The organism is Streptococcus pseudopneumoniae (assembly GCF_001068775.1).
Classification (GTDB): domain Bacteria; phylum Bacillota; class Bacilli; order Lactobacillales; family Streptococcaceae; genus Streptococcus; species Streptococcus pseudopneumoniae_N.
Genome location: NZ_JWAJ01000113.1, coordinates 1 through 45,558, shown reverse-complemented (window position 1 = coordinate 45,558; position 45,558 = coordinate 1). Strand labels below are relative to the sequence as shown.

General features: G+C 35.3%; 40 protein-coding genes, 2 tRNA genes and 1 pseudogene. 22 read left to right on the top strand and 21 right to left on the bottom strand.

Translation table 11 applies throughout. The features are described 5' to 3' along the window. Window positions 1-480 precede the first annotated feature (480 nt). From ftsH to ADF68_RS06395, 15 genes are all read right to left on the bottom strand, one after another. Window positions 481-2,439 (bottom strand): ATP-dependent zinc metalloprotease FtsH, encoded by a 1,959-nt coding sequence (ftsH, locus tag ADF68_RS06465; protein WP_049549109.1) that lies wholly within the window; start codon window positions 2,437-2,439, stop codon window positions 481-483. Between the two features lie 16 nt (window positions 2,440-2,455). Continuing rightward, window positions 2,456-2,998 (bottom strand): hypoxanthine phosphoribosyltransferase, encoded by a 543-nt coding sequence (gene hpt, locus ADF68_RS06460; RefSeq protein ID WP_000890189.1) that lies wholly within the window; start codon window positions 2,996-2,998, stop codon window positions 2,456-2,458. Window positions 2,999-3,002: 4 nt separating this feature from the next. Beyond that, window positions 3,003-4,280 (bottom strand): tRNA lysidine(34) synthetase TilS, encoded by a 1,278-nt coding sequence (tilS, locus tag ADF68_RS06455; protein ID WP_049549108.1) that lies wholly within the window; start codon window positions 4,278-4,280, stop codon window positions 3,003-3,005. Then, the gene (locus ADF68_RS06450) at window positions 4,277-5,545 is read right to left on the bottom strand and encodes a serine hydrolase (protein ID WP_049549107.1); all 1,269 of its coding nucleotides are present in this window, start codon (window positions 5,543-5,545) and stop codon (window positions 4,277-4,279) included. The genes tilS and ADF68_RS06450 overlap by 4 nt, the downstream gene beginning before the upstream one ends. Next, entirely contained in the window at window positions 5,538-5,660 is a 123-nt protein-coding gene (locus ADF68_RS11585) for an SP_0009 family protein (protein WP_000429332.1), read from the bottom strand. The genes ADF68_RS06450 and ADF68_RS11585 overlap by 8 nt, the downstream gene beginning before the upstream one ends. Window positions 5,661-5,666: 6 nt before the next feature. After that, window positions 5,667-6,035 (bottom strand): septum formation initiator family protein, encoded by a 369-nt coding sequence (locus ADF68_RS06440; protein ID WP_000277028.1) that lies wholly within the window; start codon window positions 6,033-6,035, stop codon window positions 5,667-5,669. Continuing rightward, window positions 6,028-6,294 carry an RNA-binding S4 domain-containing protein gene (locus ADF68_RS06435; RefSeq protein WP_001234970.1) on the bottom strand — a complete coding sequence of 89 codons (267 nt, stop codon included), beginning with the start codon at window positions 6,292-6,294 and terminating at the stop codon, window positions 6,028-6,030. Before ADF68_RS06435 ends, ADF68_RS06440 begins: the two co-directional genes overlap by 8 nt. Before the next feature lie 73 nt (window positions 6,295-6,367). Further along, the gene (mfd, locus tag ADF68_RS06430) at window positions 6,368-9,850 is read right to left on the bottom strand and encodes a transcription-repair coupling factor (RefSeq protein ID WP_049549106.1); all 3,483 of its coding nucleotides are present in this window, start codon (window positions 9,848-9,850) and stop codon (window positions 6,368-6,370) included. Between the two features lie 4 nt (window positions 9,851-9,854). Beyond that, a complete protein-coding gene (gene pth, locus ADF68_RS06425) occupies window positions 9,855-10,424 on the bottom strand; it encodes an aminoacyl-tRNA hydrolase (protein WP_049549105.1) in 570 nt (189 codons plus the stop codon). A gap of 72 nt (window positions 10,425-10,496) precedes the next feature. Beyond that, entirely contained in the window at window positions 10,497-11,612 is a 1,116-nt protein-coding gene (gene ychF, locus ADF68_RS06420; protein WP_049549104.1) for a redox-regulated ATPase YchF, read from the bottom strand. 83 nt (window positions 11,613-11,695) lie between these two features. After that, window positions 11,696-11,890, bottom strand: coding sequence for a DUF951 domain-containing protein (locus ADF68_RS06415; RefSeq protein ID WP_049549103.1), 195 nt, complete (start codon window positions 11,888-11,890; stop codon window positions 11,696-11,698). 66 nt (window positions 11,891-11,956) lie between these two features. After that, on the bottom strand, window positions 11,957-13,093 hold the full coding sequence (gene dnaN, locus ADF68_RS06410) for a DNA polymerase III subunit beta (RefSeq protein ID WP_049508360.1): 1,137 nt from the start codon (window positions 13,091-13,093) through the stop codon (window positions 11,957-11,959). 156 nt (window positions 13,094-13,249) lie between these two features. Further along, window positions 13,250-14,605: a chromosomal replication initiator protein DnaA gene (gene dnaA, locus ADF68_RS06405; RefSeq protein ID WP_049549102.1), complete on the bottom strand. Its 1,356-nt coding sequence runs from the start codon at window positions 14,603-14,605 to the stop codon at window positions 13,250-13,252. 221 nt (window positions 14,606-14,826) lie between these two features. Beyond that, a complete protein-coding gene (locus ADF68_RS06400; RefSeq protein WP_049549101.1) occupies window positions 14,827-15,585 on the bottom strand; it encodes a ParB/RepB/Spo0J family partition protein in 759 nt (252 codons plus the stop codon). 56 nt (window positions 15,586-15,641) lie between these two features. Next, complete coding sequence (locus ADF68_RS06395; RefSeq protein WP_049549100.1) at window positions 15,642-16,826, bottom strand: S1C family serine protease; 1,185 nt, start codon at window positions 16,824-16,826, stop codon at window positions 15,642-15,644. A gap of 184 nt (window positions 16,827-17,010) precedes the next feature. Here ADF68_RS06395 and rlmH point away from each other — a divergent pair, with 184 nt between their 5' ends. The 6 genes from rlmH (at window position 17,011) to ADF68_RS06370 (ending at window position 20,192) form a co-directional block, all read left to right on the top strand. Beyond that, window positions 17,011-17,490, top strand: coding sequence for a 23S rRNA (pseudouridine(1915)-N(3))-methyltransferase RlmH (gene rlmH / locus ADF68_RS06390; RefSeq protein WP_049549099.1), 480 nt, complete (start codon window positions 17,011-17,013; stop codon window positions 17,488-17,490). A gap of 43 nt (window positions 17,491-17,533) precedes the next feature. Continuing rightward, window positions 17,534-17,607 (top strand) — tRNA-Arg (locus ADF68_RS06385). Between the two features lie 165 nt (window positions 17,608-17,772). Beyond that, complete coding sequence (comC, locus tag ADF68_RS10915; protein WP_152901835.1) at window positions 17,773-17,907, top strand: competence-stimulating peptide ComC; 135 nt, start codon at window positions 17,773-17,775, stop codon at window positions 17,905-17,907. A 22-nt stretch (window positions 17,908-17,929) separates the two neighbouring features. Next, a complete protein-coding gene (gene comD, locus ADF68_RS06380) occupies window positions 17,930-19,249 on the top strand; it encodes a competence system sensor histidine kinase ComD (RefSeq protein WP_049549098.1) in 1,320 nt (439 codons plus the stop codon). Continuing rightward, on the top strand, window positions 19,246-19,998 hold the full coding sequence (gene comE / locus ADF68_RS06375) for a competence system response regulator transcription factor ComE (RefSeq protein ID WP_049549097.1): 753 nt from the start codon (window positions 19,246-19,248) through the stop codon (window positions 19,996-19,998). Before comD ends, comE begins: the two co-directional genes overlap by 4 nt. A 120-nt stretch (window positions 19,999-20,118) precedes the next feature. Then, window positions 20,119-20,192 (top strand) — tRNA-Asn (locus ADF68_RS06370). A 212-nt stretch (window positions 20,193-20,404) separates the two neighbouring features. Here ADF68_RS06370 and ADF68_RS06365 read toward each other — a convergent pair. Further along, window positions 20,405-20,947, bottom strand: a complete 543-nt coding sequence (locus tag ADF68_RS06365) for a TetR/AcrR family transcriptional regulator (RefSeq protein ID WP_049549096.1) — start codon at window positions 20,945-20,947, stop codon at window positions 20,405-20,407. A 128-nt stretch (window positions 20,948-21,075) separates the two neighbouring features. Between ADF68_RS06365 and ADF68_RS06360 the strand changes: the two genes are divergently transcribed. Further along, a complete protein-coding gene (locus ADF68_RS06360) occupies window positions 21,076-23,730 on the top strand; it encodes a YhgE/Pip domain-containing protein (RefSeq protein ID WP_049549095.1) in 2,655 nt (884 codons plus the stop codon). A gap of 31 nt (window positions 23,731-23,761) precedes the next feature. On the opposite strand, the gene ADF68_RS06355 is transcribed toward ADF68_RS06360, so the two are convergent. Together ADF68_RS06355 and ADF68_RS06350 are read right to left on the bottom strand one after the other, a co-directional pair. After that, a complete protein-coding gene (locus tag ADF68_RS06355; protein WP_049549094.1) occupies window positions 23,762-26,311 on the bottom strand; it encodes a YfhO family protein in 2,550 nt (849 codons plus the stop codon). Window positions 26,312-26,372: 61 nt separating this feature from the next. Continuing rightward, window positions 26,373-27,995 carry an ATP-binding cassette domain-containing protein gene (locus tag ADF68_RS06350; protein ID WP_049549093.1) on the bottom strand — a complete coding sequence of 541 codons (1,623 nt, stop codon included), beginning with the start codon at window positions 27,993-27,995 and terminating at the stop codon, window positions 26,373-26,375. Window positions 27,996-28,201: 206 nt separating this feature from the next. Here ADF68_RS06350 and trpS point away from each other — a divergent pair, with 206 nt between their 5' ends. Continuing rightward, the gene (trpS, locus tag ADF68_RS06345) at window positions 28,202-29,227 is read left to right on the top strand and encodes a tryptophan--tRNA ligase (RefSeq protein WP_049549092.1); all 1,026 of its coding nucleotides are present in this window, start codon (window positions 28,202-28,204) and stop codon (window positions 29,225-29,227) included. Between the two features lie 162 nt (window positions 29,228-29,389). Continuing rightward, entirely contained in the window at window positions 29,390-30,868 is a 1,479-nt protein-coding gene (gene guaB / locus ADF68_RS06340; protein WP_049549091.1) for an IMP dehydrogenase, read from the top strand. 54 nt (window positions 30,869-30,922) lie between these two features. Here guaB and recF read toward each other — a convergent pair whose 3' ends face one another. Both recF and yaaA read right to left on the bottom strand, forming a co-directional pair. After that, the gene (gene recF, locus ADF68_RS06335) at window positions 30,923-32,014 is read right to left on the bottom strand and encodes a DNA replication/repair protein RecF (protein ID WP_049549090.1); all 1,092 of its coding nucleotides are present in this window, start codon (window positions 32,012-32,014) and stop codon (window positions 30,923-30,925) included. A 2-nt stretch (window positions 32,015-32,016) separates the two neighbouring features. Next, window positions 32,017-32,385, bottom strand: coding sequence for a S4 domain-containing protein YaaA (gene yaaA / locus ADF68_RS06330; RefSeq protein ID WP_049549089.1), 369 nt, complete (start codon window positions 32,383-32,385; stop codon window positions 32,017-32,019). Window positions 32,386-32,546: 161 nt separating this feature from the next. On the opposite strand from yaaA, the gene yfmF reads away from it, so the two are divergent. The 13 genes from yfmF (at window position 32,547) to tsf (ending at window position 45,309) form a co-directional block, all read left to right on the top strand. Then, window positions 32,547-33,797 (top strand): EF-P 5-aminopentanol modification-associated protein YfmF, encoded by a 1,251-nt coding sequence (gene yfmF / locus ADF68_RS06325; RefSeq protein ID WP_049549088.1) that lies wholly within the window; start codon window positions 32,547-32,549, stop codon window positions 33,795-33,797. Next, entirely contained in the window at window positions 33,794-35,077 is a 1,284-nt protein-coding gene (yfmH, locus tag ADF68_RS06320; RefSeq protein ID WP_049549087.1) for an EF-P 5-aminopentanol modification-associated protein YfmH, read from the top strand. Before yfmF ends, yfmH begins: the two co-directional genes overlap by 4 nt. A 37-nt stretch (window positions 35,078-35,114) precedes the next feature. After that, the gene (gene rodZ / locus ADF68_RS06315; protein ID WP_075230582.1) at window positions 35,115-35,939 is read left to right on the top strand and encodes a cytoskeleton protein RodZ; all 825 of its coding nucleotides are present in this window, start codon (window positions 35,115-35,117) and stop codon (window positions 35,937-35,939) included. Between the two features lie 11 nt (window positions 35,940-35,950). Further along, entirely contained in the window at window positions 35,951-36,490 is a 540-nt protein-coding gene (gene pgsA, locus ADF68_RS06310; RefSeq protein ID WP_000711962.1) for a CDP-diacylglycerol--glycerol-3-phosphate 3-phosphatidyltransferase, read from the top strand. Between the two features lie 2 nt (window positions 36,491-36,492). Beyond that, window positions 36,493-37,320 carry an energy-coupling factor ABC transporter ATP-binding protein gene (locus tag ADF68_RS06305; RefSeq protein WP_049549085.1) on the top strand — a complete coding sequence of 276 codons (828 nt, stop codon included), beginning with the start codon at window positions 36,493-36,495 and terminating at the stop codon, window positions 37,318-37,320. Further along, complete coding sequence (locus ADF68_RS06300; RefSeq protein ID WP_049549084.1) at window positions 37,305-38,144, top strand: energy-coupling factor transporter ATPase; 840 nt, start codon at window positions 37,305-37,307, stop codon at window positions 38,142-38,144. Before ADF68_RS06305 ends, ADF68_RS06300 begins: the two co-directional genes overlap by 16 nt. After that, the gene (locus ADF68_RS06295; RefSeq protein ID WP_049549083.1) at window positions 38,137-38,931 is read left to right on the top strand and encodes an energy-coupling factor transporter transmembrane component T family protein; all 795 of its coding nucleotides are present in this window, start codon (window positions 38,137-38,139) and stop codon (window positions 38,929-38,931) included. The genes ADF68_RS06300 and ADF68_RS06295 overlap by 8 nt, the downstream gene beginning before the upstream one ends. A 21-nt stretch (window positions 38,932-38,952) precedes the next feature. Continuing rightward, on the top strand, window positions 38,953-39,774 hold the full coding sequence (gene mreC, locus ADF68_RS06290) for a rod shape-determining protein MreC (protein WP_049549082.1): 822 nt from the start codon (window positions 38,953-38,955) through the stop codon (window positions 39,772-39,774). Next, window positions 39,771-40,265, top strand: a complete 495-nt coding sequence (mreD, locus tag ADF68_RS06285; protein WP_049549081.1) for a rod shape-determining protein MreD — start codon at window positions 39,771-39,773, stop codon at window positions 40,263-40,265. The genes mreC and mreD overlap by 4 nt, the downstream gene beginning before the upstream one ends. A gap of 91 nt (window positions 40,266-40,356) precedes the next feature. Beyond that, window positions 40,357-41,562, top strand: coding sequence for a peptidoglycan hydrolase PcsB (pcsB, locus tag ADF68_RS06280; RefSeq protein WP_049549080.1), 1,206 nt, complete (start codon window positions 40,357-40,359; stop codon window positions 41,560-41,562). 195 nt (window positions 41,563-41,757) lie between these two features. Beyond that, window positions 41,758-42,972, top strand: a complete 1,215-nt coding sequence (locus ADF68_RS06275; protein WP_049549079.1) for an aminoacyltransferase — start codon at window positions 41,758-41,760, stop codon at window positions 42,970-42,972. 435 nt (window positions 42,973-43,407) lie between these two features. Continuing rightward, complete coding sequence (gene rpsB, locus ADF68_RS06270) at window positions 43,408-44,190, top strand: 30S ribosomal protein S2 (RefSeq protein ID WP_000268462.1); 783 nt, start codon at window positions 43,408-43,410, stop codon at window positions 44,188-44,190. A gap of 78 nt (window positions 44,191-44,268) precedes the next feature. Then, complete coding sequence (gene tsf / locus ADF68_RS06265) at window positions 44,269-45,309, top strand: translation elongation factor Ts (RefSeq protein WP_049549078.1); 1,041 nt, start codon at window positions 44,269-44,271, stop codon at window positions 45,307-45,309. Between the two features lie 95 nt (window positions 45,310-45,404). Here the strand turns inward: tsf and ADF68_RS06260 are convergent. Then, window positions 45,405-45,558: pseudogene (locus ADF68_RS06260) on the bottom strand (IS5/IS1182 family transposase); the annotation flags it as partial.

The window sequence follows — 45,558 nt, the reverse complement described above, 5'->3', positions numbered from 1 at the left end:
CGGGATTCGAACCCGTGTTACCGCCGTGAAAAGGCGGTGTCTTAACCCCTTGACCAACGGACCGGAGTTGTTATTTTCAACTCTTACTATTATACCGACTTTTCTTACTTTGTCAACACCTTTTTTTAACTTTTTTTCAATTCTTCTGAATTACTTCCTGTAACTCTTTCAGCATGGCTTTGCGTCCCTTGAAACGCTCATCTGCCCAGAGTTTTGGTTAATTTTTTTCTTACAATAATTGTTTTTTATGAAGCACATATCATTTTTGGAAAACATTTCTTCATATTGCTCAAGTAACTGTTGCATTCTTATTTTCAGAAAATTTGAATCATTTCCTCTAAGAGAGCATTAACATAAGTGAACTTGTATTTTATTTTTCATATATATAGAGAAATCTTTGATTTAAATTAGAGTTCCCTCAACTTTTTTAAAAAAAACAGAGAAAACTTGTGCCCCCTCTGTTTATAGTATTTAAGATAATTAATTTTCTTCACTCATTTTTGATTTTACTTCATCATAAGATAGTGCATGTGATTCCTCTTCTACTGTTTCAGGCATCTTTCCTGTTTCGTATAGAGATTTAATTTGTGTACTATCCAATGTTTCGTATTTCAATAATGCTTCTGCAATCAGCTTGTGAGTTTCACGATTTGACTGGATAATTTCAGCAGCTTTGTTTCGTGCTTCATTCAATAATGAACGAACTTCTTCGTCAATTTCATAAGCTGTTTGTTCTGAAATTGATTTTTGAGGGCTTTGTGCACCAAACATAGCATGATTTCCTTCATATTGTACTGGACCAAGTTTTTCACTCATACCATACTCAGTAACCATAGCACGCGCCATCTGAGTCGCTTGTTCGAAGTCATTAGATGCTCCAGTTGTTTGGACGTTAAAGATAATCTCTTCAGCTACACGTCCACCCATTAATCCAGCTAATTGCTCTTTCATATCTTCTTTAGATAAAAGCATTTGGTCTTCTTTAGGAAGTGCAATCATATATCCGCCTGCACGTCCACGTGGTACTATGGTAACTTTATGAACAACACGGGCATTTGACAATACTAGACCGACAATGGTGTGTCCTGCCTCATGGTAGGCAACCAATTCACGTTCTTTTTGTGAAACTGTCTTGTCTTTCTTAGATGGTCCAGCGATAACACGATCTTCAGCTTCATCAATATCAGAAGCATCAATCACTGATTTATTACGACGAGCTGCAACTAAAGCTGCTTCATTCAATACATTTTCCAAATCGGCACCAACAAAACCTGGAGTTTGTTGTGCTACCAATTTCAAATCTACATCTTCAGCTAAAGGTTTATTTCTAGCATGGACTTTCAAAATTGCTTCGCGTCCCTTAACATCTGGACGACCAACCAATACTTTTCTATCAAAACGACCTGGACGAAGTAGAGCCGGATCAAGAACATCTGAACGGTTTGTTGCCGCAATGACAATAATTCCTTCATTTCCTTCAAAACCATCCATTTCAATCAAGAGTTGGTTTAAGGTTTGTTCTCGTTCATCATTACCTCCACCTAAACCAACACCACGTTGGCGACCAACGGCATCAATTTCATCAATGAAGATAATAGCTGGTTCTGCTTTTTTTGCGTCCTCAAAGAGAGAACGTACACGGCTCGCACCGACACCGACGAACATTTCTACAAAGTCAGAACCTGAAATACTAAAGAATGGTACACCAGCTTCTCCTGCGACTGCTTTGGCAAGTAATGTTTTACCAGTTCCCGGAGGTCCTTCTAAGAGAACTCCAGCTGGAATCCGGGCACCCAATTTTGTAAATCGTTTTGGATCTTTTAAGAATTCAACAACTTCAACAAGTTCTTGTTTTTCTTCCTCTGCGCCTGCGACATCTGAGAAGCGAACTTTGATATCTTCTTTATTAGCAGCTTTAGCTTTACTACGTCCAAAGCTCATTGGATTGCGTCCACTATTTCCGCCCATATTTCCCATCATAGAGAAGAGGAAGAAGAATAAGATAGCAAATGGTACTACTGAAACCAGGATGTTAATCCACATACCACTTGAGCTTTCGTGTTTCACTTCAATCTGTGTTTGGTGTTCACTTGCTAACTTTTGCAAATCCGCTACAGTTGTATCTGATGGGAGGACAATACTTGTAAATTTCTCTACTTTTGTAGCAGAGGGTGTAAAAAATTGAATTCCCGTTTCCTGTTTCTCTGTCTTAGCAGTTTTGTAGACACCATACACTTCAATAACACTACCACTTGGTTGGTAGGTCATTTCTTTTACATTGTCGTTAGTGATTTCCTGAACCAATTCTGAGTACTTAATTTGTTGACTATGACCAGCGGATCTGCCAGCAAAAAAGTACTGGAATCCTGTCACTAGCAAGAAAATCATCAACAAATAAAGAAATGGATTTTTTATGAAACCATTATTTTGTTTTTGCATTCAAACACTTACCCTTCTATTTTGAGTAAACTTCCTCTTTCAATACACCTACATAAGGAAGGTTACGATAGTTTTCATTATAGTCTAGTCCATATCCTACAACAAATTCATTTGGAATTGTAAAACATGTATAATCTGCTTCGATTTCTACAGTGCGACCTTCTGGTTTATCAAGCATGGTAACAATCTTCACAGACGCTGCTTCTCTTGCAGTAAACATATCTTTCAAACTTTTCAAGGTTTGACCAGTGTCAATGATATCTTCTACAAAGACAACATGTCGACCTTTAATATCTTGAGTTACGTCTTGTTTAATATTAATGACACCACTACTTACAGTCCCACCATGATAGCTAGAGACCATCATAAAGTCCATTTCAAGATGTGTATCAATATATTTCACCAATTCTGCCATAAAAGGAATAGAACCTTTTAAAATTCCAACTAAAATCGGATTTTTACCCTCATAATCTTTTGTCAACTGAGCACCCAATTTTTTAGCTGCTTCTGTAATTTCATCTTGTGAAATCAAAATTTTCTTGATATCTTTTTCTAACATGATTTTACCTATCTATTTTTTCTATATAAAGTACAGTGTTCATTATATCATTTTTCATTTTTTTACTCAAATCACTGATTTCAATTCCTAAAACTGAACAAATTTTTCCAAATTGCTCAATGATAATAGCTTTTTCTCGTCTTTCTTTAGGAATTTTTAAATCAATAAAAAGTCGCCTTAGTTTTTTACGATGACCATTTTTTATCAAATAATCACCAGGCTGTCGATGCCTTAAAATCAAAGATGTTTCACGAGAAACATTCATCTTTTGAATATTTTCCCCTTCTAGAGGGATTCCAAATGAAAATAAATAACCTTCATAATGAAGTTGATTTTGATAGTTTAACACACACTCACTACTTTTTTCATCAGACTTTGGTCTGATTTTACAAATTCGAAAGTGCTGGTATTCTTTTACAAGTTCATAACCATTTTTTATATAATGGCGATATTGACTCTTAGTTTTTAAAATATGATGAATTTCTTGAAATTGTTCTCTTGTTACATTTAAATCAGCAAAACAACTAAGGTATTGTTGTAGCAAAATTCGCTGTGTTGCCTCAGAAAAGAATAAAAACTGAGTTAAATCTTCCACATTGACTGTTTGAGATAATTCAGTCAGAGCAATTTGATAGTCAGATACTTCTTTTCCAAACTCTAAAAATGCTCTCTTCACCTGAATATTTTCTTTTTCCAGTTGTGGTAAGTAAATATTACGAACTCGATTGCGAAAATAGTAATTTTCTTCATTCGTCCTATCTTCAAAATGCTCGATTTCAGGAAAATCCTTCTTATAAAAAGACAGCAAAGGACGAATCAATTCTCCTTTATCAAACTCTTGTCTTTCTTTAATAGCTGATAAGTGTTGTAATCTAACACCCCTAATCATTCGCATAAATACCGTCTCAACCTGATCATCTGCATGATGAGCTGTTACAAGGGCTGTAGAGGAAGTTTTCCCCATCACTTTCCTAAAAAATTTATAGCGAAATTGACGAGCATTTGCTTCTGAAAAATCTCCAGTAAAATGAGCTACGTAAATTGGAACTCCAACTTGTTCAGCTAGTTTTATTAATTCATATTCTTCATGGTCTGATTCTAATCGTTGTTTATGGTTTACATGAGCTAAAAATAATTCAATCCCAAGTTCTTCTTGGTAAGTTGAAAGGAGATGAAAAAGAAACATCGAATCCAATCCACCAGACAAGGCTAATATAACTCGTGAATGATCTTTAAAATAACCTTTTTCTAGAAAATGATTTAAAAAATCTCGGTCTCTCATTTTAGGACCTCATAGACATCCTTAGCAATTTTAGAAATGGTATCATAATCAGAATCTTTGGTAAAGATTGAAATAATGAAAGGAGAATCTGTATAGACTATTCCTACATCGTGTTTAAATTCATCTGCATCCCCAATTTTATGGGCTACCTTAGCAGAAATATTCTTAGCAATCCTCTGATTATCAAAAGCTGTTTGTGATAGGGATTCTAAAACAAAACCATTCTGATTATAAATAGATTCCATAACTTGACCAGCCATTTTCGCTGAAGCCAACTTATCTGTCACATCCCATTCCTCACCTGCGATAGTAGCCATCTCTTTTTTAAAGGCTTCATCTGATTTATTCGTAATATAATAACCAAGAATATTATGAGCTACATTGTCAGATTCTTTTGCAGTTTTTGTGATTAAATCTTTGATTGTGTATTCTTTATTGTCTGCTGTTTTAGGGAGACTTCCGCTTCCTTCAGGTTTATAAGAACCAGGGAAATCATTAACTTCGGAAACATACTTTAATTTCGTGTCAAGTTGGTAATCACCTTGATTGATTTTTTCTTGAACATAATAAAGATAAGGCAATTTCATAACACTAGCAGCGTACATTTTTTGATCTTCATTAATCCCAGCTTCCTTACCTGTACTCAATTGTTTAACATAAATAGAAAACTGTTCATTTTGATAATTCGCAGATAACAACTCTTGTACTTTCTGGATTCTATTATCATCATTGGAAATATAATCCGTCGAAATCCAACCAGTTTGTTTGATATGTAAAAATTCATGCCCACCAGCAAAAATAGACATATCTACTTCAACATCTTGATAGGGTACCAAAGTAGATTTTAATTCTTGTTTATCATAAGGGCTATTATAGACAATAAATTCAGGTTCTAACCACAGTCGTTTAGAAAAATTGTTGACAATTGAACTATCGTATAAAAGTCGTTTATCGGCCATCACAAACTGATTATTAGACAATTTAAAGATAGGCTGTCCTTGTTTATTTAATCTCCATTCTAAAACAGATAATTTTGTATCTGCATTGACTTTTCCTGATTCTTTAATCAAATCTTCTGTAGAATAAACAGATGTTTCACCATAAAATTTTGGAGATTCTATAACATCTTGATAGTAAAAGTGATACGAAGCGTGGGTTAAGGAATAAACTTCTTGGTTTGGAATGATAACTGGATTCTCAGTGCTTACTACTTGGACACTTTTTAAAAAAATAGGAAGTAGCAATATCACTAAAAATTTACGCATTCTTTTTTTCCTCTTCTTCCTGTAACCGTAACAGATGATTTTTTTGAGCTAACTCTTCTAATTTTTCATCTGATTGACTTAAAAATTGTTCAATAATATCTAATAAATTTTCCATTTTACATTACCTAGGAAGTAAGTCCGGAATAGTATAAACTTCTTCCCATGATTTTGAATAGTAATATTTTGCACGCAAATACTTGGCTGCGTATGTTTCGTCCTTTAATTTGGTTGCAAGATTTGATTCTTTATCTTTTTCATCGCTCAATTCTTGATACTGTTTTTTCAGATCGGCTAACTGTTGGCGACGTTCGAGTAGTTGCTGATAACTTTGAGTCAAATTATAGGTTGGTAGGATGAACAACAACATAATCAAAATCAAAACCCAGCCCATAAAACGATTTCTTCTTTGTCGTTCTTCCATCAAGTATTTACGACGTTGGTGTTCATTTTGAATAAAAGAATTATTCATTTGTACAATTTTTTTATACATCGTTTTCTACCCTTGTTTCGCTGATAATTTCATACATACCGGCAGCATCTTCTTTTTTAGTGCTATCTTTCATTTCTAACACTTTTACGAGCAACAATTTATTTCCAAAACGAATTTCGACTTGATCGTTGATTTTTAAATCTGTAGAGCTCTTAGCAAGAATACCATTTACCTTGATACGTCCCTTATCTGCAACTTCTTTAGCCACTGTACGACGCTTAATAATTCTTGATACTTTTAAATATTTATCTAATCTCATTTTTATTACCTCAAATTATTATTGTACCATTTTTCTACCTTTTATAGAAGAAAAAAGATAACTCCTAATGTGACTATTTTGATTCTTTTATATTTGCTAATGATTCTCCAAAAGTTAAAAGACCTTCCAAAATCTCATAATCCTTTTTATTACGAATATCAAAAACAACTTCGATTAAACCTTGATTTTCTGAAATATTTGCCTTCAAACTTGTCTGAGAAAGAGCCTGGAAATAATCTTGTGTTAAAAATAATTGTTGCGATATTTTTTCAAACTGAATGACCAGCTTATTAACCTTTCTTTCTACACGATTGACAAATACTTTATCAAGATATGCTTTGGCTAACCCAATTTCTAAAAGGTAAGCAACCACATCTGGATATTCTCCAAAACGATCGATCAACTCATCTTGTAATTCTTCATAGTTGACACGATTGTCAATTTGACGAATTCTCTTGTAAATTTCAATTTTATGCCGTTCATCTGAAATGTACTCATCCGGAAGATAAGCATCAATTTGTAAAATTAACTCAGCATTTCCTTTTTCACGTTTTTTGTCAGTTCCATTTTTCTTAGCTATCGCTTCTTCCAGCAACTGAGAATACAACTCAAAACCAACAGAATCAATAAAACCAGACTGCGAACTTCCTAAAAGATTACCCGCTCCACGAATGGATAAATCACGCATAGCGATTTTGAAACCAGAACCTAGTTCAGTGAAACCTTTTATGGCTTCTAATCTTTTCTCAGAAACTTCTGTCAGGGTTTTATCTGGACGATACATAAGATAAGCATAAGCGATTCGGTTACTACGACCAACCCGACCTCTTAATTGATACAAGGTAGACAGACCCATATGATCCGCATTTTCAATAAATAAAGTATTTGCATTTGGAATGTCCACACCTGTTTCAATAATTGTAGTGGTGACAAGAATATCATACTGTCCTTCTATAAAGTCAAGTAGCGTATTCTCCAAACGAATTTCACTCATTTGTCCATGAACAAATCCAATCAAAGCTTCTGGAATCAGTTCTTGTAACTCTGAAACCTTTTTTTCAATCGTGTCAACTTTGTTGTAAAGATAGTAAACCTGACCACCACGATCCATTTCTCTCAATACAGCATCACGAATGACACGATCATTCTGTTCAAGAACATAGGTTTGAACAGGATATCGATTGGTTGGAGGAGTTTCGATGACTGATAAATCTCGGATACCTAACATAGACATGTGGAGGGTTCTAGGAATTGGTGTAGCTGTCAAGGTTAAGACATCAACCTTCTTTTTTAATTCCTTCAAAGCTTCTTTATGCTTTACTCCAAATCGTTGTTCTTCATCAATAATCATCAACCCCAAATCAGCAAACTCAACATCTTTAGATAAAACTCGATGAGTTCCTATCAAAATATCTACTTGACCTTTTTTCAATTTTTCAAGTGTCTCAGTCTGCTCTTTTTTACTTCTAAAACGACTCAAAACATCTACATTGACAGCAAATTGTTCAAATCTTTCTTTAAAATTACTGTAATGTTGCTGAGCAAGAACGGTAGTTGGTACTAAAACGACAACCTGTTTATGATCATTGACAGCCTTAAATGCAGCTCGCATGGCCACCTCAGTCTTACCAAAACCAACATCTCCAACTAAAAGTCGGTCCATCGGTTGAGGAGCCTGCATATCTTTCTTTATCTCTTCGATACTTCGAAGTTGGTCCTCAGTCTCTACATATGGGAATGCTTCGTCAAAAGCGTTTTGGTCTTCATCATCTTTGGAAAATGCAAAACCTTTAAGTTGACTTCTCTCTGCATATAACTTAATTAAATCATCTGCAATATCTTCAACTTGACTCTTTACTTTTTGCTTCGCTTTTTTAAAACGTCCATCGTTTAATTTGTTTAACTTTGGAGCCTTACCATCACTAGAGACATACTTAGAAAGAGTCTGTATCTGCTCCACAGGGATAGAAATACGATCTCCATTTTGATATAGAACACTTACGTAGTCTCGATGAATTCCTTTGATTTCAATCGTTTCAATCCCTAAATATTGCCCAATACCATGAATTTGATGAACAACATAGTCTCCTTTTTGGAGCTCGTTATAATCCTTTAATCGCTCAGCGTTGCTGATATTTTGTCTTCTATATTTCCGTTTAATCTTCTTTTTAAAAATCTCATATTCAGTGATAAATACAAGATTTTCATCTACAAAATGAAACCCATGTCGCAGATTTCCTTCAACAAGATTGACAGTTCCTTTACAGATTTCACTTTCATTACTATTATCAACTTTAATATCATATTCATCAAGAATCGTTGACAGTTTCTTTAATTCAGTTTTGGTACTTGATTGAAGAACAATTGTATACTTCAATTTTTTATAACGTTCAATTTCTTCTTTCAGAAAAGAAAACTGATTGAAGAACTCTTGCATTGGATATTGACTAAATTGATACAGATGATCAAATTTTAGATTTCCAAGCCCTTTTTGGAAATTTGAAAAGAAACTAGAAGGCTGATATTTTTTTAAAATCCCTTCTGTATCTACAAAGTAAAGTAGACTTGACACTGATTTACCATTATGTAAATCATCTGTAAAGTAGCTAGCGATTTCCTTATCAAAAGCATCGTACTGATTCAAGATTTTTTGAAAATCATCAAAGATAATGGGCACTTGATTCAAATAATCTATCAGTGTCCACTGTTTTTTATAAAAATTAGATAAAAACTTACGAATATCAGCATGAAGAACTTGCTCTTTCGTGCAACTAAAAACTTCTTCTAAGTAAGACTTTATAGTTGGAGAAAGTGACTTATCAATCTCATGTTCTAAAAATTTCTGGCCACGCTGATAATCTTCAAAAGTTAGTAAAATATCACTTGCTGGATATATCAGTACTTTAGACTGACTGTCTTTAGAAAGCTGAGTTTCAGTATCAAATTCTCTAATGCCATCAATCTCATCACCAAAAAATTCTATTCGGTAAGGAGATAGTTGAGAAGTTTCAAAGATATCTAGAATATCTCCACGAAGGCTAAATTCTCCCTGACTTTGAACTTGTGTAACTTTCTTATAACCAAGAGAAATTAAGTGATTTTTTAATTCTCTTTGTTCGCATTCCTGGCCCACTTGAAGTTCTAAGACACTATCATCAAAAACTTGAGGATTTGGTAAGAATACCCGACTAGCTGCGACATTACAAACTAAAATCCCTCTTTGAGACTTATCTCTTAGAAAACGCAAAGCTTCAACCCTAGAAAAAATCTTTTCCTGAGATGATACCAAAAATTCGACCATTGGTGAATCATCTACTAGAAATGGATAAACCAGATCCGAACCTAGTATAGAGATTAGATCATTGACCAGACGCTCAGCTTCTCCATATGTGGAAGTCATCACTAAAACCTTATCCTGACTCTTCAGACTACTAGCAATCGCTAAAGATTTTGCTGAGCCAGAAAGACCTAGCAATAATTGTCTTTGTTTCTGTGGTAGGTTCTCATGCCAAGATAGGATTTGTTTATTCTCTAAAAAGAAATCTAGTAAATTCATTGGCCTACCCGTTGTATTTCTGCATCGTTTTTTCAAATTTTTTTTCTTGTAAATAATAATTTACAGCATCGTCAACCTTGTCAATAGATTGTAAAATACCAATATAATCTTCTTGATCAAACTTACTCAAAACATGGTGAACAACAGACATTCCTTTTTTAGGTCTACCAATACCAATCTTTACACGATTGAAAACCTGTGTACCGATATGTTGAATAATCGACTTAATTCCATTATGACCACCAGCTGATCCTTTAGCACGAAGACGAATTTTTCCTACTTCCATGTCAAGATCATCGTAAATAATCAGTAAATCTTCAATATCTAAACCATAGTAGGTTAACAATGCATGAACAGCTTTTCCACTTTCGTTCATAAAGGTAGTTGGTTTTACCAGATAAATTTTTTCACCATTAAGGAAAAAGGATGCTAAGTCAGCTTGGAATATCTTATCGTGTGTAAAGGTGACATTCTGTTTTTTTGCTATTTGATCAATCAACATAAAGCCAACATTATGTTTAGTTTCAAAATATTTATCCCCTGGATTTCCCAATCCTACAAGTAATTTTGTCATTTAAATTTCCTTTCAAAAGCCAAAAGGGTTGGAATTTTTTTCCAACCTAATTGACATTATGTTAAATATTGATTAGACGTTAAAGCGGAATTCCATAATATCGCCATCTTGCACGACATATTCTTTTCCTTCTTCACGCAAGCGTCCAGCTTCTTTTACGGCCTTTTCAGAGCCATATTTTACCAAATCGTCATAAGACATGGTCACTGCACGAATAAATCCTTTTTCAAAGTCAGAGTGGATGATACCAGCTGCTTGAGGAGCTTTCATGCCACGTTTAAATGTCCAAGCACGAACCTCTTTTTCACCAGCTGTAAAGTAAGTTCCAAGTCCTAGTAGATGATAAGCAGCTCGAGTCAACTTATCTACACCTGATTCTGTCAATCCAATGGCTTCAAGAAACTCTTTTTTATCTTCATCGTCTAACTCAGAAATTTCTTCTTCAGCACGCGCTGAAATGACCACTACCTCTGCATTTTCTGTTTCTGCGAATTCACGAATTTTCTTCACATAATCGATAGATTCTGGGTCTCCAACGACATCCTCATCAACATTAGCTACATAAAGAATAGGTTTCGTGGTCAAAAGGAAAAGACCTTTGACTACTTTTTGCTCTTCATCTGTAAATTCAATGGTACGTGCTGATTTACCGTCTTCAAGAACAGGTTTAATTTTTTGAAGAACGTTAAATTCTGCAACTGATTCCTTATCTTTTTGCGTACGCGCCATTTTTTCTACACGCGCATAGCGTTTATTGACTGATTCTAAGTCAGCAAGAATCAATTCTAGGTTAATAGTATCAATATCTGCTAGCGGATCCACAAAGGCATCTTCACGACCTTGCTCACGCATGACATTTTCATCATCAAAGGCACGAACCACATGAACAATCGCATCAACTTCACGGATATTGGCTAAGAATTTATTCCCCAGACCTTCTCCTTTTGATGCACCCTTTACAATCCCTGCAATATCTGTAAATTCAAAGGTTGTTGGGACTGTCTTCTTAGGAGTGATCATTTCAGTCAATTTTTGTAGGCGTTCATCTGGAACTTCTACCATTCCAACGTTTGGATCAATAGTCGCAAAAGGATAGTTTGCAGCCTCTGCTCCTGCTTTTGTAATTGCATTAAATAGGGTTGATTTACCTACGTTTGGTAAACCAACGATACCTGCTGTTAAAGCCATAGTTTCTCATTCTCCGTTCACATTTCAATCTTCAATATTATAACACAAAAAGGGAAAACTTGCTAACCCTCTAACTAGGGTTCTTAGTCGATGATTTTACTCATTTTTCTTTCAAAATCATAGCGACTCATCATGACCACATGATCACAATTGCTACATTTTATTTTGATATCTGCACCAACACGGGTAATTTCCCAGCGATTTGCCTTTTTGCCTGTTGACTTAATCGTACAAGCATGAGGTTTTTTCATTTCAACAAAATTTCCAACTTCATACATAGTTAGTCTCCTTTTTCTTTTTCGATTATATCATAAAAGAGGCGAGCTAGGCTCAACCTCTTTCCATTAATTTGTACGAACTGGCGTGATGAGCTGCATGAAATCTTCATCTGTATCAGCTGGAACCAGAGTAAATGGACGAACTGCTGAAATAAAGCTGATTGTAACTTTTTCGCTATTTAGAGCTTTTAGTGCTTCAATCAAATAAGTTGGGTTGAAACTAATTGTCAAATCAGCACCACTTACATTTTCAGTATCAATTTCTTCATTTACTTTCCCTACTTCTGGAGAGTGAACATGGGCACTTACAACTCCTTCTTTGATTTCTAATTTAACAGTACCATTTTGTGTCGCACTTGATAAGAGGCGAGCACGTTCCATAGACTGGCGTAGTTTAGCAACATCAAAAGTAACTGTTGTATTGAAATCTGTTGGAATCAATCGATCGGTATCTGGATAATTTCCTTCTAAGAGACGTGTGTAAAAGCTAATATTTTCACTTCTAAAGAGAATTTGGTTGTTTGCGAAGAAAATCTCTACGGTTTCGATATCGTCCGTAAAAACAGCTGAAAATTCACGTAGCGAACGACTTGGGATGACAACATCAAAATCATCGCTATTTTTTTCAAGAGTCAACTTTTTCTGACTAAGACGGTGAGAGTCTGTCGCAACTGTTTTTAATTCTTTATGATTGCTCAAGACAAAATGTACCCCCGTCAAAATAGGACGGCTTTCTTGGGTACTAGCTGCAAAAGCTGTTTCATTGATAATCTTTTTAAGAAGTTTTGTTTCAAGAACTAAAGGATTGCTTGCAGAAATTTCCTGAATACGTGGATATTGCTCGCTATCTTTTCCTTTAAGAGTAATCTCTGATTTTCCACTAGTTAAGACAATTTGCTTTTGTTCAATCTCTTTAAAATCAAGTGTTACATCTGGAAGACTTGAAACAACATTGATAAAGAAAGAAGCTTCCAGTAGAACTGATCCTAAAGAATTAATCAAGAGACCTGCATTTTCATTTTTTTGCGAAATGAAATTTTCGATTGAGATTTGACCATTTGATCCAATCAAGGTAATTCCTTCATTGGTAACATCAATTTTTACAGTCGACAAAATAGGAATTGCATTCTTTGAGCTAATAGCTCTCTTTGTTGTATTTAAGGCTTGTAAAAATAAGTTTTTATTAATTGAAAAATGAATCATGGATTCTCCTTTATTCTTTTTATTATTAGAAGGATAATAGTAATAATAGAGCGTGTGAAATCTGTGGAAAAACACTTGTAATCAAGAAAACTCAAGGACAGAGCCTTGTTTAAAAGATGTGGATAAATAAAAAATTTTTCAAAAGTTATCCACAAGTTATTTAATTTTCTTTTTGATGTTTTCAATTTCTATACGTAAATTATCATCTGTTTCAAGCATGGATTTGATTTTTCCATGAGCGTGAATGACCGTTGTGTGGTCTTTACCACCAAACTCTTTTCCAATCTTAGGAAGGCTATTATCAGTCATTTCTCTGGCTAGGTACATAGCAACTTGACGGGCTAAAACGATATTTTGAACACGTCTAGTTCCTTTCATTTCCTTGACACTAACACCATAGAAGTTTCCAACTTCTGTTTGGATTTTATCAATTGGAATCACAATCATTTTGCTAACGTCTTGTTTACGAGCACGAATAGCTTCAGCGGCAATATCAACTGTGATATCGTTAATCTTTTTGACTTTGGCCATTAGGCTGATATCATTGAGTGCACCCTCGAGTTCTCGCACGTTAGAGTCAAATTGTCCAGCTAAATATTCGAGTGTATCATTCTGAAAATGATAATTGAGATGTTCAGTTTTACTCTGTAAAATTGCAATACGTGTTTCAAAATCAGGTGGTGTGATATCTGTCGTTAATCCCCACGAGAAGCGCGTGACCAGACGTTCAGGTAGACTCTCTAAATGTTCAGGCCTACGGTCACTCGTCAAAACAATCTGTTTATTATTATTGTGAAGGGCGTTAAATGTATTGAAAAACTCTTCCTGAGTCTGAACTTTCTTTCCACTAAGAGATTGAATATCATCAATGAGTAGGAGATCCAAACTACGATAAGTTTTTTTGAATTTTTCCATATCATTGAGTCTTAAATGCTCTAGGAATTCATTAATGAAGCTTTCAGCAGGTATGTATTTAACACGCGCATTCGGGCTCTTTTTTAGAATTTCATTACCAAGGGCATTTAGTAGGTGGGTTTTTCCAAGACCAGGCCCTCCATAGATAAATAGAGGATTATAAGTTAGTCCAGGATCTTCAGAAACTGCTAAAGCTGCGGACTTAGCCCAAACATTACCATTTCCTTGAACAAAATTATCGAAAGTATACTTTTCCTTGAGTCCAGTTTCAGAATATGGAATAGTGGATGGAATTGGTTGATAATCGTTGCCAGGTTCAGACTCGAAAGCTACTTGTGAGCTAGCTTCTTCAACTTTCGTGAAGATATAATGAGCTTTTATTTCAGTATCATAGATTTCAAAACCTGCTGCTAAAAGCATCCCATTGATATTTCTTTCCCAGAATATCTGCATTTCATCGCGGGGTAAGAAAATCGTTGCAGTATTTTCTTCAACTTTAACCAGTTTTGCGTCTAAAATATAGAAATCATAAACTGACTGAGTTAATTTATCATGTGCAAGTTCTAAAAGACGATTCCAAAATTGTTTTTCCTTCAATGATTTCCTCCTCCTTTACTATAGAATTTAAAAGGTTTATTGATAGAATCATTTTACCATAGATAAGATTATTTTTCCACAACTTGTGGAAAACAAGTAACAATGTTTTTAAATGTTATCCACAAAATGTGGAAAACTAAGAAAAATTCTGAAATACTGGGCTTTTAAAAACTAAAATGCAGTGGATAACCATGTTAGTTAAGAATAATAAAATAACAGCCTTATTTCAGGCTGTTAATAAATTGTTGGTATTCTTCTTGGTTATGGAAGGAAATTGAGATTTTACCGCTATCTTTTTTTTGAAGGCTAATCTTAACATCTAATCCAAGTATTTTTTTCAATTTTTGTTCTTCCTCTTTGACAAAGTAATCTTTTTCTTTTTTGCTGATCTTCTTTGTTTTTTGTAGTATTTGTTCAACTTGTCGAACAGAGAGATTTTCAGTTTGAATACGATTCAAGAGTTTATCTTGTTTATCACTTGATAATTGAATGAGGAGTCTAGCATGAGCCTGGGAAAGCTTCCCACTTTCAACTTCTGTTAGGATATGTTTAGGTAGCCCTAACAATCGAACTAAGTTTGTAATATAAGGTCGAGATTTCCCCATTTTTTCAGCAATTTCTGTGTGGGTAAAACCTTTATCGATTAAGGACTGGTATGCTTTAGCTTCTTCGATAGGATTTAAATTTTCGCGTTGGAGATTTTCAATGATGGAATGAAGCATCATATCTTGATCAGAAAGTTGCTTAATAATTACTGGAATTTCTGAAAGTCCGGCAGCTATTGAAGCGCGATACCGTCTTTCTCCAGCTAGAATTTCATATCCAAGTACTGGAGATTTTCTAACGATAATTGGCTGAATCAAGCCGTTTTCCTTAATGGATTGTGCCAACTCTTGTATTTTTTCTTCTGAAAATTCTTTACGAGGTTGATAGGGATTTTTTTGAATATCCTTTATTTGAACAATTTTAAATTCTTCCATAATTCTACATTATCATAACTTAGATATTCTGTAAAGCAACTTTACATATCTGTAAACTATTGTTCCAAATCACTAGTACTCTTATCTAATTTAATGGTAGTTGTTTCTTCTTTACCATTACGGTAGTATGTAATGGTCATGCTATCTCCGATAGAATGACTATATAGAGCACTTTGTAATTCAGTAGTTGAAGAAATAGCTTTATCATCTACTTTTGTAATGACGTCATATTGTTGTAGATGTCCATTGGCAGGCATACTAGTTATAACAGAACGAACAACTACTCCTGCAGTGACACTTGATGGTACATTCAATCTTTGTAAATCACTGCTACTAAGATTTGAAAGGTTGACCATTTGAATGCCCAAGGCTGGTCGAGTGACTTTTCCATTCTTTTCTAATTGATTGATAATATTGATGGCATCGTTTGAAGGAATCGCAAATCCAAGTCCTTCTACAGAAGTTCCACCGTTTGTGGCTATTTTACTAGATGTAATTCCGATTACTTGTCCCTGAATATTGATTAAGGGACCGCCAGAGTTTCCAGGGTTGATGGCTGTATCTGTTTGGATAGCTTTTGTAGAGATAGCTTGTCCATCTTCAGATTTTAAAGAAACATTTCTATTCAAACTTGACACGATACCTTGTGTAACGGTATTGGCGTACTCAGAACCTAGAGGGCTTCCGATTGCAATGGCAGTCTCTCCGACTGTTAGTTGATCAGAATCACCAAATTCAGCTACGGTAGTCACCTTATCTGCAGCAATTTTTACAACTGCAATGTCAGAATAAGTATCAGAACCGACAATTTCACCTGGAACTTTAGTTCCGTCAGCTAAACGAATATCTACTTTTTTAGCTCCACTGATAACGTGAGTATTGGTTACGAGGTAAGCAAAGTTACCTTCTTTTTTATAAATAACTCCAGAACCTTCACTCGATACTTGCTCAGTATTTGTATCTGTATCAGTTTCTGCAGATCCAAATAAACTATTTTGGGAGTTTGCAGAGTAAGTAATGACAGATACCACAGCATCTTTAACTTTATCGACTGCCTGTGTAGTTGAGTTTTCATTTTTTACAGCTGTTTTGCTGACAGTGGTGGTATTTGTTGGACTAGTGTTTTGTTTTTGACTTAGTTGCAATGTCGTAAAACTACCTAAAACACCACTAAAAAAGCTAATGAGAATGACTAATAAAAGTTGTCCCCATTTTTTGGAACTAGTTTGTAAGTTTTTCATAGAAGCCTCCATGTTTTTTTAATCAATGAAAGTATAAAATAGCTAGCTTAATCCAAGCTTAAAGAAAGAAAGTTTTTCACAACTTGTGGATAACTTTCAAAAACCTGTGAATTTATTGAATTTTTTCAAAATCTTCTCTGTGAATAAGATGTGAAATTGAGTGTGAATATGTTAGAATAGAAGAATGAAAATTAAAGTGGTAACAGTTGGAAAACTGAAAGAAAAATATCTCAAAGATGGCATAGCTGAATATTCCAAAAGGATTTCACGCTTTGCTAATTTAGAAATGATTGAGTTGGCTGATGAAAAAACACCAGATCGGGCTAGCGAATCTGAAAATCAAAAGATTTTGGAGTTGGAAGGGAACCGCATTCTTTCTAAAGTAGGAGATCGTGATTTTGTAGTTGTTTTAGCTATTGAAGGAACAACTTTTTCTTCTGAAGAATTCAGCAAGCAGCTTGAAAGAGCCTCTATTAATGGATTTTCTACAATCACTTTTATCATTGGTGGGAGTTTAGGACTCTCTCCAGAGGTGAAAAAGAGAGCCAATCTTTCTGTTAGTTTTGGGAGATTAACGCTTCCTCATCAACTGATGAGACTAGTCTTAGTAGAACAAATCTATAGAGCATTTTCGATTCAACAAGGATCACCCTATCACAAATAGATGATTGACTAAGCTAGCTTTTTTTGATAAGATAGATAGGTAAGGTCTCATAGCTCAGCTGGATAGAGCATTCGCCTTCTAAGCGAACGGTCGCAGGTTCGAATCCTGCTGGGATCAGTGTTAAATCGTAAGCTGGGAAAAAATCCCAGCTTTTTTTGTAAAAATTTGACATTTCAGAAGAAAATTTGAGCATTTGAGAGATAATTCTCCATAGGAATCGTAGATTTTATATAATATTTTTGTAAGTTAATTTACAAGAAAAACATTATAGGAGTTTATATTATGAAAAAGAATACAGATTTTGCTCAGATGAAAGATTTTCAACAATTGAACGAAAAAGAACTGCAGGAAATCAGAGGTGGGGAATGGAGACCTCCATATACAATAAATAATTTTCTTTTTCCAAAAAGAAAGTAAGTAAAAATAAAGGTGGGAAATAATGAATTTATTCGGATTAGTAATTGCTATTGTTTATGTTTTTATTATTAGTAAAATTCATGAATGGGTTTGTAAAGCAACTAGAAAAGACCAATATTTTTTTAGTCTTTATATATTTCTAATACCATTAGTATTGGAAATAATTCTCTATTTCTTGAAATTAGATAGTTTTAGTTTGTCTAAATTTTTATTTCCTTTCCTCCTATTTGGTTACTTTGTTGGATTTAAGAAGTATGAGAAATCTAAGGGAATTTTTATAAGTCTATTATTTTCTCTCTTATATCATTCTACTAATAACTTTTTATCGGTAACCTTATCATCTATTACAGGAGATGAGTTTGCATTGAAGTATAACAATTATTTTTCTCTATTTATCCTGATCTTAACTTATTTGGTTATTAAAGTTGTTGTGTCTTATTTCCATCTCGAATTTAAATATTTTGATAAAGACTATCTATATCCTTTTCTGAAGAAAGTGCTCTTTGCATTTATTTTTCTACACGTTGTCTCTTTCACTTCAGATATTGTGAGTACGATTCGTCACTTAAATGGTTTTGGAAGTATTTTATCATCCATTGTTTTTGTTGGCCTACTTTTGACCTTCTTTTCCATGAATTCTCACAAAGTTCAGATAGAAAAAGAAATCGAATTGGAACAAAAGAAGTTTGAGCAAAAACACTTACAAACTTACACGGATGAGATTGTTGCCTTATATAATGAGATTCGTGGTTTTCGCCATGATTATACAGGCATGCTTGTCAGCTTAAGAATGGCGATCGAAAGTAAAGATTTACAAGAAATTGACAGAGTTTACAGTGAAGTTCTTGTAAAGGCGAATCAAAAATTACGTTCAGACAAGTATACCTATTTCGATTTGAACAATATTGAGGATTCAGCACTTCGTAGTTTGATTGCTCAATCTATTGTCAATGCGAAAACTAATGATGTAGAGTACACATTAGAGGTAAAAGATATCATCACACCTTTGTCTATGGAATTATTAGACTTGGTGCGCGTGATGAGTGTTCTGCTAAATAATGCTGTTGAGGGGGCAGTTGATAGCTATCAAAAACAACTAGAGGTAGCTATCATCAAGTTGGATCTTGAAACTCTGGTTGTCATCCAAAACTCTTGTAAAAACAGAAGGGTAAAATCCGAAGATTTATTTGAATTAGGATTTTCAACCAAAGGAAGACATAGAGGACTTGGACTCAATAATGTTAAAGAAATTTTAGGAAAATATGACAATGTTATTTTAGAAACAGAAATTGATAATGATGTATTTAAACAAGTGATTAGATTTAAGAGGGAACTGATATGAAAGTATTAATTTTAGAAGATATTATAGAACACCAAGTAAGGTTGGAAACAACTCTGAATAAAATTTCTAAGGAAACAAATATTCCTATCTCCTATAAAACAACAGGAAAAGTGAGAGAGTTTATGGAATATGTAGAGCATGATGAAGTTAATCAGCTTTATTTTCTAGATATTGATATCAATGGGATTGAGAGAAAAGGATTTGAGGTTGCTCAATTTATTCGTCATCGCAATCCTTATGCCATTATTGTTTTTATTACAAGTCGATCTGAATTTGCTACCTTGACTTATAAATACAAAGTTTCAGCATTGGATTTCATTGATAAAGAAACCAGTGATCAAGTTTTTAAAAATAGAGTTGCCGACTGTGTGCTTTACACTAAAACTACTTTACTTGAAAACCAATCAGTCGTTGATTATTTTGATTATAGTTATAAAGGAAATGATCTTTGTATTCCTTATCATGATATTCTCTACATTGAGACAACTGGAACTTCTCATAAATTACGAATTGTAGGTAAGAATTTTGCAAAAGAATTTTATGGAACAATGACAGATATTCAAGAAAAGGATAAGGAAACCCAACGTTTTTATCTAGCTCACAAGTCATTTTTAGTCAATATCGGTAATGTGAGAGAAATTGATCGTAAAAAAATGGAAGTTATATTTTATGAAGATCATCGTTGCCCTATCTCTCGCCTAAAAACTAAAAAATTGAGAGAACTAATGGCTAAAAACCAAAAAAAGTAATTGACAATTTTTGATAAATTGATATAATGGTTATATCTGCTACAGGTAGAGGGTCCGTTGGTTAAGAAATCGTCTTTTCATAGCGGTAACACGGGTTCGAATTCCGTACGGACTATTTAATCCGCCATAGCTCAGTTGGTAGTAGCGCATGACTGTTAATCATGATGTCGTAGGTTCGAGTCCTACTGGCGGAGTCAGATGAAAGGAACACTAATTTGGTGTTCCTTTTTTTGATTCGTTGTCCGATGTAATGAGGGGAGGCATACCTAACATACGGATAGATAATGATTTGTGTCCGAAAATAAAACTAAGGAAATTGTATTGCCTTAGCCTAATAAGAATAACAAAATAGGCTCCATAATAATCATAGGGGGTGATTTCCTATAAATATTATAGAGCTTTTTTATTAATTTGTATCCCTTAACATTTTCATTAAAAAGTCCGTAATTTCTTGTGGACTTTCTTTTTTTCCATGGGCAATCCAGGTTTGACAGACTCCAAAGAGAGCATTTGTCAGGTAGACGCTACTGTATTCTAATTCTATTTCATTTAGTTTGAGTTGCATAAAACGTTTTTGAAGGTCTGTGCTCAGTAGGATGTGAAGTTTATTTCTCAAGAAATTTTGAATTTCCTTGGTTCCATTTTCAGATAAAAGAGCTGCTAGAAGTGGTTCTGATTCTAAGTATTCAAATACTTCTAGAATAGCATCTCGTTTATGATTAGCATGTTTTTGAAAGATATATTCGAAGGTATGAAATAGTTTACTTTGGTAATGTTCAATCATATCGTATTTATCTTTGTAATGAGTATAGAAACTGGAGCGGCTGATTCCAGCTTTTTGTGCTAATTTAACAGTTGTAATCTGATCGAATGGTTGTTCCATCAATAATTCTACCATGGCATTTTCGATAATACGCTTGGTTTTTAATCGTTTATTACTTTCTTGCATGTTCCCTCCAGATGAACATTTTTAGACAATGTGTTCAAAAATAGATTTTTTATCTTGTCTTTTTAATTTTTTTATGTATAATCTATTATATCAAAAATTTAGACAAGTAGTTTAAAAAAGGAGACAATATGTTTAAAGAATGGAAAGCAATCTTTAAAAAACCTACATTTATTATTGTCATGATAGGAATTTCCTTAATTCCAGCTCTTTACAATATCATTTTCTTATCCTCAATGTGGGATCCATATGGTAAACTTTCGGAGTTACCTGTAGCAATTGTTAATAAGGATCAAGCTGCTACTTATAATGATGAAAAACTCACTATTGGTGAAGACATGGTGTCTAATTTGAAAGATAGTAATAGCCTGGATTTTCATTTTGTAGATGAAGGTGAGGGAGAAAGAGGACTGCGGGATGGAGATTATTACATGGTTGTAACGTTGCCAAGTAATCTTTCTGAGAAAGCTTCTTCTATCCTTACAAATCATCCTGAACAGATGACGATTGACTATCAGACATCAAGTGGTCATAGTTTTATTGCAAGTAAGATGAGTGATTCTACCATGACACAAATCAAACAGACTGTGGCTACTAATGTTACTCAATCTTATACCAAAGCTTTATTTGAGAAGATGGGTGATTTAAAACTTGGTTTATCTCAAGCTGCAAATGCAAGTTTACAGTTGGCTGATGGTTCGAATCAGCTTTCTGATGGGAGTCAAACCTTAACGACTAATCTTCAAACCTTAGCTCAATCGAGTTTCACATTTTCTAATGGTGCTGATCAATTATCTACAGGTTTAGGAACCTATACAGCTGGTGTAAATCAGTTAAATCTTGGTCTTGGTAATTTTAATACTGGTTTAAATCAATATACCAGCGCTATTTCACAAATCGACAATGGATTAAACCAACTGAATTCACAGACACCGGCACTGGTATCAGGATTGACTCAACTTGATTCAGGCACACAAGCCTATACAGGTGGTGTTTCTCAATTAAATTCAGGATTAAATCAATTTTCACTTGGTATTGATACTTATACAAATGGAGTTCAAAGTCTATCATCAGGTGCAAATCAGATTTCTAAACAATCAGAGACCTTGCGTACAGGACTTACCCAACTTAATCAAGGAATTCAAGAACTTTCTACTCAATTAGATGGGACAACCCAACAAAAAGATCAGATTAAACAATTAGCAACTAGTTTAGAGCAATTGAATCAAGTTATTCAAACGTCAGACACAAGAGACATAACAGAGTTAACAACTCAGTTTTCTAGCAGTCTATCAACCATTGCCAATTCAGCACAAAGCATCATTACTTCAAATCAAGCTGAAAAAGAAACTACTTTGTCAGCTATTCAATCTACTAGTGCTTATCAAAGCCTAACTCCTGACCAACAAGCAGAGATAACTTCTGTTGTTTCTAATTCATCATCTTCTACTAGTGACTCAGCACGAACAATTTTAACCACAGTTCAAACGTTACAATATTCTTTAGAGAATGTAAATAGTCAAGTAAATAGTCTTAGTAGCTTAAAAACAAGTTCAGCGCAATTGTTACCAACTACTACTGCCACCTTGACAAGTTTGTCAAGTGGATTAACAAAAGTACAGACAGCAATTGATGGTCAATTATTGCCAGCTAGGCAAACTCTTGCATCTGGTATTGACAACTACACAAAATCAGTAGACCAAGTAGTTTTAGGAGCAAGTCAGTTGAGTTCGAAAAATTCGAACTTGACAGGAAGTTTCAATAAGTTGCTACAAGGTTCTAATCAGTTGACAGAAAAATCTTCTACATTGACAGGTGCTACTGCTAAGTTAGCAGAGAATGCACCAGAATTAGCAACAGGAATTGATAAACTTACATCAGGTGTCAACCAAGTAAATAATAAAACATCAGATTTAACCGCTGGATTTAATCAATTACAAGCGGGCTCTCAACAATTAGCTGATAAATCAGACCAGCTAGTTTCTGGTGCAAATCAACTATCTAATGGTTCTGAAAAAATAGCTAGTGGAGCAGATCAACTTGCTCAAGGATCAGAAATTTTACAATCAGGACTTGGAAAATTAAGTGATGGTTCAAGTCAATTAAATCAAGGTTTGACAGAGGCTGAGGGGCAATTGAAACAGGCTTCAACTGAACCAATAAATGCAGATTTACTAGCTGATCCTCTAAGTCTTTCAAAAACTGATAAGGATCAAGTAGCAGTTAATGGAATTGCCATGGCTCCATATATGATATCAGTTGCTCTTTTTGTTGCTGCTATTTCAACTAATATGATTTTTGCTAAATTGCCTTCTGGGCGCCATCCAGAAAGTCGCTGGGCTTGGTTTAAGTCTCGCTTTGAAATTAACGGTATCATTGCTGGTTTGGCAGGAGTATTAGTTTATGGTGGAGTACATTTAATCGGACTGACTGCAGTTCACGAATTCAAGACCTTTGCTTTGATTATTTTAACCAGTCTTGCTTTCATGGCGATGGTAACAGCATTGACAACCTGGAATTCTCGCCTAGGCGCCTTCTTCTCCTTAATTTTATTACTCCTTCAATTAGCATCAAGTGCAGGAACTTATCCTTTAGCTTTGACGAATCAATTCTTTAAAACTATTAATCCATGGCTACCTATGAGTTATTCAGTTTCAGGTCTACGACAAACCATTTCTATGACAGGTAATATTCATAGTCAGATTATTTTCCTTATCTTTACAATAATGATTTTTGTTGCTTTAGGAATGCTTTCCTACCAACCTAAAAAAGTTGAAGAAGATTAAAAACTATCGACCAATTCGGTCGATAGTTTTTTTATCTAGAATATTTTTTTCTTTTAAAATCGTAAAAGATAAAGACAATAATGGCTATAAGAGAACAACTTGCACCAGCAATAAATCCTTTTGGTATAAAGGAAAGGGTAATAGTTCCTTCACCTTCAGGAACATCAACTTTCATAAATCCAGTTTGTGCCTGTTGAATTTGTAATTTTTTACCATTTTGATAAGCAGACCATCCTTGGTCATAAGGAATTGTGAAAAAGATCGATGTTTCATTCTTTACCTTATAATTTACAATGACTTTATTTTTATATGATTGCACTTCTACTGGATTTTCTTTTATTTTAGCAATTGCCTCCGTATACTTTTTAGTATCTAATAGATAGAAAGTTGGAGATTCAAATGATACTTGAGCATTTCCTGGGAACTTAACTTGGATATCAAAAGTTTGTTTATGGTCTGTATACCCAAGATTAAAAAATGTAAAAGCATTATCTGTGGTAAAGGATTTTTTTTCACCATTGACAATGATGTCAACTTGCTTTTTCTTATCATTTGAAAAATTTAGCTTGGTCATGGAAAGGTAAACCTGACTATTATCAGGTACTTCAATGCTATAGCTGATAGTTGCATCTTCAGTATCAGTTCCGTTTAGATTGACCACGCTGTCACCAGAGTCTGTATGATGATTTATCGGATAAAAGTACTCTTCATTTAAGCCAGCAATGTGATTTAAAAATTGAGTTTGGTTATCAAGAGTATGGTCATTGAAATCGACATCTTTGTAAAGAGACTGCGTAGCAAAAGCAATTGGCAGAGCGAATTGATTTTTATAAAGGATTAGATTATCTTTTTGATAGCTTGGATGAAAACCGTATTTATCTGGATAGGTTTCAGAAATATTATAGCTGATTCCAAATAAACTATCTGCAATGATACTGTTATTTGCATAACGGAGATTAAGGTTGGTTCCTGAAGATTTAAACCCCAACTTATCTAAAGTTGTACTTGCAGAGCGATTACGAACAGATGAAAACTGGGAAATACCATTGTAGTTAAATTTCATGCTGTCATTTCCAGTCTGTGTCTGCAATTTTTCAGTTCGTGTAAATGTATCTGGTTGCTGTTTGATATACTCCAAAATAGCTTCCATACTTGGACTATCTTTGTCATAGGTGCTACGAGAAGCGAATCCCCATTCTTTTGAAATTCCATTGAATTGCGATGTTGCGTTCAAACTGACTTCACTTAGTATAAAGATCAGAATAAGGATTGAAAAGATTTTTGGTGAAATCATCTTTCGGATAAATGCCAGTAACAATAGCAAGTATACCACTAGAAATTCAATTGTTAAAAGGATATTTAAATTAGTTAAAAATGAATAATGGTTTTTAAAATAAATGGTTGCTAGATAACCAGCTAAAAGGAAGGTCATTGAGCAGAAAACGTTCCACAATTTTATATCTTTAACCCTATTTAAAACTTCTGCTGATATATAAATCAAAAGAGTGGAGAAAATCCACGCATAGCGATGAAGAAACATATTCGGTGCGTGCATTCCTTGCCAAAATAGATCTAGAACTTCAAGATAAAAACTAGCTATGATGATGATAAATAAAGTTGCGTAGCATAGTTTCACGTGAAACTTAATTGATTTTAATGTAAAGAATACAATTGTTAAGATGAAAGGAAGGAGGCCAACAAAAATCATAGGGATGGAACCATATTTAGTAGTATCGAAAGCACCAATGAATTGTTTAGCAAATATGTCTAGGTACCAACTAGCGTCTGTTTTTATTTTTGTAATAGCAGTTAGTTTTTCACCATGAGTTTTTAAATCAAACAAGGTTGGGAGTGTCATGATGAAACTTGTTAAACCAGCGAGTAAGGATGTTAGGAAAAAATCAAGGAAAGAATATTTGCGACTTTTAAAATCCCAGGAAAGTTGGCAAAAATACCAAACCACTAAAAACAGGGCAGTCATATAACCAAAATAGTAGTTTTGGATAAATAATATTGACAAATTTGTAAAGTATAAAATACGTTTTTTTTCTGTTATGAGTAGATGTAAACCAGTTAAAATTAAGGGAATTAAAATAAAAACATCTAACCAGGTTTTAATCTCAAGTTGACTAACTGTAAAGCTCATTAAAGCATATGAGGTAGATAGAGCTAATCGAAGTGGGGCTGGTATATTTTTAAATATTTTACTCAAGCTAAAAAAGGTTGACAGACCTATCAAGCCAAATTTCAACAAGGTTGACAGATAGACTGCATCTGGCATGCCTGATACATCAAAAAAATAAACAAGAGGAGATAGAAAACTACCAAGATAATAACTGGACAAGGCATAAAAATTGAGACCTAGACCACTGGTAAAGGTATAAAATAAACTACCACTTCCATGTAAAATATGACGGAGATTAAGATCAAAAATAACATATTGATGAAATCCATCCCCTAATAAAGGTGAAGTATCACTATTCCAGTAGATACCTTGAGAAAGATAGACTCCGAACATAATCACTAGGGGAATGATGAAAGAAATAAGATAGGTCCAATAGTTTCTGAAAAATGTTTTCATGTTACCTCATAGAATGTTAGAAAACTCAGTTGGTTAATCCAACTGAGTTTTAAAGTATTATTTAGTCTTTCCAAAGTTCTTTGACTTTTGCTTGTACTTCAGCATTTTCTAAGAATTCATCATAGGTTTCATCGATACGGTCGATTACACCATTTTTAGATAGGACAATAATGTGGTTAGCCAATGTTTGAATGAATTCATGGTCATGGCTGGCAAAGATGATAGATTCTTTGAAGTTTTTCAATCCATCGTTCAAACTTGAAATAGATTCCAAATCTAAGTGATTAGTAGGATCGTCAAGTACTAGAACATTTGATTTCAAAAGCATGAGTTTCGATAGCATCACGCGCACTTTTTCTCCACCTGACAAGACGTTTACAGGTTTGTTAACTTCGTCTCCAGAGAAGAGCATGCGACCAAGGAATCCACGTAAGAAGGTATTATCATCTTCTTCTTTACTTGCAAATTGGCGCAACCAGTCAAGAATAGATTCACCCCCAGCAAAATCAGCCGAATTGTCTTTTGGTAGGTAAGAGCGACTAGTTGTAACTCCCCATTTGACAGTTCCCTCATATTCAATTTCGCCCACGATTGCGCGAATTAAGGCAGTTGTTTGGATGTCGTTTTGTCCGATAAGAGCTGTCTTGTCACCTGGACGCAAGATAAAGCTGATGTTGTCAAGAATAGTTTCGCCATCAATCTTGACAGATAGATTTTCTACTGTCAAGAGATCATTACCAATTTCACGTTCGGCTTTAAAGTTGATAAATGGGTATTTACGACTAGATGGAATGATTTCTTCCAAGACAATCTTGTCAAGCATCTTTTTACGTGAAGTTGCTTGTTTAGATTTAGATGCGTTAGCAGAGAATCGAGCAACGAATTCTTGGAGTTGCTTAATTTTTTCTTCCGCCTTAGCATTACGGTCTGCTAACAATTTGGCAGCAAGCTCAGAAGATTCTTTCCAGAAATCGTAGTTTCCGACATAGAGTTTGATTTTTCCAAAGTCAAGGTCGGCCATGTGAGTACATACTTTGTTTAAGAAGTGACGGTCATGGGATACGACAATAACGGTGTTATCAAAGTCAATCAAGAAATCTTCTAACCAAGTAATAGATTGGATATCAAGACCGTTAGTTGGCTCGTCTAGAAGAAGAACATCTGGTTTACCAAACAAGGCTTTAGCAAGGAGAACTTTCACTTTATCTCCATTTGCTAGTTCACTCATATTTTGGTAATGAAGATCTTCAGGGATATTCAAGTTTTGCAAGAGTTGTGAAGCTTCACTTTCAGCTTCCCAGCCGCCTAGTTCAGCAAACTCTCCTTCAAGCTCAGCTGCACGAACCCCGTCTTCATCAGTAAAGTCTGCCTTCATATAGATAGCATCTTTTTCTTTCATGATGCTATATAGCTTTTCATTACCCATGATAACGACATCGATCGCACGCTCATCTTCGTAGTCAAAGTGATTTTGACGAAGAACAGAGAGACGTTCGTCTGGTCCAAGAGAGATATGACCAGTTGTCGGCTCAATATCACCAGCCAAGATTTTTAAAAATGTTGATTTACCTGCACCGTTAGCACCAATCAAACCATAGGTATTTCCTTCTGTAAATTTGATGTTGACATCATCAAAAAGTTTGCGGTCACTAAAACGTAGTGAGACATCAGATACTGTAAGCAATGTTTTTCTCCTATTATATATAATACTTTAATTCTACTAGAAAATCCCCAAATATTCAAATTTTTATTTGTCAATTTTTTGTAAATAAAGTTGACAGTTTCTTTACGATTGGATAGATATCCTAGATATAGTTTGATTTCAAAAATTATCTGTCTTTTTATCAAAAAAATGCTATAATTAAAAGGACCATATCAAAGGAGAATAAGATGAATAAACCCATTATTTTAACAGGAGATCGTCCAACTGGGAAATTACATATCGGACACTATGTAGGTAGCTTAAAAAATCGTGTTATCCTTCAAGAAGAAAATAAATATGACATGTTCGTTTTTTTGGCTGATCAGCAAGCCTTAACTGACCATGCAAAAGATCCACAAACAATTGTAGAATCTATCGGGAATGTTGCCTTGGACTATCTTGCAGTGGGATTGGATCCGAAGAAATCAACGATTTTCATCCAAAGTCAGATTCCAGAGTTGGCAGAGTTGTCTATGTATTACATGAATCTAGTGTCTTTGGCTCGTTTGGAACGAAACCCAACAGTCAAGACAGAAATTGCTCAGAAAGGCTTTGGAGAAAGCATTCCAACTGGATTTTTAGTTTATCCGGTTGCTCAAGCAGCAGATATCACAGCTTTCAAGGCTAATTATGTTCCTGTAGGTACAGACCAAAAACCGATGATTGAACAAACGCGTGAGATTGTGCGTTCTTTCAATCATTCCTACAACTGTGATGTTTTGGTAGAGCCAGAAGGGATTTATCCTGAAAATGAAGGAGCAGGTCGCTTACCTGGTCTTGATGGTAATGCTAAAATGTCTAAATCGCTAAATAATGGTATCTACTTATCAGATGATGCGGATACTTTACGTAAGAAAGTAATGAGTATGTATACAGATCCAGATCACATTCGTGTCGAGGATCCAGGTAAGATTGAAGGAAATATGGTCTTCCATTACTTAGATGTTTTCGGACGTCCTGAAGATTCTCTGGAAATTACTGACATGAAAGAGCATTATCAACGTGGAGGTCTTGGTGACGTTAAGACCAAGCGTTACCTGCTTGAAATTTTGGAAAGAGAACTTGGTCCTATTCGTGAACGTCGCCTTGAATATGCCAAAGATATGGGTGAAGTGTATAATATGCTTCAAAAAGGTAGTGAAAAAGCTCGAGAAGTTGCTGGCCAAACGCTATCAGAAGTAAAATCAGCAATGGGTCTAAATTACTTTCATTAATAGATAAAATACGAACTCTAAAACTATCTCTTCTTTAAAGTTAAAGGGATAGTTTTTTTACAGTATCTATTATCAATATAATTGACAAATTTTCATAGAATGGTATGATAGATACAATACAAAAAGCGTCAAGCTCAAAAAGAAAGAAAAGAGGAAACTTCAATGTCTAATTGGGACACTAAATTTTTGAAAAAAGGTTTTACCTTTGATGATGTATTGCTTATTCCAGCAGAGAGTCATGTATTGCCTAATGATGCGGATTTAACAACAAAATTGGCAGATAATTTGACTTTAAATATCCCAATTATTACAGCAGCCATGGATACTGTAACAGAAAGCCAAATGGCTATTGCTATTGCTCGTGCAGGTGGTCTTGGAGTTATCCATAAAAATATGTCAATTGCTCAACAAGCAGATGAAGTTCGTAAGGTAAAACGTTCTGAAAATGGTGTTATCATTGATCCATTCTTCTTGACTCCAGAGCATACAATTGCAGAAGCAGATGAACTCATGGGACGTTACCGTATCAGTGGTGTTCCAGTGGTTGAAACTCTTGAAAATCGTAAATTGGTTGGTATCCTAACAAATCGCGATCTTCGCTTTATTTCTGACTACAACCAACCAATTTCAAAACACATGACTAGCAAAAACTTGGTTACTGCACCAGTTGGTACAGATTTAAAAACAGCTGAGAGCATTCTTCAAGAACACCGTATTGAAAAACTACCTTTGGTTGATGAAGAAGGTCGTCTTTCTGGCTTGATCACAATCAAAGATATTGAAAAAGTAATTGAATTCCCAAATGCAGCAAAAGATGAGTTTGGTCGCCTTCTAGTTGCAGGTGCGGTAGGTGTTACTTCTGACACCTTTGAACGTGCAGAAGCCCTCTTTGAAGCGGGAGCAGATGCAATTGTCATCGATACTGCTCATGGTCACTCTGCAGGGGTTCTCCGTAAAATCGCTGAAATCCGTGCGCACTTCCCAGACCGTACATTGATTGCCGGAAATATCGCTACTGCTGAAGGAGCTCGTGCCCTTTATGACGCAGGAGTTGACGTTGTTAAAGTTGGTATTGGGCCAGGTTCAATCTGTACAACTCGTGTTATCGCAGGTGTCGGAGTTCCACAAGTTACAGCTATCTATGATGCAGCAGCAGTTGCGCGTGAATATGGCAAAACAATTATTGCCGACGGTGGAATCAAGTATTCTGGAGATATTGTTAAAGCTCTTGCTGCTGGTGGAAATGCAGTAATGCTTGGATCAATGTTTGCGGGAACTGATGAAGCTCCAGGTGAAACTGAAATTTTCCAAGGACGTAAGTTCAAGACATACCGCGGTATGGGTTCAATCGCTGCTATGAAGAAGGGTTCAAGCGACCGTTACTTCCAAGGTTCTGTCAATGAAGCAAACAAACTGGTTCCAGAAGGAATCGAAGGTCGTGTTGCTTATAAAGGTGCAGCAGCTGATATTGTCTTCCAAATGATTGGTGGTATCCGTTCTGGTATGGGTTACTGTGGTGCTGCTAACCTTAAAGAATTGCATGACAATGCTCAATTTATCGAAATGTCTGGTGCTGGTCTAAAAGAAAGCCATCCACACGATGTGCAAATCACAAATGAAGCACCAAACTACTCAATGTAATAAAAAAATCTCCTATTTGACAGGAGATTTTTGTTGTTTACAATATTGTAAATCTTAGTTTACAGATAATTGACCATCTTTTACTGTAAATATACTGAGATTATCAGGTAAGTTTTGAAGATGCTCTAAACTAGTTGTTGTAATAAAGGTTTGAATATTTTGAGATATAGTTTCTAATAATTTAAGTTGACGATTATTGTCAAGTTCACTCATAACATCGTCAAGTAAAAGAATAGGCGCTTCCTTGGTAATACTCTCCATTAATTCAATTTCAGCTAGTTTGATAGAGAGGACAAGGCTACGATGCTGTCCTTGACTGCCAAAACTTGCTTCTATACCGTTGATTAAGAAAATCATATCATCTCGATGAGGACCAAGTCCAGTATTCTTTTTAAATAAATCTCTTGCTCTACTTTTTTGAAGAGCTGCATAGAATGATTCTGCTAGGTGTTCCTTGTCAGTGAAGTTTACAGATGGTTGATAACGTATTGACAACTCTTCCAATTGGTCTGAGATATCAAAGTGCTTTTTACGACCAAAAGACTCCATTTTTTTGATAAATTCTGCTCTGTGAATCATCACTCGACAACCATAGTCGACTAGCTGGTCATCGAGAACAGATAAAAAAGTCTCGTCGATATGATTTGCTGACTTTAAGTAGGTATTTCTTTGTTTAAGCACATGATTGTAGCTTGACAAGTCTGACAAGTATAGGGGTTTGATTTGTCCCAGCTCCATATCTATAAACTTACGTCGGATAGCTGGTGCTCCTTTGACAAGTTGTAAATCTTCGGGTGCAAATAGAACAACATTCATGTGTCCAATATAGTCAGATAGCCGAGCTTGCTTTAAGTGATTGACTTTAGTAATCCGACCTTTTGGGCTTAAGTCAATCTCAAGTGGAACAGTAGCCGTTCGTTTTTGAAGAATTCCAGAAACTTGAAGTTGTTCTTTTTCAAATTGAATCAAATTCTTGTCTGTCTTTGTCCGATGACTTCTAGTTAAAGCTAAAAAGTAAATACTCTCCAGAAGATTGGTTTTACCTTGTGCATTTCGACCAACAAATACATTCAATTTAGGATTAAATTCAATTTCAGTATCCTGATAGTTTCGAAATTGTTTGATGGATAAATTTTTCAACCACATAATTATCTACCTGGGAAACGTGGTGCAGTTTTTGTTTCAGATTTCTGGGTCTTTTTTGTTGGCTTTTTTTTGACCGTCTTATTCATTTCTTTGACAAGTTTAGCCACACGTTCTTTCTCAAGTTTTTCTTGGAGATATTCTTCCTGTTCTTCTAAGCTCGGTTGCGTCAGAATGATTTGGATTTTCATGTCAGGAATGTCGATAGAGTCTCCGATTCTTACTTTTTTCCCACGACGATTTTCTAATTCCCCATTAAAATAGACAAGATGCTCAGCTAAAAAGGATTTAATAGCTCCGCCACTGTGTATAATACCAAGTTCTTTCAAGAGAGCTTGGAGAGTGATAAATTCTTCAAATAATTTGTATTCCATAGTTCACCTCAATCTTTGGTATTATACCATATTTTACCTTGAAATGGCAGAGGTAAATTCGTTAGAAATGAAAGCGATTTAAATTTTAAAAGGGGTAAAGAGAACAAGAAAAATTTCTCTTTTCATGGTATAATAGAACTCTATGTAGAAGGAGGTAAGCGATGGAGTTAGTACCTGGAATTGCAGTGCATTTTATCCAATCAAAAAAATTTAAAACTAATAAAATTACTGTGCGTTTCACAGCTCCATTGTCTTTGGATTCAATTTCAAGTCGCATGTTAAGTGCCAGTATGCTTGAAACTGCCAACCAAAGTTATCCAACTGCTCAACTGTTTAGAAAACGTTTAGCAACCTTGTATGGAACTGATTTGTCAGCGCACGCCTATCGAAGAGGACAAAGTCATCTTGTGGATTTGAGTATTTCCTATGTGCGTGATGAATTTTTAAGTAAGAAAAACGTATTAACTTCTCAAATTTTAGAATTACTGCACCAGGTTCTGTTTATACCATTGTCGGATGAGGATGGATTTGAGAAAAATGCTTTTGACATCGAGAAAAAACAGATCTTATCAAGGCTAGAATCAGAATTGGAAGACCCATTCTTCTTTGCACATAAAGAGTTAGATCAATTGTTTTTCCAAGAAGAATCAATGCAGTTAGTTCCTAAAGATTTGATTTCTAGAATTTCAGAAGAGACTTCTAAAACTTGTTTTTCAAGTTTTCAAAAAATGATGAAAGAAGATAGAATTGACTTATTCTTTTTAGGGGATTTTAATGAAATTGAAGTTTTAGAGTATTTGAAAAAATTATCGTTAACAGGTCGTAAATCATCTGTAAAGATTCAATATCAGCAACCCTATTCTAAAATTCTTAAGGAAGGTATTGTTAGAAAGAGATTGGGACAGTCTGTTTTAGAGATGGGTTACCATAGTCCAGTGGGGTATGGTGATGAAGAGCAGATGGCAGTGCTTCTTGTCAATGGTCTTTTAGGAGCCTTTCCTCATTCGAAACTATTTACCCAAGTACGAGAAAAAGAAGGGCTAGCCTATACGGTATCGAGTCACTTGGACCTTTTTAGTGGATTTTTACGATTGTTTGCTGGAATTGATCGGCAAAATCGAAATAAAGTAAGAAAATTGATGAATCATCAGTTGCTTGACATAAAAAATGGCAAGTTTACAGATAAGGAAATTGATCAGACTAAACAAATGATTCGTCGATCCTTACTACTAGCTCAGGATAATCAAGATTCTATTGTCGATAAATATTATCTGTCAACCTTTTTTGGAAAAGCAAATCTTGATACAAAAACTTTAATCGATAAGCTTGAACAAGTTGATAGAGAAGCGATTTGTGAAGCAGCAAATAGTTTTAAGTTGCAGGCTATTTATTTTATGGAAGGAGCAGAATGACCAGACCTACTTTTCAAAAGAAATATTATCCTGCTGTAAAAGAAACTTTGTATCAAACTAGATTAGAAAATGGTTTGACAGTTACTTTACTACCTAAAAAGGATTTTAACGAGGTTTATGGAGTTGTGAGCGTCCAAGTCGGTTCTGTTGACACAAGGTTTACAGCAGATGATAAGGGCTTGCAACAGTATCCTCAAGGGAGCGCTCATTTCTTAGAACATAAACTTTTTGAAAGAGAAGATTCTGGAGATGTTATGGCAGCTTTTACAGAGCTAGGGGCTGAAAGTAATGCCTTTACGAGCTTTACAAATACTAGCTATCTTTTCTCGACTTCTGAAAATGTTCTAGAGTGCTTAGATTTACTTGAAGAACTTGTCACTACCTTCAATATGACTGAAGAATCAGTGGAGCGCGAAAAAGATATCATTCAGCAGGAAAGAGAGATGTATCAGGATGATCCAGATTCTTGTCTATTTTTCAATACTCTCGCAAATCTCTATCCAGAAAGTCCATTAGCTTCAGATATTGTTGGCAGTGAAAACTCCATTGATGCTATTTGTCTGGAGGATTTGAAAGAGAACTTTAAAGAGTTTTACAGACCTGTCAATAGTAATATCTTTTTGGTCGGTAATTTTAAACTTGAACTTCTTGAAGATTATTTTGCTAAGAAATCTTATCTTCAAGAGAAAAAACATGAGTTTAAAAGAGAACAAATATCTTTACATCCTGTAAAGACTACTGAAAGTTTACGGATGGACGTAGCTTCTCCAAAATTAGCGATAGGTATTAGAGGAAATAAAGAAATCGGAAATCGAGATCAGTATCGTTATCATCTTTTATTGAAATTGTTGTTTACAATGATGTTTGGTTGGACTTCACAAAGATTTCAAAGATTATATGAGTCTGGTAAACTGGATGCTTCCTTGTCTCTAGAAATAGAAGTGGATCGTCGTTTCCATTTTGTGATATTAACAATGGATACAAAGGAACCTGTGGCACTTTCTCATCAATTTCGTAAAGCTATTCGTAATTTTATGAAAGATGAGGATGTCACTGAGGATCATTTGGATATTGTAAAAACTGAGATGTATGGGGAATTTCTTCATAGTATGGATTCCTTAGAATATATTGCTACTCAGTATCATCCAACTGAGACAGGCTCGACCCTGTTTGACCTTCCTAAACTTTTGCAGGAAATTACTTTAGAAGATGTTCTAGAAGCAGGACATGATTTGATAGATAATAGCGATATGGTTGATTGTACAATTTTCCCGATATAATCGCTAGAAAATACACTAGAAAGAAGGAATGTTAAGTATGAGAAAAAAAACAATTGGTGAGGTCTTACGTCTTGCAAGAATTAACCAAGGACTGAGCTTAGAAGAATTACACAGAAAGACGGATATTCAACTGGATTTGTTGGAGGCACTGGAAACAGATGATTTTGACAAACTACCGAGTACTTTTTATGCTCGATCTTTTTTGAGAAAATATGCTTGGGCAGTTGAATTAGATGAACATATTGTTCTAGATGCCTATGATTCAGGTAGTATGATTACCTATGAAGAAGTAGATGTTGATGAGATTGAGCTTTCAGGACGTAGACGTTCTAATCGCAAGAAGAATTCATTTCTCCCGCTATTTTACTTTGTTCTCTTGTCTTCATTAATTTTAATTTTTGTAACCTACTATGTGTGGAATTACATTCAAACCCAACCAACTACGCCAGCTACAGCAAGTTATAGTGTTGTGAGTTCAACAAGTACTTCCAGTAGTGAGCCATCAAGTAGTAGCCAATCTACTAGTTCATCAAGTTCGAGTGATGCCTCTTCTGTGATCATTTCTGGTCAGGGAGATACGATAGCAGCAGAATACAAAACTTCTAAAGATTCAGTTGAGCTTCAATTTTCTGTTAGCGATGTAACGAGCTGGATCAGTGTTTCGGATACTGATTTGGCAGGAGGAGTGACTCTCGAACCTAATAATAAAACAGCTAAAACAACGATTTCGAAAGACAATCCTGTAACAATTACATTGGGAGTTGTTAAAGGAGTAACAGTGAAAATCGATAATCAGGAAATCGATACTTCAAAATTGGCTGGGGAAACTGGCTGGATTAAACTGACAATGAGTTCAAATTAAGGAAGGATAATATGAAAAAAGAGAATATTCCTAACATACTAACGATTGGTAGAATTTTATTTATTCCCATTTTTGTTCTTCTTCTATCATTTGGACCGTCTCCAGTATTACATATAACAGCAGCAATTATTTTTGCTATTGCTAGCATCACGGACTATTTGGATGGATATTTAGCTAGAAAATGGCAGGTGGTTAGTAATTTCGGTAAGTTTGCGGATCCGATGGCTGATAAATTATTGGTCATGTCAGCCTTTATTATGCTAGTTGGTCTAAATATGGCACCAGCTTGGGTGGTAGCAGTTATTATCTGCCGTGAACTTGCAGTCACTGGTTTGCGCTTGCTCTTAGTTGAAACAGGAGGTACCGTTCTAGCTGCTGCTATGCCTGGAAAAATCAAGACATTTAGTCAGATGTTTGCGATAATATTCTTGCTACTTCACTGGAATGTGCTTGGTCAGATAACTCTTTATATTGCCTTGTTCTTCACAGTTTATTCTGGTTATGATTATTTCAAGGGAAGCGCATATTTGTTTAAAGGAACCTTTCGTTAGATATGGAATCGATTATTGAGATAAAAGACCTGTCTTTTCGATATCAGGCAGATCAAGAACATTATGATGTTCATAATATTACGTTTCACGTGAAACGTGGAGAATGGTTGTCAATCGTTGGTCATAATGGTAGTGGAAAATCAACGACAGTTCGCTTGATTGATGGTTTGCTAGAGTCTGAATCTGGAGAAATTTGGATAGACGGTGATTGCCTAACTCCAGAAAATGTCTGGGAAAAAAGACGTAAGATTGGTATGGTCTTTCAAAATCCTGATAACCAATTCGTAGGAGCAACTGTTGAAGACGACGTTGCTTTTGGACTGGAAAATCAAGGAATCCCGCTTGAGGAGATGAAGCGTAGAGTTACAGAAGCCCTATCCTTAGTTGGGATGGCTGGATTTTCTAAAAAAGAACCTGCTCGTTTGTCAGGAGGTCAAAAACAGAGAGTAGCTATCGCAGGCGTTGTTGCCTTGCGACCAGATATTTTAATCTTGGATGAGGCTACAAGTATGTTGGATCCTGAGGGACGATTAGAGTTGATTAAGATAGTCCAGAAGATTCGCAAAGACCATCAGATGACAGTCATCTCCATTACGCATGATTTGGATGAGGTAGCCATGAGTGACAGAGTTTTGGTGATGAAAAAAGGAGAAATCGAGTCAACTAGCACTCCTAGAGAGTTATTTTCTAGATCAGATTTAGATCAAATTGGCTTAGATCAACCCTTTGTCAACCAATTAAAACAATCACTGCGTGATAATGGCTTAAAATTACCAGAGCACTATCTGTCCGAAGAGGAGCTCGAGGAGGCTTTATGGGAATTATTCTAGACAATGTTAGTTATACATATCAGGAAGGAACACCCTTTGCCTCAGCTGTCTTGTCAGATGTCAGTTTGACCATAGAAGATGGTTCCTATACTGCTATTATTGGGCATACAGGAAGTGGAAAATCAACTATTTTACAACTATTGAATGGTTTGCTAGTTCCCACAGATGGAAGTGTTCGTGTCTTTGATACATTGATCACACCAACATCGGTCAATAAGCAAATTCGCCAAATTCGCAAACAAGTTGGGTTGGTGTTTCAGTTTGCAGAGAATCAAATTTTTGAGGAAACTGTCCTAAAAGATGTGGCTTTTGGCCCTCAAAATTTTGGTGTTTCTGTAGAAGAGGCAGAAGCTATTGCGCGTGAAAAACTAGCTTTAGTAGGAATCGATGAATCACTCTTTGATCGAAGTCCATTTGAACTCTCGGGTGGACAAATGAGACGGGTTGCGATTGCTGGAATTTTGGCAATGGAGCCAAGAATTTTGGTCTTAGATGAGCCAACAGCTGGTTTGGACCCAATTGGTCGAAAAGAGTTGATGACCTTGTTTAAAAAGCTTCATCAAGATGGCATAACAATTGTTTTAGTAACCCACCTTATGGATGATGTGGCCGAATTTGCTGATCAAGTTTATGTGATGGAAAAAGGGAAACTAGTTAAGGGTGGGAAACCAGGTCTTGTCTTTCAAAATGTCGAATTTATGGAAAAAATCCAATTGGGTGTTCCTAAAATCACACGATTTGCTCAAAGGCTAGTTGACAGAGGAATTTCTTTCGAACAATTGCCGATAACGATAGAGGAGTTTAAGGAGTTTATCAATGGATAATATGATTTTAGGTCGATACATACCAGGAAATTCGATTATTCATCGTCTAGATCCTCGTAGTAAGTTAGTAGCAATGATTTTATTGATCATCATCGCTTTTTGGGCCAATAATCCAATTACAAATCTCATACTCTTCATTGCAACAGGCATATTTGTCGTTTTATCAGAAGTTCCCTTATCTTTTTTTATAAAAGGATTGCGATCTATGTTTTTTCTGATTGCTTTTACAACCCTTTTTCAACTGTTCTTTATTTCTGGTGGTCACGTCTTGTTCGAGATGGGATTTATAAAAATCACAAGCTATGGTATTGAGCAGGCAGGAATTATTTTTTGTCGCTTTGTGTTGATTATTTTTTTCTCAACTTTGCTAACCTTGACGACTATGCCACTAAGTTTGGCAACAGCAGTTGAATCCTTGCTTGGACCTTTAAAAAGATTTAAGGCTCCAGTTCATGAGATTGGGCTCATGTTGTCTATGAGTTTGCGATTTGTACCAACCTTGATGGATGATACGATTCGCATTATGAATGCTCAAAAGGCGCGTGGTGTTGATTTTGGAGAAGGAAATGTAATTCAAAAGGTTAAGGCTATGATTCCTATTTTGATTCCTTTGTTCGCTACCAGTTTGAAAAGAGCGGACTCTCTTGCTACAGCCATGGAAGCTAGGGGGTATCAAGGTGGGAATGGACGCAGTCAGTATCGACAGTTAAATTGGATGAACAGAGACAGTATAGCGCTATTATTTGTTTGTGTATTGGGTGCAATTCTATTTTTGCTAAAATCTTAGAATGTAATATAAGGTAGAGGTATGAACCGTTTTAAAAAATCAAAATATATCATTGTTCTATTTGTCGTTGTATTAGTAGTATCCGTTTTTTTAGTAACAACACAATCAAGTGCAGTTGTAACAAAAGCTGGAGATGGAATTTCATTAGCCGATAGAATAGTGCAAAAGCCTTTTCGATGGCTTTCTTCCGTAAAATCTGATTTAGGTCGTTTGACCAGAACCTATAACGAGAATGAAACTCTCAAAAAAGAACTCTATCAGATGAAGAAGGAAACGAATGAAGCAGACAGTTTGAAGGAAGAAAATGAGCAACTACGTCAGTTATTGGATATGAAGTCAAAATTGAATGCAACCAAGTTAATTGCTTCTGACGTCATCATGAGAACTCCTGCAACCTGGAAACAAGAGTTGACAATTGATGCAGGTTCTCAACAAGGCGTGACAAGCAATATGCTTGTTATAGCTGGTGGGGGACTAATTGGAAGCGTGGGAAAGATTGAAGATAACTCTACTGTGGTCAACTTATTGACCAACGCGGAAAATACGGAGAAAATCTCCGTTAAAATCCAACACGATTCTACTAGTATATATGGTATTATCATTGGCTACGATAAGGAAAAAGATTTACTGAAAATTAGTCAGTTAAATAGTAGTAGCGACATTAGTAAAGGCGATAAGGTCGTAACTGGTGGTCTTGGTAATTTTAATGCTACTGACATTCCAGTAGGTGAGGTCGAATCTGTGACGCATAGCAATGACTATCTGACAAGAGAGGTGTTAGTCAAACTTCAGTCTAATTCAATGAATACCAAAGTCGTAGAGTTAGTGGGGAACCCATCATGAGACTGTTGAAGCAGATAGGAATGTTTTTACTTTTGCCTACAGTTGTCTTAATAGACAGTCATTTAGGGCAATTTGTAAATAGTTTTTTTCCACATTTTCAAATTGTGAGCCACATTATCTTCATCTTCTTGTTGTTTGAAACTATAGAAGTATCAGAGTACCTATTTTTAGTTTATTGCTTATTTATTGGTCTTATATACGATATTTATTTTTTCCATTTAGTAGGGATTGCTAGTCTTCTTTTTGTGATTATTGGTGCAATCATTTATAAAAATAATGCGATTATTTTATCAAATAGATGGACTAGACTATTAGCTATTTTAATGATGACTTTCTCTTTTGAATTTGGTAGTTTTCTTCTAGCGCAAATGATTGGCTTAACTGCTGAAAGTATAACAGTCTTTATCGTTTATGGTCTAGTTCCGTCAATGATATTAAACTGTCTATGGATGTTAGTTTTCCAGTTTATTTTTGAAAAAATATATCTATAAGAAAGAAATAAAACTGTAATAAAGGCGTAATATTTATTAGGCCTTTTTTTGATATACTAGTATTGTCTTAAAAGAAGGAGTATTCACACTTATGAAGAAAAAAATCCTAGCATCACTTTTGTTAAGTACAGTATTAGTCTCACAAGGAGCTGTTCTTTCAAGTGTTAAAGCAAATACAACAGATGAAAAAATTGCTGCTCAAGATAGTAAAATTAGTAACTTGACAGCTCAACAGAAAGAAGCTCAAAAACAAGTAGACGAAATTCAAACTAAAGTTTCAGCTATTCAATCAGAGCAAGAAAAATTGCAATCTGAAAACGAAAAACTTCAAGAAGAATCTAAAAAACTTGAAGGTGAAATCGCAGAGCTTTCAAAAAATATTGTAGCTCGTAATGCATCGCTTGAAAACCAAGCTCGTAGTGCACAAACGAACGGAACTGCTACAAGCTACATCAATACGATTATTAACTCTGACTCAATTACAGAAGCTATTTCTCGTGTAGCAGCTATGAGTGAAATCGTATCAGCAAACAATAAAATGTTGCAGCAACAAAAAGAAGATAAGAAAGCTATTTCTGAAAAACAAGTTGCAAACAACGAAGCAATCAATACAGTCATTGCTAACCAACAAACGCTTGCTGACGATGCTCAAGCTTTGACGACAAAACAAGCAGAATTGAAAGTAGCTGAGTTAAATCTTGCAGCTGAAAAAGCTACAGCAGAAAATGAAAAAGCTAGCTTGTTAGAGAAAAAAGCAGCAGCAGAGGCAGAAGCCAAAGCAGCAGCAGAGGCAGAGGCAGCTTATAAAGCTAAACAAGCAAGTCAACAACAATCACTTGCAGCTTCAGCCAACACAACCTTTGCTGCACAAGTACAAGCAACTTCAAGTTCTTCATCAGATGATTATTCAAGTTACACACCTGCAGCAACTACTGTAAGTCAACGACCAACTTATAGTTCAAATGCTTCAAGTTACCCTGTAGGTCAATGTACATGGGGTGCTAAGACTTTGGCTCCATGGGCTGGTGATTATTGGGGTAATGGTGGTCAGTGGGCTACTAGTGCAGCAGCAGCAGGTTTCCGTACAGGTTCTACACCACAAGTTGGTGCGATTGCTTGTTGGGATGATGGTGGATACGGGCATGTAGCAGTTGTTACTGCTGTTGAGTCAACAACGCGTATTCAAGTTTCAGAATGTAACTATGATGGTAGTGGAACTCAACCAATCGGAAATTATCGTGGATGGTTTAATCCTACAGCATCACGTGGTACAGTAAGATACATTTATCCAAACTAACATATTAATTATTACTAAATTTAGGGTGAGGTTTTATTAATCTCACCCTTTGTATGGTATTAATAAAAAATTTTTATCAGAATGTTTTTGTCATTATGGAATTAAAGATGGGAAGAAAATTATCGGATATGTAGCTAGGATAAATATGTTTATCTAACGAAATAATATGTTTTTAAGAGAGTTGGTACTGGAATTATGTTTACTTATAAAATGAATGTTGATGCCAAAGAGTGGGATTTGTTTTTAGAAAATCATCCTCAAGGAAATTTATTGCAGAGTAGTGATTGGTCCAAGATAAAGGATACTTGGGGAAACGAGAGAGTTGGCTTTTATAAAGAGAATCAACTAGTTGGAGTAGCGAACATCTTAATTCAGCCTCTTCCATTAGGTTTTTCCATGTTCTATATTCCAAGAGGCCCAGTTATTAATTATGAAGATAAAGAACTTCTGAAATTTGTGATTTTAACATTGAAAAAAATTGCTAAAAAAAGCAATGCAATAATGGTTAAATTTGATCCAAGCCTTTTTATTAGTCGAAGTCTGATCGACCAAAAAACTATTCAAAATTCTAAAACTTTTGAAATTGTTGAGAAATTGCAAAAAAATAAAGTTCATTGGACAGGATTGACAAAGGATATGGCAGAAAACATCCAACCTCGTTTTCAAGCTAATATTCATAAAGAAAACTTCTCGCTGGATCAACTGTCCAAATCTACTCGACAGGCAATTCGAACTGCAAGAAATAAAGGATTGGAAGTGAAATTCGGTGGACTTGATTTATTAGATGAATTTTCATTTTTAATGAAGAAAACAGAGTCTCGTAAGAGTATCAGTTTACGAGGAAAAGATTATTATCAGAAGTTATTGACTACTTATTCTGATCATTCCTTTATCACACTGAGCTATTTAGATTTACCTAATAGACTGAAAGAAGTTGAGCAGCAACTGGAAAAAAATCTTAAAATAGCACAGAAATTCACTGATAAAACGAAAGAAGGCAAAATAAAAGAGAATCAGCAAGAGAGAAAACGATTAGAGGAAGAAATTTCTTTTCTTAAGAGCCATATTGATAGAGGGGACAGTGTCGTTCCATTGTCTGGAACTTTGACCATCGAATTTGGGAAAACTTCTGAGAACTTATATGCTGGAATGAATGAGGAATTTAGACATTATCAACCTGCTATTCCAACATGGTTTGAGACTGCTCAACATTCATTTGAACGCGGGGCAGAAACTCATAATATGGGTGGAATTGAAAACAACTTAGAGGGTGGGTTATTTAATTTTAAATCTAAGTTTAATCCCACTATCGAGGAATTTGCTGGTGAGTTTAATTACCCAACTAGCTCATTGTATTTCTTGTTTAATATAGCCTATAAAATCCGTAAGAAACTTCGAAGTAGCAAGTAGAAAGTCAAAGACTTATTGGCAAGTTTAATCTTTAGTAATTGTTTTTTTGATAACATATAGTATGAAGATATGATACTTGCTATAAAAAATATAAAGTAGATTCTTTCATATCAAAACATTTAAGTTATCAACTCGAAATATTTTGTATTTATCTGAGTCTCAACATAAGCGGTTATTGCACATTTAGCAGTAACCAATTTATGTTGGGATGTTTTTTATTTAAAGTTGATAAATTTTTTTAAAATTTCAGTTGGGAAGTTACGTTATGAAGGAAAAACTAGCACAATTACTTGAAAAAAAGGTTCAACTATGATATAATGTAACTTGTCGTGTAAACGATAATACTCATTCTTGATGAATTGTGAAGCTGTTGCCTTCGGGTCGTTTTGCAAGCTGAAATCAAGAAGAGGAAAAAAACAAAAAGGAGAAATACTCATGGCAGTAATTTCAATGAAACAACTTCTTGAGGCTGGTGTGCACTTTGGTCACCAAACTCGTCGCTGGAACCCTAAGATGGCTAAGTACATCTTCACTGAGCGTAACGGAATCCACGTTATCGACTTGCAACAAACTGTAAAATACGCTGACCAAGCATACGACTTCATGCGTGATGCTGCAGCTAACGATGCAGTTGTATTGTTTGTTGGTACTAAGAAACAAGCAGCTGATGCAGTTGCTGAAGAAGCAGTACGTTCAGGTCAATACTTCATCAACCACCGTTGGTTGGGTGGAACTCTTACAAACTGGGGAACAATCCAAAAACGTATCGCTCGTTTGAAAGAAATCAAACGTATGGAAGAAGATGGAACTTTTGAAGTTCTTCCTAAGAAAGAAGTTGCACTTCTTAATAAACAACGTGCACGTCTTGAAAAATTCTTGGGTGGTATCGAAGATATGCCTCGTATCCCAGATGTAATGTACGTAGTTGACCCACATAAAGAGCAAATCGCTGTTAAAGAAGCTAAAAAATTGGGAATCCCAGTTGTAGCGATGGTTGACACAAACACTGATCCAGACGATATCGATGTAATCATCCCAGCTAACGATGACGCTATCCGCGCAGTTAAGTTGATTACAGCTAAATTGGCAGACGCTATCATTGAAGGTCGCCAAGGTGAAGATGCTGTTGCAGCAGTTGAAGCAGAATTTGCAGCTTCAGAAGCTCAAGCAGACTCAATTGAAGAAATCGTTGAAGTTGTAGAAGGCGACAATGCTTAATTTATACAAATAGTAATTACCTAGGAGGGCGGGGCTTAGCCCGGCTCTCCTATTTTTAAAAAATATAGGAGAATCAAAATGGCAGAAATTACAGCTAAACTTGTAAAAGAGTTGCGTGAAAAATCTGGTGCTGGTGTTATGGACGCTAAAAAAGCATTGGTTGAAGTGGAAGGCGATATCGAAAAAGCGATTGAATTGCTTCGCGAAAAAGGTATGGCAAAAGCAGCTAAGAAAGCTGACCGTGTTGCTGCAGAAGGTTTGACTGGTGTTTATGTTGACGGTAACGTTGCAGCAGTTGTTGAAGTAAATGCTGAAACTGACTTCGTTGCGAAAAACGCTCAATTTGTTGAGTTGGTAAACGCAACAGCTAAAGCAATCGCTGAAGGAAAACCAGCTAACAACGAAGAAGCACTTGTTTTGACAATGCCTTCAGGTGAAACTCTTGAAGCAGCTTATGTGTCTGCAACAGCGACTATCGGAGAAAAAATCTCATTCCGTCGCTTTGCTTTGATTGAAAAAACAGATGCACAACACTTCGGAGCATACCAACACAACGGTGGACGTATTGGTGTTATCTCTGTAATCGAAGGTGGAGACGAAGCACTTGCTAAACAAATTTCAATGCACATCGCTGCTATGAAACCAACAGTTCTTTCATACAAAGAATTGGATGAGCAATTTGTTAAAGATGAGTTGGCACAATTGAACCACGTTATCGACCAAGATAATGAAAGCCGTGCTATGGTTGGTAAACCAGCTCTTCCACACTTGGCATACGGATCTAAAGCTCAATTGACTGATGAAGTAATCGCTCAAGCTGAAGAAGCTATCAAAGCTGAATTGGCTGCAGAAGGTAAACCAGAAAAAATCTGGGATAAAATCATCCCAGGTAAAATGGATCGCTTCATGCTTGACAACACTAAAGTTGACCAAGCTTACACACTTCTTGCACAAGTTTACATCATGGATGACAGCAAGACAGTTGAAGCTTACCTTGAATCAGTTAACGCTTCAGTAGTTGAGTTCGCTCGCTTTGAAGTTGGTGAAGGTATCGAAAAAGCTGCAAACGACTTTGAAGCAGAAGTTGCAGCTACAATGGCAGCAGCCTTGAATAACTAATAAAAAGTAAGGAAGCAAATCAGCTTCCTTCAGAACGAAGACAAACGTCATTTTTGGCGTTTGTCTTTTTCTCTTTTCAAAAATAGTTTGTCTCATCATCTGATATTCCATTCAAAAATCTGTATTTGAGAAAAATAAAAAGGGATATTCTCTATCCATTTCACTAATTTTTTGATATTTAAGCATGCCAAAGTAAGCCCAACCTGATCCTCCATTTTGGACTTTCCTTTCTCTCTAGTGTATCTCAAA

Coding starts and splice junctions, on each gene's coding strand:
- ftsH (WP_049549109.1), bottom strand. CDS start 2,439: ATGCAAAAACAAAATAATGGTTTCATAAAAAATCCATTTCTTTATTTG.
- hpt (WP_000890189.1), bottom strand. CDS start 2,998: ATGTTAGAAAAAGATATCAAGAAAATTTTGATTTCACAAGATGAAATT.
- tilS (WP_049549108.1), bottom strand. CDS start 4,280: ATGAGAGACCGAGATTTTTTAAATCATTTTCTAGAAAAAGGTTATTTT.
- ADF68_RS06450 (WP_049549107.1), bottom strand. CDS start 5,545: ATGCGTAAATTTTTAGTGATATTGCTACTTCCTATTTTTTTAAAAAGT.
- ADF68_RS11585 (WP_000429332.1), bottom strand. CDS start 5,660: ATGGAAAATTTATTAGATATTATTGAACAATTTTTAAGTCAATCAGAT.
- ADF68_RS06440 (WP_000277028.1), bottom strand. CDS start 6,035: ATGTATAAAAAAATTGTACAAATGAATAATTCTTTTATTCAAAATGAA.
- ADF68_RS06435 (WP_001234970.1), bottom strand. CDS start 6,294: ATGAGATTAGATAAATATTTAAAAGTATCAAGAATTATTAAGCGTCGT.
- mfd (WP_049549106.1), bottom strand. CDS start 9,850: ATGAATTTACTAGATTTCTTTTTAGAGAATAAACAAATCCTATCTTGG.
- pth (WP_049549105.1), bottom strand. CDS start 10,424: ATGACAAAATTACTTGTAGGATTGGGAAATCCAGGGGATAAATATTTT.
- ychF (WP_049549104.1), bottom strand. CDS start 11,612: ATGGCTTTAACAGCAGGTATCGTTGGTTTACCAAACGTAGGTAAATCA.
- ADF68_RS06415 (WP_049549103.1), bottom strand. CDS start 11,890: ATGTATGAAGTTGGAAATTTTGTTGAAATGAAAAAACCTCATGCTTGT.
- dnaN (WP_049508360.1), bottom strand. CDS start 13,093: ATGATTCATTTTTCAATTAATAAAAACTTATTTTTACAAGCCTTAAAT.
- ADF68_RS06400 (WP_049549101.1), bottom strand. CDS start 15,585: ATGGAAGAATTTAAAATTGTTCAAATAAAGGATATTCAAAAAAATCCC.
- ADF68_RS06395 (WP_049549100.1), bottom strand. CDS start 16,826: ATGAAAAACTTACAAACTAGTTCCAAAAAATGGGGACAACTTTTATTA.
- rlmH (WP_049549099.1), top strand. CDS start 17,011: ATGAAAATTAAAGTGGTAACAGTTGGAAAACTGAAAGAAAAATATCTC.
- comC (WP_152901835.1), top strand. CDS start 17,773: ATGAAAAAGAATACAGATTTTGCTCAGATGAAAGATTTTCAACAATTG.
- comD (WP_049549098.1), top strand. CDS start 17,930: ATGAATTTATTCGGATTAGTAATTGCTATTGTTTATGTTTTTATTATT.
- comE (WP_049549097.1), top strand. CDS start 19,246: ATGAAAGTATTAATTTTAGAAGATATTATAGAACACCAAGTAAGGTTG.
- ADF68_RS06365 (WP_049549096.1), bottom strand. CDS start 20,947: ATGCAAGAAAGTAATAAACGATTAAAAACCAAGCGTATTATCGAAAAT.
- ADF68_RS06360 (WP_049549095.1), top strand. CDS start 21,076: ATGTTTAAAGAATGGAAAGCAATCTTTAAAAAACCTACATTTATTATT.
- ADF68_RS06355 (WP_049549094.1), bottom strand. CDS start 26,311: ATGAAAACATTTTTCAGAAACTATTGGACCTATCTTATTTCTTTCATC.
- trpS (WP_049549092.1), top strand. CDS start 28,202: ATGAATAAACCCATTATTTTAACAGGAGATCGTCCAACTGGGAAATTA.
- guaB (WP_049549091.1), top strand. CDS start 29,390: ATGTCTAATTGGGACACTAAATTTTTGAAAAAAGGTTTTACCTTTGAT.
- recF (WP_049549090.1), bottom strand. CDS start 32,014: ATGTGGTTGAAAAATTTATCCATCAAACAATTTCGAAACTATCAGGAT.
- yaaA (WP_049549089.1), bottom strand. CDS start 32,385: ATGGAATACAAATTATTTGAAGAATTTATCACTCTCCAAGCTCTCTTG.
- yfmF (WP_049549088.1), top strand. CDS start 32,547: ATGGAGTTAGTACCTGGAATTGCAGTGCATTTTATCCAATCAAAAAAA.
- yfmH (WP_049549087.1), top strand. CDS start 33,794: ATGACCAGACCTACTTTTCAAAAGAAATATTATCCTGCTGTAAAAGAA.
- rodZ (WP_075230582.1), top strand. CDS start 35,115: ATGAGAAAAAAAACAATTGGTGAGGTCTTACGTCTTGCAAGAATTAAC.
- pgsA (WP_000711962.1), top strand. CDS start 35,951: ATGAAAAAAGAGAATATTCCTAACATACTAACGATTGGTAGAATTTTA.
- ADF68_RS06305 (WP_049549085.1), top strand. CDS start 36,493: ATGGAATCGATTATTGAGATAAAAGACCTGTCTTTTCGATATCAGGCA.
- ADF68_RS06300 (WP_049549084.1), top strand. CDS start 37,305: ATGGGAATTATTCTAGACAATGTTAGTTATACATATCAGGAAGGAACA.
- ADF68_RS06295 (WP_049549083.1), top strand. CDS start 38,137: ATGGATAATATGATTTTAGGTCGATACATACCAGGAAATTCGATTATT.
- mreC (WP_049549082.1), top strand. CDS start 38,953: ATGAACCGTTTTAAAAAATCAAAATATATCATTGTTCTATTTGTCGTT.
- mreD (WP_049549081.1), top strand. CDS start 39,771: ATGAGACTGTTGAAGCAGATAGGAATGTTTTTACTTTTGCCTACAGTT.
- pcsB (WP_049549080.1), top strand. CDS start 40,357: ATGAAGAAAAAAATCCTAGCATCACTTTTGTTAAGTACAGTATTAGTC.
- ADF68_RS06275 (WP_049549079.1), top strand. CDS start 41,758: ATGTTTACTTATAAAATGAATGTTGATGCCAAAGAGTGGGATTTGTTT.
- rpsB (WP_000268462.1), top strand. CDS start 43,408: ATGGCAGTAATTTCAATGAAACAACTTCTTGAGGCTGGTGTGCACTTT.
- tsf (WP_049549078.1), top strand. CDS start 44,269: ATGGCAGAAATTACAGCTAAACTTGTAAAAGAGTTGCGTGAAAAATCT.